At 46.4% G+C, this 57,671-nt stretch carries 55 protein-coding genes and 1 pseudogene (2 of these 56 cut by a window edge); 16 read left to right on the forward strand and 40 right to left on the reverse strand.

Annotated features, from left to right (window positions below; genetic code table 11):
- On the forward strand, window positions 1-388 hold the end of the coding sequence (cpdA, locus tag B8880_RS06350) for a 3',5'-cyclic-AMP phosphodiesterase (protein WP_084256784.1). It extends 443 nt beyond the left edge of the window; 388 of the gene's 831 nt are visible here — the last part of the coding sequence; its start codon lies beyond the left edge, outside the window; it ends in the stop codon at window positions 386-388.
- Between the two features lie 103 nt (window positions 389-491).
- Here cpdA and dsbB read toward each other — a convergent pair whose 3' ends face one another.
- From dsbB to msrB, 3 genes are all read right to left on the reverse strand, one after another.
- Window positions 492-1,028: a disulfide bond formation protein DsbB gene (gene dsbB, locus B8880_RS06355; RefSeq protein WP_084256785.1), complete on the reverse strand. Its 537-nt coding sequence runs from the start codon at window positions 1,026-1,028 to the stop codon at window positions 492-494.
- 12 nt (window positions 1,029-1,040) lie between these two features.
- Complete coding sequence (gene nhaB, locus B8880_RS06360; RefSeq protein ID WP_084256786.1) at window positions 1,041-2,585, reverse strand: sodium/proton antiporter NhaB; 1,545 nt, start codon at window positions 2,583-2,585, stop codon at window positions 1,041-1,043.
- Window positions 2,586-2,721: 136 nt separating this feature from the next.
- Window positions 2,722-3,114 carry a peptide-methionine (R)-S-oxide reductase MsrB gene (gene msrB, locus B8880_RS06365; protein ID WP_218563592.1) on the reverse strand — a complete coding sequence of 131 codons (393 nt, stop codon included), beginning with the start codon at window positions 3,112-3,114 and terminating at the stop codon, window positions 2,722-2,724.
- Window positions 3,115-3,409: 295 nt separating this feature from the next.
- Between msrB and gapA the strand changes: the two genes are divergently transcribed.
- Window positions 3,410-4,420 (forward strand): glyceraldehyde-3-phosphate dehydrogenase, encoded by a 1,011-nt coding sequence (gapA, locus tag B8880_RS06370; protein ID WP_084256788.1) that lies wholly within the window; start codon window positions 3,410-3,412, stop codon window positions 4,418-4,420.
- A 176-nt stretch (window positions 4,421-4,596) separates the two neighbouring features.
- Here gapA and srlR read toward each other — a convergent pair whose 3' ends face one another.
- From srlR to serB, 11 genes and pseudogenes are all read right to left on the reverse strand, one after another.
- A complete protein-coding gene (srlR, locus tag B8880_RS06375) occupies window positions 4,597-5,361 on the reverse strand; it encodes a glucitol operon DNA-binding transcriptional repressor SrlR (protein ID WP_084256789.1) in 765 nt (254 codons plus the stop codon).
- A 33-nt stretch (window positions 5,362-5,394) separates the two neighbouring features.
- Window positions 5,395-5,754, reverse strand: coding sequence for a transcriptional regulator GutM (gene gutM, locus B8880_RS06380; protein ID WP_084256790.1), 360 nt, complete (start codon window positions 5,752-5,754; stop codon window positions 5,395-5,397).
- A gap of 77 nt (window positions 5,755-5,831) precedes the next feature.
- A complete protein-coding gene (gene srlD / locus B8880_RS06385) occupies window positions 5,832-6,614 on the reverse strand; it encodes a sorbitol-6-phosphate dehydrogenase (RefSeq protein WP_084256791.1) in 783 nt (260 codons plus the stop codon).
- Between the two features lie 13 nt (window positions 6,615-6,627).
- Entirely contained in the window at window positions 6,628-6,993 is a 366-nt protein-coding gene (srlB, locus tag B8880_RS06390; RefSeq protein ID WP_084256792.1) for a PTS glucitol/sorbitol transporter subunit IIA, read from the reverse strand.
- Between the two features lie 50 nt (window positions 6,994-7,043).
- Window positions 7,044-8,081 (reverse strand): PTS glucitol/sorbitol transporter subunit IIB, encoded by a 1,038-nt coding sequence (gene srlE, locus B8880_RS06395; RefSeq protein WP_084256793.1) that lies wholly within the window; start codon window positions 8,079-8,081, stop codon window positions 7,044-7,046.
- Between the two features lie 24 nt (window positions 8,082-8,105).
- The gene (srlA, locus tag B8880_RS06400; RefSeq protein WP_084256936.1) at window positions 8,106-8,654 is read right to left on the reverse strand and encodes a PTS glucitol/sorbitol transporter subunit IIC; all 549 of its coding nucleotides are present in this window, start codon (window positions 8,652-8,654) and stop codon (window positions 8,106-8,108) included.
- A 321-nt stretch (window positions 8,655-8,975) separates the two neighbouring features.
- A complete protein-coding gene (locus tag B8880_RS06405; RefSeq protein ID WP_084256794.1) occupies window positions 8,976-10,484 on the reverse strand; it encodes a carbon starvation CstA family protein in 1,509 nt (502 codons plus the stop codon).
- Window positions 10,485-10,673: 189 nt separating this feature from the next.
- A pseudogene (locus B8880_RS06410) lies at window positions 10,674-11,446 on the reverse strand (glycosyltransferase family 2 protein).
- Between the two features lie 3 nt (window positions 11,447-11,449).
- Window positions 11,450-11,617, reverse strand: a complete 168-nt coding sequence (locus tag B8880_RS14390) for a DUF5363 family protein (protein ID WP_425272995.1) — start codon at window positions 11,615-11,617, stop codon at window positions 11,450-11,452.
- 29 nt (window positions 11,618-11,646) lie between these two features.
- Window positions 11,647-12,138 (reverse strand): YajQ family cyclic di-GMP-binding protein, encoded by a 492-nt coding sequence (locus tag B8880_RS06415; protein ID WP_084256795.1) that lies wholly within the window; start codon window positions 12,136-12,138, stop codon window positions 11,647-11,649.
- Between the two features lie 53 nt (window positions 12,139-12,191).
- Window positions 12,192-13,145, reverse strand: coding sequence for a phosphoserine phosphatase (gene serB / locus B8880_RS06420; protein WP_084256796.1), 954 nt, complete (start codon window positions 13,143-13,145; stop codon window positions 12,192-12,194).
- Window positions 13,146-13,246: 101 nt separating this feature from the next.
- Between serB and B8880_RS06425 the strand changes: the two genes are divergently transcribed.
- Entirely contained in the window at window positions 13,247-13,936 is a 690-nt protein-coding gene (locus B8880_RS06425; RefSeq protein ID WP_244165613.1) for a YtjB family periplasmic protein, read from the forward strand.
- Between the two features lie 77 nt (window positions 13,937-14,013).
- Here the strand turns inward: B8880_RS06425 and rpsT are convergent, their stop codons facing one another.
- Window positions 14,014-14,280, reverse strand: coding sequence for a 30S ribosomal protein S20 (gene rpsT, locus B8880_RS06430; protein WP_084256797.1), 267 nt, complete (start codon window positions 14,278-14,280; stop codon window positions 14,014-14,016).
- Window positions 14,281-14,652: 372 nt separating this feature from the next.
- On the opposite strand from rpsT, the gene murJ reads away from it, so the two are divergent.
- The 9 genes from murJ to B8880_RS06475 all read left to right on the forward strand — a co-directional run bounded on the left by murJ (window position 14,653) and on the right by B8880_RS06475 (window position 25,057).
- Window positions 14,653-16,227 carry a murein biosynthesis integral membrane protein MurJ gene (gene murJ, locus B8880_RS06435; RefSeq protein WP_084256798.1) on the forward strand — a complete coding sequence of 525 codons (1,575 nt, stop codon included), beginning with the start codon at window positions 14,653-14,655 and terminating at the stop codon, window positions 16,225-16,227.
- Window positions 16,228-16,274: 47 nt separating this feature from the next.
- Window positions 16,275-17,210, forward strand: a complete 936-nt coding sequence (gene ribF / locus B8880_RS06440; protein WP_084256799.1) for a bifunctional riboflavin kinase/FAD synthetase — start codon at window positions 16,275-16,277, stop codon at window positions 17,208-17,210.
- A gap of 2 nt (window positions 17,211-17,212) precedes the next feature.
- Window positions 17,213-17,923 carry a tetratricopeptide repeat protein gene (locus B8880_RS06445; protein WP_244165614.1) on the forward strand — a complete coding sequence of 237 codons (711 nt, stop codon included), beginning with the start codon at window positions 17,213-17,215 and terminating at the stop codon, window positions 17,921-17,923.
- Between the two features lie 103 nt (window positions 17,924-18,026).
- Entirely contained in the window at window positions 18,027-18,716 is a 690-nt protein-coding gene (locus tag B8880_RS06450; RefSeq protein WP_084256801.1) for a tetratricopeptide repeat protein, read from the forward strand.
- A 102-nt stretch (window positions 18,717-18,818) separates the two neighbouring features.
- Window positions 18,819-19,940: an SEL1-like repeat protein gene (locus B8880_RS06455; protein ID WP_084256802.1), complete on the forward strand. Its 1,122-nt coding sequence runs from the start codon at window positions 18,819-18,821 to the stop codon at window positions 19,938-19,940.
- Window positions 19,941-20,080: 140 nt separating this feature from the next.
- Entirely contained in the window at window positions 20,081-22,903 is a 2,823-nt protein-coding gene (gene ileS, locus B8880_RS06460; RefSeq protein WP_084256803.1) for an isoleucine--tRNA ligase, read from the forward strand.
- A gap of 176 nt (window positions 22,904-23,079) precedes the next feature.
- Window positions 23,080-23,583 carry a signal peptidase II gene (lspA, locus tag B8880_RS06465; RefSeq protein WP_084256804.1) on the forward strand — a complete coding sequence of 168 codons (504 nt, stop codon included), beginning with the start codon at window positions 23,080-23,082 and terminating at the stop codon, window positions 23,581-23,583.
- Window positions 23,584-23,600: 17 nt separating this feature from the next.
- Window positions 23,601-24,545 carry a 4-hydroxy-3-methylbut-2-enyl diphosphate reductase gene (ispH, locus tag B8880_RS06470; RefSeq protein ID WP_084256805.1) on the forward strand — a complete coding sequence of 315 codons (945 nt, stop codon included), beginning with the start codon at window positions 23,601-23,603 and terminating at the stop codon, window positions 24,543-24,545.
- Between the two features lie 167 nt (window positions 24,546-24,712).
- Entirely contained in the window at window positions 24,713-25,057 is a 345-nt protein-coding gene (locus B8880_RS06475) for a ComEA family DNA-binding protein (protein ID WP_084256806.1), read from the forward strand.
- Window positions 25,058-25,120: 63 nt separating this feature from the next.
- On the opposite strand, the gene B8880_RS14395 is transcribed toward B8880_RS06475, so the two are convergent.
- On the reverse strand, window positions 25,121-25,270 hold the full coding sequence (locus tag B8880_RS14395; RefSeq protein ID WP_159460730.1) for a hypothetical protein: 150 nt from the start codon (window positions 25,268-25,270) through the stop codon (window positions 25,121-25,123).
- A 29-nt stretch (window positions 25,271-25,299) separates the two neighbouring features.
- Window positions 25,300-26,757: a membrane-bound lytic murein transglycosylase MltF gene (gene mltF / locus B8880_RS06480; RefSeq protein WP_084256807.1), complete on the reverse strand. Its 1,458-nt coding sequence runs from the start codon at window positions 26,755-26,757 to the stop codon at window positions 25,300-25,302.
- 179 nt (window positions 26,758-26,936) lie between these two features.
- Here mltF and purL point away from each other — a divergent pair, with 179 nt between their 5' ends.
- Entirely contained in the window at window positions 26,937-30,845 is a 3,909-nt protein-coding gene (gene purL / locus B8880_RS06485) for a phosphoribosylformylglycinamidine synthase (RefSeq protein ID WP_084256938.1), read from the forward strand.
- Between the two features lie 132 nt (window positions 30,846-30,977).
- Here purL and B8880_RS06490 read toward each other — a convergent pair whose 3' ends face one another.
- From B8880_RS06490 to rffG, 8 genes are all read right to left on the reverse strand, one after another.
- Window positions 30,978-32,249 carry a sugar transferase gene (locus B8880_RS06490; RefSeq protein WP_084256808.1) on the reverse strand — a complete coding sequence of 424 codons (1,272 nt, stop codon included), beginning with the start codon at window positions 32,247-32,249 and terminating at the stop codon, window positions 30,978-30,980.
- A gap of 7 nt (window positions 32,250-32,256) precedes the next feature.
- Window positions 32,257-33,363 carry a glycosyltransferase family 4 protein gene (locus B8880_RS06495; protein WP_084256809.1) on the reverse strand — a complete coding sequence of 369 codons (1,107 nt, stop codon included), beginning with the start codon at window positions 33,361-33,363 and terminating at the stop codon, window positions 32,257-32,259.
- The gene (locus tag B8880_RS06500) at window positions 33,363-34,424 is read right to left on the reverse strand and encodes a glycosyltransferase (RefSeq protein ID WP_208610890.1); all 1,062 of its coding nucleotides are present in this window, start codon (window positions 34,422-34,424) and stop codon (window positions 33,363-33,365) included. The genes B8880_RS06495 and B8880_RS06500 overlap by 1 nt, the downstream gene beginning before the upstream one ends.
- Before the next feature lie 91 nt (window positions 34,425-34,515).
- Window positions 34,516-35,427: a glycosyltransferase family 2 protein gene (locus B8880_RS06505; RefSeq protein ID WP_159460731.1), complete on the reverse strand. Its 912-nt coding sequence runs from the start codon at window positions 35,425-35,427 to the stop codon at window positions 34,516-34,518.
- Window positions 35,428-35,453: 26 nt separating this feature from the next.
- Window positions 35,454-36,668, reverse strand: a complete 1,215-nt coding sequence (locus B8880_RS06510; RefSeq protein ID WP_084256811.1) for an oligosaccharide flippase family protein — start codon at window positions 36,666-36,668, stop codon at window positions 35,454-35,456.
- Window positions 36,649-37,971 (reverse strand): hypothetical protein, encoded by a 1,323-nt coding sequence (locus B8880_RS06515; protein WP_208610891.1) that lies wholly within the window; start codon window positions 37,969-37,971, stop codon window positions 36,649-36,651. Before B8880_RS06515 ends, B8880_RS06510 begins: the two co-directional genes overlap by 20 nt.
- Window positions 37,972-38,063: 92 nt before the next feature.
- Entirely contained in the window at window positions 38,064-38,930 is an 867-nt protein-coding gene (rfbA, locus tag B8880_RS06520; RefSeq protein ID WP_084256812.1) for a glucose-1-phosphate thymidylyltransferase RfbA, read from the reverse strand.
- A 12-nt stretch (window positions 38,931-38,942) separates the two neighbouring features.
- A complete protein-coding gene (gene rffG, locus B8880_RS06525) occupies window positions 38,943-40,007 on the reverse strand; it encodes a dTDP-glucose 4,6-dehydratase (protein ID WP_084256813.1) in 1,065 nt (354 codons plus the stop codon).
- Window positions 40,008-40,346: 339 nt separating this feature from the next.
- Here rffG and infA point away from each other — a divergent pair, with 339 nt between their 5' ends.
- The gene (gene infA, locus B8880_RS06530) at window positions 40,347-40,565 is read left to right on the forward strand and encodes a translation initiation factor IF-1 (protein WP_034612205.1); all 219 of its coding nucleotides are present in this window, start codon (window positions 40,347-40,349) and stop codon (window positions 40,563-40,565) included.
- Window positions 40,566-40,625: 60 nt separating this feature from the next.
- On the opposite strand, the gene lnt is transcribed toward infA, so the two are convergent.
- The 15 genes from lnt to purM form a co-directional block, all read right to left on the reverse strand.
- A complete protein-coding gene (gene lnt, locus B8880_RS06535) occupies window positions 40,626-42,215 on the reverse strand; it encodes an apolipoprotein N-acyltransferase (RefSeq protein WP_084256814.1) in 1,590 nt (529 codons plus the stop codon).
- A 6-nt stretch (window positions 42,216-42,221) separates the two neighbouring features.
- A complete protein-coding gene (gene corC / locus B8880_RS06540; RefSeq protein ID WP_084256815.1) occupies window positions 42,222-43,112 on the reverse strand; it encodes a CNNM family magnesium/cobalt transport protein CorC in 891 nt (296 codons plus the stop codon).
- A gap of 150 nt (window positions 43,113-43,262) precedes the next feature.
- Complete coding sequence (locus B8880_RS06545) at window positions 43,263-44,693, reverse strand: sucrose-specific PTS transporter subunit IIBC (RefSeq protein ID WP_084256816.1); 1,431 nt, start codon at window positions 44,691-44,693, stop codon at window positions 43,263-43,265.
- Window positions 44,694-44,872: 179 nt separating this feature from the next.
- Window positions 44,873-45,466 carry a porin family protein gene (locus B8880_RS06550; protein WP_084256817.1) on the reverse strand — a complete coding sequence of 198 codons (594 nt, stop codon included), beginning with the start codon at window positions 45,464-45,466 and terminating at the stop codon, window positions 44,873-44,875.
- Window positions 45,467-45,586: 120 nt separating this feature from the next.
- On the reverse strand, window positions 45,587-46,648 hold the full coding sequence (gene holA / locus B8880_RS06555; protein ID WP_084256818.1) for a DNA polymerase III subunit delta: 1,062 nt from the start codon (window positions 46,646-46,648) through the stop codon (window positions 45,587-45,589).
- Window positions 46,649-46,659: 11 nt separating this feature from the next.
- Complete coding sequence (gene lptE / locus B8880_RS06560; protein ID WP_084256819.1) at window positions 46,660-47,160, reverse strand: LPS assembly lipoprotein LptE; 501 nt, start codon at window positions 47,158-47,160, stop codon at window positions 46,660-46,662.
- Between the two features lie 66 nt (window positions 47,161-47,226).
- A complete protein-coding gene (gene leuS, locus B8880_RS06565; protein ID WP_084256820.1) occupies window positions 47,227-49,809 on the reverse strand; it encodes a leucine--tRNA ligase in 2,583 nt (860 codons plus the stop codon).
- A 193-nt stretch (window positions 49,810-50,002) separates the two neighbouring features.
- Window positions 50,003-50,299, reverse strand: coding sequence for a heavy-metal-associated domain-containing protein (locus tag B8880_RS06570; RefSeq protein ID WP_084256821.1), 297 nt, complete (start codon window positions 50,297-50,299; stop codon window positions 50,003-50,005).
- 17 nt (window positions 50,300-50,316) lie between these two features.
- Window positions 50,317-50,679: a hypothetical protein gene (locus tag B8880_RS06575; RefSeq protein WP_084256822.1), complete on the reverse strand. Its 363-nt coding sequence runs from the start codon at window positions 50,677-50,679 to the stop codon at window positions 50,317-50,319.
- Window positions 50,654-51,760, reverse strand: a complete 1,107-nt coding sequence (locus B8880_RS06580) for a transglutaminase-like domain-containing protein (RefSeq protein ID WP_084256823.1) — start codon at window positions 51,758-51,760, stop codon at window positions 50,654-50,656. Before B8880_RS06580 ends, B8880_RS06575 begins: the two co-directional genes overlap by 26 nt.
- A gap of 134 nt (window positions 51,761-51,894) precedes the next feature.
- Window positions 51,895-52,716, reverse strand: coding sequence for a bis(5'-nucleosyl)-tetraphosphatase (symmetrical) ApaH (apaH, locus tag B8880_RS06585; RefSeq protein WP_084256824.1), 822 nt, complete (start codon window positions 52,714-52,716; stop codon window positions 51,895-51,897).
- Window positions 52,717-52,725: 9 nt separating this feature from the next.
- Window positions 52,726-53,571, reverse strand: a complete 846-nt coding sequence (gene rsmA, locus B8880_RS06590; protein ID WP_084256825.1) for a 16S rRNA (adenine(1518)-N(6)/adenine(1519)-N(6))-dimethyltransferase RsmA — start codon at window positions 53,569-53,571, stop codon at window positions 52,726-52,728.
- 99 nt (window positions 53,572-53,670) lie between these two features.
- Window positions 53,671-54,615, reverse strand: a complete 945-nt coding sequence (locus B8880_RS06595; protein WP_115306453.1) for a peptidylprolyl isomerase — start codon at window positions 54,613-54,615, stop codon at window positions 53,671-53,673.
- 173 nt (window positions 54,616-54,788) lie between these two features.
- The gene (gene purN, locus B8880_RS06600; RefSeq protein WP_084256941.1) at window positions 54,789-55,430 is read right to left on the reverse strand and encodes a phosphoribosylglycinamide formyltransferase; all 642 of its coding nucleotides are present in this window, start codon (window positions 55,428-55,430) and stop codon (window positions 54,789-54,791) included.
- A 23-nt stretch (window positions 55,431-55,453) separates the two neighbouring features.
- Complete coding sequence (gene purM / locus B8880_RS06605) at window positions 55,454-56,497, reverse strand: phosphoribosylformylglycinamidine cyclo-ligase (RefSeq protein ID WP_084256827.1); 1,044 nt, start codon at window positions 56,495-56,497, stop codon at window positions 55,454-55,456.
- Window positions 56,498-56,723: 226 nt separating this feature from the next.
- On the opposite strand from purM, the gene upp reads away from it, so the two are divergent.
- Together upp and B8880_RS06615 are read left to right on the forward strand one after the other, a co-directional pair.
- Window positions 56,724-57,350: a uracil phosphoribosyltransferase gene (upp, locus tag B8880_RS06610; protein ID WP_084256828.1), complete on the forward strand. Its 627-nt coding sequence runs from the start codon at window positions 56,724-56,726 to the stop codon at window positions 57,348-57,350.
- A gap of 66 nt (window positions 57,351-57,416) precedes the next feature.
- Window positions 57,417-57,671, forward strand: partial view of a uracil-xanthine permease family protein gene (locus B8880_RS06615; RefSeq protein ID WP_084256829.1) — the start only. 1,005 nt of this gene lie beyond the right edge of the window; 255 of the gene's 1,260 nt are visible here — the first part of the coding sequence; its start codon is at window positions 57,417-57,419; the stop codon falls past the right edge of the window.

Consider the following 57,671-nt stretch of genomic DNA (forward strand, 5'->3'; position numbering starts at 1 on the left):
GCTCGCCAAGCTGGAGCAATATCCTGAGTTACATACGCTGGTGGTGTTGCATCACCATATTGCGCCAACGCGTTCTGCCTGGTTGGATCAACACAACCTGCGCAATACTTCAGAGTTTTTAAGCTGCCTGAGCCAACACCGGCATATTAAAGCGATCATCAGCGGTCACATTCATCAGGCGATGGATATCCAATGGAATAACTACCGTATTCTGACCACACCGTCGACCTGTATTCAGTTTAAATCCGACAGTTACCATTTTAGTTTAGGCGTGATGCCGCCGGGCTGGCGCGAATTTGAGCTGTATCCTGACGGCACGTTAAAAACCCAAGTGAAACGCATTAAAGAAAATTTATTCACGCCGGATTTTAATATCTCGGGTTATTAAAACGAACGGGTTATTAAAACGAACGGCAAAACGCAAAAGAGCGGTTATCAGCCCGAATGGCTAGATAACCGCTCTTTTGCGTATGCGGGCTATTTGAAACCGCTTATTTGAACAGTGTCCGTTGGCGTGAACGTGTTGGCTTGACCTGGCTGATCAACACCAATCCCAACACTAAAATATAAGCGGCAAAAATCACAATTAACCACTGCGGCATGGCAAAGCCTAAAAACGACCATTGCAATTCGCTGCAAGAACCGTAAGCCTCAAACATTTGCGGCAACCATTTATTTAGCGGTAATGTCGTCGGAAACTCCACCATCAACGGGCATTGGTTCCACGGCGCCGGATTTAATTGATAATCGGTATGTTGCAGCGCTAACAGTAATCCTTTGACCGCACTAAACAAACCGATTGCCAGCGCCAGCAGACGAACCAGCAATAAACGCGGCGCAAGCATGGCAAATACCGCCGCCAATGCGATCCCCAAAATCGCCACGCGTTCATAAATACACATCACGCACGGCTCCAGCTTCATCACATGCTGAAAATACAGCCCTGCCCCTTCGAACACCACGCAAGAAAGCAATAACAAAAACCAACTGCCGCGACTGAGAGATGCCTGTTTTAAAAAATGAAACATTTGCTTTCCTTCTTATGGTGTAACAAACCAGCCCATGCTTTCGAACCAAAGCATAAATTCCGGTAAAAGTAATTCTACAGATACTAACCCAACTAGTGACAAAACGATAGTATAAGGTAAAGCCATGTAAACCATTCGCCCATAAGATAAACGAATGAGCGGTGCAAATGAAGAGGTTAATAAAAACAGGAAAGCCGCCTGTCCGTTCGGCGTAGCGACCGACGGCAGATTGGTACCGGTGTTGATCGCCACCGCAATCAGTTCAAATTGCTGTTGAGTGATGGTGCCGGCGCTCAGTGCGGTTTTGGCTTCGTTAATATACACCGTGCCGACAAACACATTATCGGAAATTGCCGACAGTAAACCGTTAAAGATATAAAAGAGTGCCAACTGGGTCTCTTCCGAGGCGTGCAACACAAACTGGATAATCGGCTGAAACAAGCCCTGATCGATAATCACCGACACCACGGCAAAGAAAACGACCAATAACGAAGCAAACGGCAACGCATCTTGGAACGCTTTACCCAACGCATGTTCTTCGGTGATACCGCAGAACGCGGTAGCCAAAATAATCACGCTCAAACCAATCAAACCGACCGCAGCCAAATGGAATGCCAAACCGCAAATCAACCAGATCCCGACCAATGCCTGAATATACAATTTGGCACGATCCTGTTCGGTCAATTTCCGGCTCTGTTCCCGTTCATAACGCGCCAGTACCACCCAGACTTTTTGGGGTAAACGCTGGCCATAACCAAACACTTTAAAACGCTCCAGCGCCAAGCACGTCAATGTTCCGCAAATCAGCACCGGCAACGTGACCGGCAGCATACGCAGGAAAAATTCACCAAAGCCCCAATTGGCTTGCGCGGCAATAATCAGGTTTTGCGGCTCGCCCACCATGGTCATCACGCCACCAAGTGCGGTTCCCACTCCGGCGTGCATCATTAAGCTGCGCAAGAAACTGCGGAATTGTTCCAAGGTATTACGCGACATATCAATTTTTTGATCGTTGAAAATATCATCGGAATTGTCGTCAAAGGTGTACCCGGAAGCGACTTTGTGATAGACCGCATAAAAGCCGGTACCGACACTGATAATCACCGCCACCACGGTCAAGGCGTCGAGAAATGCCGATAAAAAAGCCGCACACAAGCAGAATGCCAGCGAAAGGCGCAATTTGGAATGAATGCCCAACAGCAACTTAGTAAAAATGAACAACAGCAGTTGCTTCATAAAGAAGATCCCTGCCACCATAAACATCAACAGCAGCAATACTTCAATGTTTGCCATCACTTCGTGCATAATTTGGTGCGGTGTAGTCATACCGATAGCAATGGCTTCGATAACCAATAAGCCACCCGCCTGTAACGGATAGCATTTCAGCGCCATTGCCAAGGTGAAAATAAATTCGGCGACCAGCAACCACCCAGCCCAAAAGGGGCTAATCATATAATAAATAATCGGATTGACGATTAAAAACCCCAAAATACACGCTTTATACCAATCCGGTGTTTTCCCCAAAAAATTACGCAAAATCGCACGACTGTAATTCATTTTCCTACCCTGAATTTATTTCTTTTTTTAAAATATGATCTACCAATAATGAAGTATTGTAATCAAGTTGCGAAAAAAGAATAACCATTTATGATCTTATATGAAAAAATGCTAACCAAATCACATTTTTAGACTGTTACCCTTCTATTATTTCACCACTTTCCCCATTCTCAAAAAGCAACGAAACCGAATTGACGCAAAAACGCAATCCGGTTGGCGGCGGCCCGTCATCAAACACATGCCCTAAATGCGAATCACAGTTGCCGCAGCGGATTTCGGTGCGATGGCGCGACAGACTGTAATCGTCCAAATAACGAATCGCCTGTTCCGAGACAGGCTGATAAAAACTCGGCCAGCCACAACCGGCATCAAATTTGGTATCCGACACAAACAGCGGCGACTCACACAACAAACAACGGTATAACCCCACTCCCTGCTGCTGTAACAGTTTGCCGCTAAACGGCAATTCCGTGCCTTGTTCCAAACAGATCCGCCGCTGCTCGGCACTCAATTGCTCCTTTGTTTTCATGCTTTTCTCCGCTGGTTTTAACGTTAAATCCTTTCCCATTCTAAAACAAAATACACCAAAATAGCGCGAATTTTCTCACCGCTATACCCAGCTTTCATTATCTGTTATATTTTTTCCGCTATCTTGACTTGCCTCAAGAATTTGTTGTTTCAGAGCAAGGGAAACCTGTGATATACTTCACAGAGTTACATGAAACTGCAATGATGTGCAAAAATGGTGCTAAATGTAATGTTTTTAAGCAAAATGGCAGGGAAATGTAGTAATTTTGTTAAACTTAATGAAGGGTAAAAATCTCATGGCAATTAAAATTGGTATTAATGGTTTTGGCCGTATCGGTCGTATCGTTTTCCGTGCAGCGCAACAACGTGATGACATCGAAGTAGTCGGTATCAACGACTTGATCGATGTTGATTACATGGCTTACATGCTGAAATACGATTCAACTCACGGTCGTTTTGATGGTACCGTTGAAGTGAAAGATGGCAACTTAGTCGTAAACGGAAAAAGCATCCGTGTTACCGCTGAACGTGATCCTGCGAACCTGAAATGGAATGAAATCGGCGTTGATATCGCAGTTGAAGCCACCGGCTTGTTCCTGACTGATGAAACTGCACGCAAACACATCACTGCAGGTGCGAAAAAAGTCGTTTTAACCGGTCCGTCAAAAGATAATACCCCAATGTTCGTTAGCGGTGTAAACTTCAGCGAATATGCCGGTCAAGATATCGTGTCCAACGCTTCATGCACCACTAACTGTTTAGCCCCTCTGGCGCGTGTTATTCATGAAACTTTCGGTATCAAAGACGGTTTGATGACCACTGTTCACGCAACCACAGCAACTCAAAAAACCGTTGACGGTCCGTCAGCCAAAGACTGGCGCGGCGGCCGTGGTGCGGCACAAAACATCATTCCTTCTTCAACCGGTGCTGCTAAAGCGGTCGGTAAAGTATTACCGGCATTGAACGGTAAACTGACCGGTATGGCGTTCCGTGTTCCAACACCAAACGTGTCTGTTGTCGACTTGACCGTTAACTTGGAAAAAGCCGCTACATACGAACAAATCAAAGCCGCGATCAAAGACGCAGCCGAAGGTAAAACTTTCAACGGCGAATTGAAAGGCGTATTGGGTTACACTGAAGATGCCGTAGTCTCTACCGACTTTAACGGCTGTGCCTTGACTTCCGTATTCGATGCGGATGCAGGTATCGCATTAACCGACACTTTCGTTAAATTGGTATCTTGGTACGATAACGAAACCGGTTACTCAAACAAAGTATTAGACTTGGTTGCTCACATTGCTAAATAATTGAGCTGTTAAGCTAACCCGTTCAATACCGCACTTTCGGTTCAACACCAAAGTGCGGTATTTTTTTGCCTGAATTCTGCCACTATAGCGAAAAGAATAACCGCACTTTTTGTTATTGACCTATTGTTATTGCCCTAACAAAATTGCCTGACAAAGCAAAGTGCGGTCTGCCCTGATCAATCGGCTAAAATCACCCGAATATTTTTCGCAGTGAGCGTTTGGTAAATCTGCCGATCCAGCCCTTTGTCGGTGATGATGGTATCAATTTTCTCCAACGGACACACGACATTCGGGCTGCGTCTGCCGAATTTGGAGGAGTCCGCCAGCAGGATAATTTGTTGCGCGGCGTTACACATCGCGGTGCTGACACCGTGCACTTCGTTAAATGTGGTCGAGCCGACATTCAGATCAAAACCGTCGGTGCCGATAAACAGTTTGTCAAAAGCGAATTTCTCAAAGGTCGATTCGGCCAAAATGCCATGAAATGACGCCGATTTCGGGCGATAAGTGCCGCCGCACATCAGCAGTTCGTAATTCTTATCCAGATTTGCCAAGCTATTGATGATATGCAGGCTATTGGTCATGATCGTTAAATTATCCACTTTGGATAAAAACGGAATCATCTGCAACACCGTGCTGCCTGCATCAATAATCATCGAATCGCCCTCTTTGATCAACTCGACGGCGGCTTTGGCAATTTTCTTCTTGTTTTCCAAATTGATATTGGCTTTGTTGATAATCGGCAAATCGCCTTCATCGTTGTTGGTCAGCACCACACTGCCGTAGGTGCGCAGCACTTTGCCGCTCTCTTCAAGTGCGGTCAGGTCTTTGCGAATAGTGGCGCCGGTCGTTTTAAAGTGGTTGGCAAGATTATCCACCGGCGTTTTGCCGTGCACTTCCAGATAATCAATAATCGCGGCTTGCCTTTCTTTGGGTTTCATACAATTCCATCTCATCGTTGTTCAGTGACGGATCTATTGCAAACGAATCGCCTCCGCCAACGCTTCCTGACAGGCTTGGTTATCAGGAAAAATAAGCCGCGGCACAATTTCTCCGAGCTTCAATCCTTTTAATCCGCCAATAGATTGAGGACGGGAGAAAACGGTATAGCCTTTCATTAACAATGAGTCCGTAACATATTTGTTTGAATCAAAAGCAACGGCAATGACAACCTTTGGTTTGAAACGTCCCTGTGTCCGTCCGACGCCGACATTCCCCTGCTGGCATAATAATTCAAATGCGGTGTTAAAGCGTGATACTTGCCGCCAGCCGAGCGCTATTTGCAATAACCAAGCGAGGACGGCAACTAAAATTAGTATATTTATAGTATCCATAAACCAAATTATCTCACATTTTGAAAGAAAATTGGCGGATTATGCAAATAAATGTGAGCAAACCCGCCATTTTTTTATTAAAGCATCACCTGTCCGCCGGTAATGTTGATTGATTGTCCGGTGCAGTAAGAAGCCTGTTCACTGGCGTAAAACAGCAAAACATTCAGCACGTCCTGATAGTCGCAGCCCCGTTTCAGCGGCACTTTGTCAATATAGCTCTGCTCCACCTCTTGTACCGCAATGCCCAATTTTTCGGCATATTGCGGAATCAACGACTGGAACATCGGCGATTTAAGTAAATTGCCCAACATCAAAGAGTGCACGGTAATGCCTTTGTCCGCCAAATCCAGCGCCAGCGATTGGGTCAGCCCGACACCGCCGAATTTGGCGGCGCTGTAACCGGAGTTATGTTTACTGCCGACCTTGCCGGATTTAGAGTTGATTTGGATAATCCGCCCTTGAATGCCGTCACGGATCATCAGCTTGGCAAACTCTCTGGCACACAAAAAATAACCGGTTAAATTCACTTTGACCGAAAATTCAAAGTCATTCAGCGCAAAATCGGTGATCGGCGCCGCTTTGGCAACACCGGCGCTGTACACCAGCAAATCGACCTGTCCGAACGCCTGATCCACCTGCTGCGCCAGCGCTACCACGCTCTGCTCGTCGGTGGCGTCGACTTGAAAGCCCTGCGCCGATTGCCGACCGCACTTTTGCTGAATTTCAGCGGCGGTTTTGACGGCATTTGCCTGATTTAAATCGGCAACGGCGACCCGATAGCCCTGTTCCGCCAAACCGACGGCTAAAAATGCGCCTAAGGTTTGTCCGCCGCCGACGACGACAGCCACTTTTGTATTCATAATAGACTCCTGATTATTTACGTTTGATTTTTAAAACTGAATTCACATCAAGTGCGGTCGGCACTGCACCGCTTACATGGATTGTGCCCGGATACTCGGCTTCGGCGGCGGCATCGAAGCGAAACGTCACATGCCCCAACGCTTTTAAATTAAATGCGGCGACCGAGCCGACCGCAGTAATGGCATACTCCTGTTGATCGATCTGTAACACATCGCCGCAGCGCACTTCCGTGTGCAATTCACCATGTCGGTGAATAAAGCAGAAATCCTCCAGATCTTGCGGCGCGCCTTGCTTAAAGGTGATCAACATATTTTCCGCCAGCGCATCACGGGCAAATTGACCGATTTTGGTAATTGTCGTTTGGTAAATAATTTGCATTAGCCAATCCTCACACAGTTGTTTAATAGCAGTTGTTTAATAGCAATGGTTTAATAAATAAAGGCGGAAACAAACCACGCCAGCAAAACGGTCGGCGCACCGGTTAAGAAACGGCTGACCAAAACCGAGGGTACGCCCACGCGCACGGTATCTTGTTTGGCTTCCGCCAAAGACAGCCCGACTGGAATAAAATCGCACGCCGCCTGTGCATTAATCGCAAACAGCGCCGGCAACGCCAAACTCGGCGGAATATTGCCCATGCCGATCTGCACCCCGACCAGCACGCCGATCACTTGCGCAATCACCGCACCCGGCCCCAAGAACGGCGATAAAAACGGAAAAGAGCAGATCAGCGCCAACGTCACCAAGCCAATCGGGCTGTTTGCCAACGGGGTCAAGCCGTGTGCGATCCAATCGCCTAAGCCCGATGCCATAATGATGCCGATTAAAGCGGAAACGAACGCCATAAACGGTAAAATGGTTTTCAGTACGGTATCGATCGTATCCCGTCCGGCTTGGAAAAACACCGCCACCACCGAGCCCATTCCCATACCGATTTTGGCTAGCAAGCCATCACTCTGTTCGGTGATTTTTTTACTGCTGTCATAGGTTTTAACCGCACTTTGGCTTTCTCCAACCGCACTTTCGCTGTTCCCAAGCCTACTTTTGCTGTCCCCGGCTGCGCTTTGCATTGCCGAATCGGCAGGCACGCCCGCATCACTGTCAATTAAGCGGATATTGCTTTCTTTCACCGCAGAGACATAAATATCCTCGACGATAAATTCTGCCAGCGGTCCTGATTTGCCGGTGGCGTGGATATTAATGGTCGGAATACGGCGCTTCGGATAAAGTCCGCAGCGCAACACACCGCCGCAATCAATAATCGCAATGCCGATTTCGTCAGCGCTCGGCTCACCGTCTTTAAATCCGTCCACCGCTTCCCAACCGGTCAATTCGATTAATTTGTCCACAATCGCCGGACGGGTTCCCGCCGTCATATACAGCACTTTTTTGCCTGCCGTCACCGGCACGGTCAGCGGGCCGCCCCAGCCGCCGTTACCTTTTTCAATATAAATCGCTTTTGTCATGATCCTATGCTCCTCTCCAATCGCTTATAAATGTACTTCGCGTGCCAATCTGATATTCATGCGTTTTTCAAAAACCGCCGTCGTAAAATCCGTCACCCAGCCGCGGAAGAAATTGGTTACCATGCCAACCAGTAAATAGCTGACCGCCAGCGGCGCAAGCGGCACGCCCAGCGTGGTCAAACCGTTGGCAATGCCCAAATACACGAACAGCTCGCCGGGATTGATATGCGGAAACAAACCGTTCATCGAGTGGCAGCTATAAGAGGCTGCGGCGTAATAACTGGGTTTATAACGTTCCGGTAGGAAACGTCCTAAACTCAGGGTCATCGGATTACAAAATACGAAAGTGCCGAATACCGGCAGAATCAAATAGCGGGAAATCGGATTGCCGGCGCTGCGCTGCGCCAAACGTTCAATACGCGCTTGCCCGATAAAGGTGATTAACGCATTCATAATAACCAGTAACGAAATCAGCAACGGCAGAATCCCCGTCACCATTCCGCTAAAAACTTCGCCCCCTTTTTGGAATAGCCCGATAAACCATTCCGCGCCCTGTGTAATCGCTTCAATCATCATAAATAACCTCATCAAAATAGTTTCGTATCAAAATACGGGCTGCTGATTTGCGCTGCGCCAATCAGTGAGGAAATATTACGGTATTTTAAAAGCAAAAAACTTTAACTAGATCACAAAATGAAATATTTTTATTTCATTTTGAAATATTTTTTAATCATAAAAAACTGAAAAATTCGCGATTCAAATCTTGAAACATCAATAAAATTACTATAACGCATTGAATATCATGAGAATAAGCTGAGAAAAGGTGGTTTTAATCTAATTCAAAACACAAAAAAAGCGAGCTATTAGCTCGCTTTTTATTTTCAGTTTGAAATATTAAGTGGAAGGTTCCGAATCCGGATCGCCGACCGCGATCGGTTTCAACAGCCCAAAGAACGCAACGACAGCAACAGCTGCAGTAGCAAATCCCAAGTAAACCGACAATTGATAATCTAAGCCGAAGCCGATTTGCGCATTGAACAGGAAAGTGGAACATACGGTTGTCATAAACACCGCCGGCACAGTCGCAACCCAGTGGAATTTAGCGTAACGGTATAAATAAGCCGCAGCGACCCACAGCATTACAGTTGCCGTTGTTTGGTTCGCCCAACCAAAATAGCGCCATAGCACTTGGAAATCCACTTTCGAGACAATAAAGCCGACAATAAACAGAGGAATCGCAATCAACAAGCGTTTGACCAAGCTACGCTGTTCCATTTTAAAGAAGTCGGCAATCAGCAAACGCGCAGCGCGGAATGCGGTGTCGCCGGAAGTAATAGGTAAAATCACCACGCCTAACACCGCCAAGACACCGCCAAATACTCCCAGCATACCGATAGCAGAGTCGTATACCACTTTAGACGGTGTTCCGGCAGCAATCGCGGCATTCATTGCTTCCGAGGACTCATAGAAGCTCAGACCGACCATACACCAAATTAATGCAATCACCCCTTCGCCGATCATCGCGCCGTAAAAAATAAAGCGACCTTCGTTCTCATTTTCAGTACAACGTGCCATTAACGGTGTTTGCGTCGCATGGAAACCGGAAATCGCACCGCAGGCGATGGTGATAAACAGCAACGGCCAAATCGGCAGATCTTTCGGGTGTAAGTTCTGTAAGAAAGTCCCGAAATCAACGTCCATACCGATGCTTCTGAACATCGGAATTCCCTCGAAAATTAAGCCGAACAGCATACCCACCGTCATAAACAGCAACAATGCGCCGAACAGCGGATAGATACGACCGATAATTTTGTCGATCGGCACCAATGTCGCCAACAGATAGTAAATGAAAATGATACTGGTCCAGATCACCAAAATGCTGGCGCGGCTTGTCGCTTCCTCATTCACCGCCCCGACAGAACCGGAACTCATGATATCGGTGGTGATATTGGTTAATAATGATGCCGGACTGGCAACGAAGACCACACCAACCAACAGCAATAGCAAGATTGCCAGCACATTCATAAAATGTTTGGCAGGTTGGCCTAAATATTTACCGGCCAAGAACGGAATATTTGCCCCTTTGTTACGAATACTTAACATTCCGCAGAAATAATCATGCACCGCACCGGCAAAAATGCAGCCGAAAACGATCCACAACATTGCCACCGGTCCATAAAGCGCCCCTAGAATCGGGCCGAAAATCGGACCGGTTCCGGCAATATTCAGCAACTGGATCAACCAAATTTTTTTCTTGGACATCGGCACATAATCGCAGCCGTCAGCCATATGGTGCGCCGGTGTAACCCGTGACGGGTTGATTTTGAAAATTTTCTCAATAATCGAGCCGTACACAAAATAGCCTGCCAACAGCAAGCCGACACAAATTAAAAACCATAACATAATAACACCCCAAAAAACCAAGACGATAAAGGTGCGGGCATTCTAACAGAATTTATAATTAGTGAAAGAATTGTAAAAAAATATCGCGCGGTTTTATATCAAAAATGTGATAAAAAACACAATTCTGGCCTTTATCTGCCGCTTGAGGGGAAGCTTGAGGGGAAGAAATCTCGCTGAAAGTAAGGCTTGTTACACTTGCCAATACAACGGCATGACACCGCACTTTTCCACTTGTAACGCCGGCGACAGTTGTTGTAATTGCCGGATAATCCGTTGTGTCACCTGCTCCGCTTGGGGTAAATAGTGCAGCACTTGCGGATCATGCCGCTGAAAAAGCACAGCGTCCAACAAACGCTCGGCGTGCATGCCGTCACGACAAAAGTGCAACACGCCGGCCGCCTGAACGCTGTCATTACCGCACTTTTGTCCGTTCAAACCGCTCTCACCCCATTGATCAAACAATGTGCCGACCACGGTAGCCGCCACAAACGCCCGTCCTAACGCGCCGTCTTCTCCGCCCAAACGACGGAACAGTGGATCTTGCGGAAAACCGCCGGCGGCCAAAAACAGCGCACGGCGAAAAACCGTATTGCCACCCACCGTCATTTGCAAAATCTGCCAAGCGTGCGCCAAATCCGCATGTTGCGCATAACGCAGCGGCAAATCAACCGCAATCAACGGCAGACGAACCATGCTGAGATAATTGAAGTTGGACAAGGCGAGTTGTGCGGCGGTCAGGGCTTCGTTTTGGTAAGCGTCATTTGCAGTGCCGATATCCGCCCCGATCGCGCCGCCAATTGTTGGATCAACTGCCAAGTGCGGTCTTGCGAACCATCGTCGATCAGATACAGACGGTGAACCGCACTTTGGTTCAGTACGCTGTCAACCGCTCTTTGCAGCGTCTTTTCGGCGTTATAGCAGGGAATCACCACGTCCAGCGGCAGCAAAGCGTTATCCGCCATCGATTATTCGCTATCTTTTTTATTTTGCTTTTCCGGCTCTGGATCTTGTTTGATGATCGGCACGCAACGGCGACAGCCGCCGCCTTTATCCACCCCAAGATCTTTGCAGAGTTGATCATATTGCTTTAATAGCTTTTTAAACCAGCCGGTTTTAGCTTGAGTCTGCATCATCACCACCTCTTACTTGAGATCAACGGCTACTAATCTCTAAAATTATTAAACTGGAACGGCTGCCCCAATTCGGCGTTTTTAACCAATTGGATAACCGCCTGCAAATCGTCGCGCGACTTGCCGGTTACTCGCACTTGGTCGCCCTGAATTTGGGTTTGCACCTTGATTTTGGCGTCTTTCACCAATTTGGTGATTTTCTTCGCCATCTCGCTTTCAATCCCTTGCTTGATCTTCACTTCCTTGCTGTAAATCTTGCCGCTGTGCTCGAACTGCTCGTCAATATCCAACGAATTATGTTCGATACCGCGTTTAATCATCGCATTGCGTAAAATATCCAACAATTGTTCAACCTGAAAATCCGATTCGCTACTGACTTTGATTTTGACCTCTTTTTCATTCAGATCAATCGTCGCCTGCACATTTTTAAAATCCCAGCGATTGCTCAAATCACGGTTGGCATTTTCCACCGCATTGCGCACTTCATGCACGGTCACTTCGGATACAATATCAAAAGAAGGCATAATGTCTTTCTCCTTAATCTCAAATTTATGTTCAATTTTATGGTTTTTAATCTTTACAGCGCTTGCAAACGTTGATTGGCTGCCAATAATAGCAAAAGTGCGGTTAAATCGGCATGATTCACCACCACCTGCGCCTGTTGCTGCACTTTCGGCTTGGCATGAAACGCTATCCCCAAACCCGCCTCCGCCAACATCGGCAGATCATTCGCACCGTCGCCAATCGCAATGGTCTGTTGTTTGCTTAAACCAAATTGCTCACGCAAATGCTTGAGGGTTTGCGCTTTAAACTTGGCGTCAACCACCTGCCCGCTCACCTGTCCGCTCAAGACGCCGTCGATAATCTCCAGTTGGTTCGACACCGCGGCGTCCAGTTTTAAGGTTTGTTTTAAATGATCGGCAAAATAGGTAAAGCCGCCGGAAGCAATCGCCGTGCGCCAACCGTGCTGCTGCAATACTTGCAACAACCGCACTAAACCGGGCATTAGCGGCAGTTCAGACCGCACTTGCTGCAAAATGCTTTCCGGTGCACCTTGCAATGTGCCGACCCGACGGCGCAGACTTTGTTCAAAATCCAGCTCGCCACGCATCGCCTGCTCGGTGATTGCCGACACCAGCTCACCGCTACCTGCCAGCTTGGCGATTTCGTCGATACATTCGATTTGAATCGCGGTCGAATCCATATCCATCACCAACAAACCGGCTTGCTGCAAGTGCGGTACGGCGCACAACGGTGCAATATCCAATGCCAGAGCGTGCGCCGATTTCAGCAAATCGTCACCATATCGTCCCTGCAAAATCACCGCGACATACGACTCCGACAACCAAGCATCGCAAAGGCGCAAGGCTTGCCCCGTTTGTGCGGCAAATGCCGATAAAACCGTTTTATCCAGTCCTTTGCCATATAACACAAACGGCTGCCTCTCAGTCGCAATCGCATGATTCGGATTCAGTTCGGTCGGCAGCTGCGGCCAAAAATCGATAATAGTGTTGAGAGCCTGTTGTGACATAATCGTTCCAACTTGTTTAAATATGCTATAATTCGCCGTTATGAATAAGTCTGCAGACCTTAGCATAATTTCGTGCATTTGAACATTTATAAGAGGCGACGTTGGTCTATTTAAACAAAGAAAAAATCATCAAATCCGTGCTGTTACTGACGATTATTTTGTGCTGCGCGGCGATTATGAGCGTGATTCTGTACGGCGTAAACCAGTTTAAAGTCGGTTCGCAGCTTGCCAGTGTCAATCAGGTTTCTTATCTGTCGCATACGCTGGTGCGGCAACAGGCGAATTTGATGTCAGTGTTGTTGGTCAATAATGCCAAGCAGGAAAGTTTAAGCGAAAGTCTGGATCAATTCCGCCTGCAAGAATTTGTACTCGATGCAACGGTGTATTCGGCGCAAGGCACCATTTTGGCGCAAAGCAGCAACCAATTCAATTTCCGCAACCGCATTGGCTTGGACAACCCAGACCGTGAACAAACCGCCGCCACCCAGCAAATCGTCGAACCCATCTATTCATCGGCACGCGGTCTGCTCGGCTACCTGCGCGTCACCTTCGACACCCAATACGGCCAAACGACGCAAGCCAAAATCAACGCCCTGTTCCACCATTTATACGGCGAACTGATCATTGTTTTCCTGTGCGGCGTGGTGTTTGCCAGTAGTATCCACTATTTCTTGCGCAGACGGCGTAAAATTGTTTTGCTGCATAAAGAGGAGAAAAGTGCGGTCAACAACAATCGGCACGCCAATGCGGCACGGCGTTTTCATTCCCAAAGACGGCGCTTTAGCCGTTAACCCGAATTAAAGGCCATAAAAAACCGCACTTTTAAAGTGCGGTTTTCAGTTTAAAACGTTTTCAACGACAAACGGAATTATGCTGCCAACTTTTTGATTTGTGCAGATAATTTAGATTTGTGGTTAGCCGCTTTGTTTGCGTGGATTAAGCCTTTAGAAGCCATTCTGTCCACCACTTTTTGCATTTCGACGAATGCGGTTTCGGCTGTGGATTTGTCACCGCTCGCTACGGCTGCGTATACTTTTTTGATGTAAGTACGCATCATAGAACGTTGACTTGCATTGTGCTGACGGCGTTTTTCAGATTGAATCGCACGTTTTTTCGCTGACTTGATATTAGCCAAGGTCAAACTCCCAAAAATTTCTGTAAAAAATGGACATAAAAATAAAGGCGTAGAATATGCCTGTTTTCTATGCGTTTGTCAATATGCGTTTGCCAAATAGTAATATGCACTTTGTTCGTTATCGCCGTGTATTGCCGCAACAAGACACGATTTAGGGTTGTAGCCACAGCGAAAACAGGGTTCGGACAAAAGAGCCACTTTCGTCATCATTCCCGACTTCGCACGCTCTACCTAACACGTTATTTCACACATAGGGGCGCAATTTTAGCAGTTTTTTTATGTGGAATATAGCTAAAAAACAAATTTTCTATACAATTAGCCCAATCATTCGACGTAAGTCATTCAACTTATTCTGCCATCAGAGAGCCTGTTTTGAGTAAACCGTTATTAAAATCCGGCATTATCGTCAGCGGTATGACCCTGCTTTCGCGCATTTTGGGCTTGATCCGTGACGTGGTGATCGCCAATTTGCTCGGTGCCGGCGCGGCCGCCGATATTTTCCTGTTCGCCAACCGTATCCCCAATTTCTTACGCCGACTGTTTGCCGAGGGGGCGTTTTCGCAGGCGTTTATTCCGGTGCTGGCGGAATACCGCAAAGAAGGCGATTTAAGCCGAACGCAGGAATTTGTCGCCAAAGTGAATGGCACACTCGGCGGCTTGGTGGCGATTGTCACCGTTGTTGCGATGGTCGGTTCGCCGGTAATTGCGGCGATTTTCGGTACCGGCTGGTTTATGGATTGGCTCAACGACGGTCCTGACGCTTACAAATATGAACAAGCCTCGCTGCTGTTGAAAATCACCTTTCCTTATTTGTGGTTTATCACCTTGGTGGCGCTGTCGGGGGCGATTTTAAACACGCTTGGTAAATTCGGCGTGATGGCGTTTTCACCGGTGCTGCTGAATATCGCGATGATTGCGACCGCACTTTTCTTGGCGCCGCGCATGGAAAGCCCGGATATGGCGCTGGCGATCGGGATTTTCCTCGGTGGTTTGTTGCAATTTTTATTCCAGATTCCGTTTTTAAAACAAGCCAAAATGCTGGTCAAACCGAAATGGGCGTGGAACGATCCGGGCGTGAAAAAAATCCGCACCTTGATGATTCCGGCGCTGTTCGGGGTGTCGGTCAGCCAAATCAATCTGTTGTTGGACACCTTTATCGCCAGTTTCCTGATGACCGGTTCGATCAGCTGGCTGTATTATTCCGACCGCCTGCTGGAATTTCCGCTCGGGCTGTTCGGCATTGCGATTTCCACCGTGATCCTGCCGACTCTCGCCCGCCACCATGTCAACCGTGATCAAGCCAATCCGGACCATGTGGTCAGCCAAGCGTTCCGCAACACCATGGATTGGGGCGTGCGCATGATTTTGCTGTTGGGTATGCCGGCGGCTGTCGGCATTGCAGTGTTGGCACAGCCGATGCTGATGGTGCTGTTTATGCGCGGCAGTTTTCTGCTGTCCGATGTAGTCGCCGCCTCTTATTCGCTATGGGCGTTCACCAGTGCACTGCTGAGTTATATGCTGATCAAAATCCTCGCCAACGGCTACTACGCACGGCAAGACACCAAAACGCCGGTGCGCTACGGCATTATCGCCATGGTGAGCAACATGGGCTTTAACCTGCTGGCGATTCCGTTTGGTTATGTCGGCTTGGCGATTGCCTCGGCGATGTCCTCCACCCTCAATGCCTATCTGCTCTACCACGGACTTGCCAAAGCCGGCGTGTATCAATTTAGCCAAACCACCCTGCTGTTCGCCTTGCGCTTATTGGCGGCGGCTATCGGCATGGGCGCTTTTATTTTTTACTATTCGCCGACGTTGACGCAGTGGGCGGCGATGGCTTTTTTCGAGCGGGTGCATTGGTTAAGCTGGTTGATTGTCGGTGCTGTGTTGTCTTATTTTATCTTGCTGGCATTATTCGGTGTGCGTAAACAACATTTCCGTCACTAATATGTTATTATCTTGCTCAATTTTTCAGAAGAACTGACGATAACGCTATGCAATTGATTCGAGGCATTTACAACCTTCCTGCGTTTAACAACGGCTGCGCCCTGACAATCGGCAACTTTGACGGTTGCCATTTAGGTCATCAACACATTCTCGCCCACCTGAAACAAAAGGCGCAACAACTGGGCTTGCCGACGGTGGTGATGCTGTTTGAACCGCAACCGAATGAGTTTTTTGCTTCGCACAATGCTCCGGCACGTTTAATGCGCCTGCGTGATAAGCTGGTATTTTTACGCCAAGCCGCCATCGATTATGTGCTGTGTATCCGTTTTAACCGCACTTTTGCCAACCTGTCCGCCGAGCGTTTTATTCAGGATTATTTAGTCGATAAATTACAAGTCAAATTTCTCAGTATCGGCGATGATTTTCAGTTTGGCGCACAGCGGCAAGGCAATTTTCAAACGCTGTTACACGCAGGCGAACAGTTCGGTTTCACGGTCGAAAACAACGACAGCTTTTCTCTGCAACAGCAACGGATCAGCAGCACCCTGATTCGCCAAGCGCTGGCACAAGACAATCTCAAACTCGCCGAAAACATGCTCGGCAAACCTTACAGCATTCGCGGTCGGGTGGCACACGGCAACAAACTGGGACGCACCATCGGTTTCCCCACCGCCAATATTCACCTGCACCGCCAAGTCAACCCGATTCAAGGGGTCTATGCGGTGGAGATTGCCGACAAGTGCGGTCGGCGTTATCAAGGGGTTGCCAACATCGGCAACCGCCCGACCGTAGACGGCGGCACGCGCCCGTTATTGGAAGTGCATCTTTTTGATTTTCAACAAGATTTATACGGGAAAGCCCTTGAGGTGATCCTACGCCATAAAATCCGTAACGAAATCAAATTTGCCGATTTTGCACAGTTAAAACAACAAATTGCCAACGATGTGCAAACTGCGAAAGATTTTTTCAAATTGAACGTTTAATCTTGAATGAGGAATTTATGCTGAAATACTTTTATACCGCACTTTTGACTTTATGCTTAAGTTTACCGTTAAGCGCACAAGCGGAATCATTTGAACAATTGCAAGCCCAAGCAGAACAAGGCGATGCCGATGCACAATATAATTTAGGTGTACTGTATGCTAATGGACAAGGGGTTAAGCAGGATTCTCACCAAGCCGCACAATGGTATCAAAAAGCTGCAAATCAGGAAAATAGCGATGCACAATATAATTTAGCTTTACTGTATGCTAATGGACGAGGAGTTAAACAAGATTACCAACAAGCCATGCAGTGGTATCAAAAAGCCGCTGAACAAGGCAATTTCAGGGCACAATATAATTTAGGGTGGATATATGAGAACGGAAAAGGCGTTCAACAAGATTATCGCCAAGCCTCGCAATGGTATCAAAAAGCCGCAAATAACGGTCATACCGATGCACAATTTAATTTAGCTTTACTGTATGCTAATGGACAAGGAGTTAAGCAGGATTATCACCAAGCCGCACAATGGTATCAAAAAGCCGCAAATAACGGTGATGCCGGTGCACAAAATAATTTAGGTGTCATGTATACGGAAGGAACAGGCGTAAAACAAAACGTTCAGCTCGCAAAATCTTGGTTTGGCAAAGCCTGTGATAACGGCGATCAACTTGGTTGTGATAATTATCGTAAACTCAATAAGCAAGGTGATTAAAGATCAAAGTGCGGTCGATGCCATCAAGTTGCCAGCATCAGCAACCGTCCCACGATAGACCGCGCATCTTCAAATTAAACGTTTAATCTTGAATGAGGAGTTTATGTATAAACGGATCACCGCACTTTTGGCTTTATGCTTAAGTTTGCCATTAGTTGCGCAAGCGGAATCATTGGCACAGCTGCAAACCCGCGCAGAGCAAGGCGATATCGATGCGCAATATAATTTAGGCGTTATCTACAGCACCGGTGAAGGCGTTACACAAAATTACCAGCAAGCCGCAATATGGTATCAAAAAGCAGCCGAGCAAGGTCATGCTTATGCACAAAATAATTTAGGTTTTATGTATAACCATGGACAAGGGGTAAAACGAGATGATCACCAAGCCGTTAAGTGGTATCTAAAAGCAGTGGCACAAGGCGACGTTATCGCACAATATAATTTAGGCGTTATCTATGAGCAATCTGAAGTGATACAAGATTATCAGGAAGCCGTTAAGTGGTATCAGGAAGCGGCAGCACAGGGGCATTCTTCAGCCCAATATAATTTGGGCATCATGTATGATGATGGGCGGGGAGTGAAACAGGATTACCAACAAGCCCTACAGTGGTATCAAAAAGCAGCGGCGCAAGGCAATCCAAAGGCACAAAATAATTTGGGTGTTCTCTATAGTAACGGGCAAGGGGTGAAACAAGATTTTATTAAAGCAAAACAGTGGTATGCCAAAGCCTGCGGCAACGGTGATCAAAGCGGCTGTGATAACTATCGCACACTGCGCAAACAAGGTTATTGAGATCAAAGTGCGGTCGACGCCATCAAGTTGCTAACATCAGCAACCGCCCCACACTAAACGGCGAATCTTCACATCAAACGCTTAATCTTAAATGAGGAATTTATGTATAAACTGATCACCGCACTTTTGGCTTTATGCTTAAGTTTGCCGTTAGTTGCGCAAGCGGAATCATTGGCACAGCTGCAAGCCCGCGCAGAGCAAGGCGATGCGCAAGCCCAATTTGAGCTGGGCGATCACTATTTTCTGTCTGACGGCGGCACAGAGAGTGATCGGCAAGCGGTCATATGGTTTAAAAAAGCTGCCGAGCAAAACTTCGCCGAGGCGCAATATGCGCTTGGGCAGCTGTTGCGTGACGGTATCGGTGTTACACAGGATTATTCACAGGCGCAGTATTGGTTGCAACAAGCGGCTGAGCAAAACCATGCCAAAGCGCAATTTGACCTCGCCTACCTGTACCTGAAAGTTAAACAAGATTATGCACTCGCCGCACAGTGGCTGCAAAAAGCCGCCGAACAAAATCTGGCTGAAGCGCAATATGCGCTCGCCGTGTTATACCGAGAAGGCGAAGGCGTTAAACAGGACTACTCGCTTGCGCTGCAATGGATGCAAAAAGCGGCGGAACAAGGCGACGCCAAATCACAGTATAACCTCGCCTCACTGTACAGCGATGCACAAGCAATGACCCCGAATTATCCGCAAGCGCTGTACTGGTATCACAAAGCTGCTGCGCAAGATTTCACCCTGGCACAATATAACCTCGGCGTGCTGTACCGTGACGGGAAGGCAGGAAATCCGGATTATCAGCAAGCGCGGCAATGGTTTCAAAAAGCCGCGGATAAGGAATTTACCTTGGCGCAATTTAATCTTGGTTTGCTGTACTATGACGGGCAAGGGGTCGCACAAGATTATGCGCAAGCACTACGTTGGTTTCAAAAAGCGGCGGATCAAGGCTACCCGGCGGCGCAATATAATCTCGGACTGATGTACCGCGCCGGACAAGGCGTGAAAGCCGATTATGCACAAGCCGTGCACTGGCTGCAAAAAGCCGCCGAGCAAAATAGTCCGCCGGCACAAAACAGTCTGGGCGTGATGTATAGCGAGGGGCTCGGCGTGACCCAGGATTTCAAACAAGCCGAAATCTGGTACCGCAAAGCCTGCGATAACCAAAACCAACCCGGCTGTAATAATTATCGTAAACTCATGCAGATGATGAAGAAAGAGTGAGTTGAAGTGCGGTTGCAAAACCGCACTTTGGGTTTTGATCCCTACTTTTTTTCTCGAATGACTTATCCAAAAACTGTCGAAACTTAACCGCACTTTGCGTATAATGTGGCGATTATTTGCTTAAAAACATGGAATACACAATGTCTGAAACTACAGTTGATTACAAAAACACCCTCAACCTGCCGGAAACCGGATTTCCGATGCGTGGGGATTTGGCAAAGCGTGAGCCGAAAATGCTAGAAAATTGGTATCAGCAAGCGCTGTATCAAAAAATCCGCCAAGCAGCGAAAGGCAAAAAAAGTTTTATCCTGCACGACGGCCCTCCCTATGCCAACGGCACGCTGCACATCGGGCATGCAGTCAATAAAATTCTGAAAGACATCATTATCAAATCCAAAACCGCACTGGGCTACGATTCGCCGTATATCCCGGGTTGGGATTGTCACGGACTGCCGATTGAACTGAAAGTGGAAGGCTTGGTCGGGAAACCGAATCAAAAAATCAGCGCCGCCGAATTCCGTGAAGAGTGCCGTAAATATGCCGCATCGCAAGTAGACGGGCAGAAAAAAGATTTTATCCGTTTCGGTGTGTTGGGCGATTGGGAAAATCCGTATCTGACCATGAATTTCGACACCGAAGCCAATATTATCCGCACGTTGGGCAATGTAATCAAAAACGGCCATCTGTACAAAGGCTACAAGCCGGTGCACTGGTGTTTAGACTGCGGTTCGTCACTGGCGGAAGCGGAAGTGGAGTATGAAGAACACAAATCGCCGTCAATCTATGTACGCTTTACTGCAGAAGATGAAAGTGCGGTTGCAGCCAAATTCAATGCTGATGGTGAGGGAGAAATCGCAGCGGTAATTTGGACCACCACCCCGTGGACATTGCCGTCAAACAAAGCGATTTCCATCAATCCTGAATTAACTTATCAATTAGTACAAATCAACGGCGAACAGCCTAAACGCTTGATTTTGGTTAAAGAGCTGGTTGAAAGCGTAATGAAAGAATTAGAGGTGGGCGATTATACCGTTGTGGGCGAAGCCACTGGCGCAGATTTAGAACTGTTACGCTTTAACCACCCGTTTTATGCTTACAGCGTGCCATTGATTTTGGGCGATCACGTCACCACCGAAGCGGGTACGGGGCTGGTTCACACCGCGCCGGATCACGGTTTGGACGACTACAATGTTACGCAAAAATACGGCATTCAAATGGTGAATTTGGTCAATGACGACGGTTCATTTAATGATAAAACCGAATTTTTCGCCGGTTTAAATGTGTTTAAAGCCAACCCGGTGGTGATTGAAAAATTGCAAGAAACCGGCGCGTTGCTGAAAATGCAAAAAATTGCCCATAGCTATCCGCACTGCTGGCGACACAAAACCCCGATTATTTTCCGTGCCACGCCGCAATGGTTTATCGGCATGGAAACCCAAGGTTTGCGCCAAGCGGCATTAAGCGAAATCAAAGGCGTGCAATGGATCCCTGACTGGGGGCAAGCACGGATCGAAACCATGGTAGCAAACCGCCCTGACTGGTGTATTTCCCGTCAGCGCACTTGGGGCGTGCCGATGGCGCTGTTCATCAACAAACAGACCGAAGAACTACACCCTCGCTCGCTGGAATTGTTGGAAGAAGTGGCGAAACGGGTGGAAAAGAGCGGTATCCAAGCGTGGTGGGATCTTGATCCGAAAGAGTTGTTGGGCGACGAAGCCGAACAATACAGCAAAGTGGCGGATACATTGGACGTTTGGTTCGATTCCGGCGCGACCTATTCGACCGTGGTTGCCGCACGTCCTGAATTCAACGGACAACCTGCGGATATGTATCTGGAAGGTTCGGATCAGCATCGCGGCTGGTTTATGTCCTCGTTGATGCTCTCCACCGCCACCGATAATAAAGCGCCGTATCGTCAAGTGCTGACCCACGGTTTCACCGTTGATGCGCAAGGGCGTAAAATGTCGAAATCGATCGGTAACATCGTCGAGCCGCAAAAAGTGATGAACACCTACGGCGCGGATATTCTGCGTTTATGGGTTGCCTCGACCGATTACACCGGCGAAATCGCGGTGTCGGACGATCACTTTAAGCGCACCGCCGATATGTATCGCCGTATCCGCAACACCATGCGTTTCTTGTTGGCAAACCTAAACGGCTTCGATCCGAAAACCGATATGCTGCAAGCCGATGAAATGATCTCATTGGATCGCTGGGCGGTCGATTGTGCGCTGCAAGCCCAACAAGAGATTGCCGAAAGCTACGACAGTTATCAATTCCATTTAGTGGTACAACGCTTAATGCGCTTCTTCTCGATCGAAATGGGCTCATTCTATTTGGATATTATCAAAGATCGCCAATACACCACCAAAGCCGACAGCCTCGCCCGCCGCAGCTGCCAAACCGCACTTTACCATATCGCCGAAGCGGCAGTACGTTGGATCGCACCGATTCTGTCGTTTACCGCCGACGAAGTGTGGGGATACCTGCCGGGTGAGCGCGGTGAATTTGTGTTTACCGAAGAGTTCTACGACGGTTTGTTTGCCTTAGATTCACAAGCGCAAATGAACGACGCTTACTGGCAGCAAATTTTGAAAGTGCGGTCGGAAGTCAACCGCGTATTGGAACAAGCGCGCGCTGATAAAACGATTGGCTCGGCGTTGGAAGCGGAAGTGACGGTTTACGCCGATGAACAATTACAGCCATTGTTGCAACAGTTGGGTGACGAATTGCGCTTTGTGTTGATTACGTCCAAAGCCGAAGTGAAACCGTTAGCCGCAGCCGATGTCGAAGTGGGTGAATTGAACGGCTTGGCGGTGAAAGTGATCCGCTCGCCATACGAGAAATGCCCGCGCTGCTGGCACTATTCCGACACCATCGGTTTGAACCCGGCGCACCCGCATTTATGCGGTCGTTGTGTGGAAAATGTCGAAGGTGAAGGCGAAGTGCGCAAGTTTGCATAACGCAAAGTATATTCGATTGATTTATAAGACAAAGTAGGGGCGGATTAACTATCCGCCCGTTTACAAAGTGTTATGTGCTTTATTAATCAATAAGAGAAAAATATAAAGTGCGGTTCGGGCGGATAGTTAATCCGCCCTACGATATTCTGCCTTTATACAAACTAGAGATGTTATCAATGAAAAAGAAAAACGGATTGCCGTTTTTGTGGCTAAGTGCAGTCGCCTTTATTCTCGACCTATTGAGCAAATGGATTGTGGTAAAAAACTTTCAACTGTATGAAAGTATTAATATTCTTCCGGTGTTTAACCTGACCTATGTGCGCAACTACGGCGCGGCATTCAGCTTTTTGGCCGATCACGGCGGCTGGCAAAAATACTTTTTTATTGCATTGGCGCTGGGGATTTCCGCGTTGCTGGTTTTCTGGCTGGCACGCAACGATTTCAACAAAAAATTGGCGAACGGCGGCTATGCCCTGATTATCGGCGGCGCGTTGGCAAATATGGTTGACCGCACTTATCATGGATTTGTGGTGGATTTTTTGCACGTTTACTGGGATATTTACCATTTTCCGGTCTTCAATCTGGCCGACATCAGCATTTCGCTCGGTGCCGGATTGTTGATTTTGGATTATTTTGTCAATCCTGAACAGAAAGAAACCGCCGGCAACGGTGAAAAGTGAACAGTGGGTAATTTGGAATGAAGATTATTTTAGCCAATCCGCGCGGTTTTTGTGCCGGCGTGGATCGTGCCATCAGCATTGTCGAACTGGCGTTGGAAATTCATGGTGCGCCGATTTATGTGCGGCATGAGGTGGTGCATAACCGTTTTGTGGTCAATGGCTTGCGTGAGCGCGGTGCGGTGTTTGTCGAAGAACTGGACGAAGTGCCGAACGGCGCTATCGTGATTTTCTCGGCGCACGGTGTGTCGCAGCAGGTGCGCCAAGAGGCAAAAGAGCGTGGTTTGAAAGTGTTCGACGCCACTTGTCCGTTGGTGACCAAAGTGCATATGCAGGTGGCGCGCGCCAGTCGCAAAGGCACCAAAGCGATTTTAATCGGTCATCAGGGACACCCCGAAGTCGAAGGCACGATGGGGCAATATGACAATCAGGACGGCGGCATCTATTTGGTGGAATCGGTGGAGGATATTGCCGATCTACCGCTCCGACAAGATGACGATCTCACCTTTATGACTCAAACCACATTGTCGATCAACGATACCAGCTCGATTATCGACAGCTTGAAAGAAAAGTATCCGGCGATTCAAGGGCCGCGTAAAAACGATATTTGCTATGCCACCACCAATCGGCAAAATGCGGTGGCGGAACTGGCAAAACAATCTGATTTGGTGATTGTGGTCGGTTCGAAAAACTCGTCCAATTCCAACCGCTTGGCAGAACTGGCTTCGCGTATGGGCGTAACCGCCAAACTGATTGACGATGCCGACGACATCAATCCGGATTGGTTAAACCAAGTCAAGGTAATCGGCATTACCGCCGGCGCTTCTGCACCGGAAGTGTTGGTGCAGTCGGTGGTCAGCCGTTTGCGTGAACTGGGCGCAGACAGCGTAGAAGATTTGCAGGGCTGCGAAGAAAATACCGTATTTGAAGTACCGCGTGAATTGCGCATTAAAGAGGTCGGTTAACCGCACTTTTACGCTCCTTTTTTGTTGATTTTGCGATCCGGATCGCTATCTTTTTTAGTGCNGTTAGAACCCCTTAAAAAAGCGATTCAAAATAACGCTGTCTAACCCTTGATAAAACAAGGTGTTACGACAGCGTTTTTTTATATTCTATTTTTAAGGAAAACACTATGTCTAATCTAAAAACAACATTGCGCAAACTGGCAACTTGCGTTTTTTTAACTGCGCTGGCGGCGCTTCCCGTTGCCGCCAATCAGGCGCAACAAACCGTGCAAGAAAGTGCGGTCAGCCAAAGCGCGGAGCAAGCTCAAACGCAACAACGCGCTATTAATTTAAACACTGCCAGCGCCGAGGAGTTAGAAAAAGGCTTGTTGGGCATCGGTGCGAAAAAAGCACAGGCGATTGTGGAATACCGTGAGAAAAACGGCAATTTTATCAGTATCGATCAACTCGGTGATGTGTCCGGTATCGGCAAAGCGACGCTGGAGAAAAATCGTCATTTGTTAAGTTTATAGTTAGCCAAAAACCAACCCGATATTCCATCGGGTTGTATGCTGAATAAAGTGCGGTTTGCGTCGCTACTCCTGCTCAACCAAAAACTGAAACCAGTGCCGCTCTTCAATTCGCGCCTTGATTCTTTTGCGACGGCGCAGGCGCAACAAGCGACGGTGGTTGTTTTGCAATGACAGTGATTTTTTCGATTTGAAAAACACCCGTGATTTTCTCATGTTTGCTCCCTTTTACACCGCTTAGCCAATCAACTTAGCGGAACTCCGTAGTCATTTTCTTGTTGGTTATTACTGATATCTGCCGGCGTCAGCTTGCGATCGATCGCTTTCTCAATCTCTTTCAGCCGGTAATGTTTGCTGATGCTGTTCATATAACGGCGGATATTTTCCACATAGGCATGTGCTTCATAACCGCGCGCATAGCCGTATTTCAGCTTGGAATAATACCGCTTCTCCGCCAGCAACGGTAAATTATTCTTCACGTCCAACCAGTTATCCGGATCACCGCCGAGTTCTTTGGTTAAGCGGCGTGCGTCCAGCAAATGCCCCAAGCCCATGTTATACGCCGCCAGCGCATACCAGATTTTATCCTCTTTCCGCACCGTATCGGGAATTTGGCGCATCAACATATGCAGATATTCCGAACCGCCGCGAATGCTCTGTTCCGGATCGGTGCGGTCTTGCACTTTCATGCGCTCGGCGGTGTCTTTGGTCAACATCATAATGCCGCGCACGCCGGTCGGCGAAGTTGCGGTTTCGTTCCAGTGGGATTCCTGATAAGCGATTGCCGCCAAGGTATGCCACTCCAACTCGCCACGGTAACGTTGAAAATAATCAATATATTTCGGCAGCACAGTTTCAATCGCATTCAAATAGGTGCGCGCATCGACATAGTCGAAATTCTGCATATGGTTAAAATATTTCTCTTCCAGACGGGCGACCAATCCGCTCTCAAGTGCGGTATGCATAAACTCCAGCGAAGCGGCTTGCAATTCGTTATAGGTATTTTTCGAGAAATACCAATGCACACTGGACTCTTCGCTGACATCAAACGCCACATTCAAGTGCGGTTTAATCTGTTGCGCCGAGGCTATGTCAATCGAGCCGGCGATGGCATATTGCTGCTTGCCCTCCGCCACCATCAATAGAATCTCTTCTTGTGTCAGAGTATCGTTGACTTGCCAATGTAAATTCGGAAAAGATTGTTTTTGCTGTTTTAACAATGAAATCAACTCTTCATTGGCCGGAATCAACATCGAGGAATTGACATCGGCAAACGTTTTGGGACGGGGCTCGCCCATACGGTAAACCAGTTGCCAAGATGCCGAGGTGTAGCCCGGTCCGGTTTGAAAGTCACCGCTCTTTTCGTTTTGGTAACGCAGGCCTGCCGCCGCCATATCAATCCTGCCGTTTTTTAAGGCGTCGAACAATTGGCTGCTGTTGTCCAACGTGACAATTTGCAGCTTCACGCCTAAATACTCGGCAAATGCCCGACTCAGTTCATACTCCAAGCCTTGCGCTTCTTCATTGCCGATAAAATAGTAAACCGGATTATTCAGCGTGCCGACCACCAACTCGCCTTTTTGCAATACGGTAACGTAATGATTTTTCTCCGTTGACATCATTTTTTGCCACGGAAAAATCATATCTATTGCCCATAACAAGAGACCGATTGCAAAAACGGCACGCAGTAATAATCCTTTCAAATAAAAAATCTCACGCTTGAATTTATGTCAGATAGCGCATTCTAACCGTTCTTCTGCGGAAAACCAACTTACCCGCCCCGTAAAACAACGCAAAAATTTCCGTTGCACCGCACTTTACTCTATAATGAAAACGTTTTGACTTCCCAACTACATTTCTTAACAATTTACGGTAAAAGATGATGATGCAAATTTTCCGCGGCTCCCCCGCCCTCTCTGATTTTCGTTTAAACCAATTAATGACTCAATTCCGCCAAGCCGATTTACCGATCAGCGAATGCTATGCCGAATATCTGCACTTTGCCGATTTAACGCAGCCCTTAACGGAAACCGAAAGCGGGCAATTGCAGCAATTGCTGCACTACGGTCCGACCTTGGCGGAGCACGAACCGAGTGGCAGTTGTTTCATTGTAATCCCGCGAATCGGCACCATCTCCTCTTGGTCTTCCAAAGCCAGCGACATTGCGCATAATTCCGGATTAGCGAAAGTCAAACGCATCGAACGCGGTCTCGCTTATTATCTTCAAACCACTTCCCCACTCACCGAACAACAAACCCAAACCCTGACCGCACTTTTACATGACCGTATGCTCGAAACGGTAATCGAAACCCCGCAAGACGCCCAAGCTCTGTTCAGCCACGCCGAGCCGAAACCGTTCACCACCGTCGATATTCTGCAACACGGCAGAACCGCACTTGAGCAAGCCAATCTCAATTTGGGGCTGGCTCTGGCGGAAGACGAAATCGACTATTTATTAACACAGTTTACCCAACTCAAACGCAATCCGGTCGATATCGAACTGTATATGTTTGCCCAAGCGAACTCGGAACATTGCCGGCACAAAATTTTTAATGCTGATTGGGTGATCGACGGTGAAAAGCAGCCAAAATCGCTGTTTAAAATGATCAAAAACACCTTTGAACAAACGCCGGATTTTGTGTTGTCTGCCTATAAAGACAATGCGGCGGTGATGGAAGGCTCGACAGTCGGACGTTTCTTTGCCGATAGCGACGGCAAATATCGTTACCACCAAGAAGACGCGCACATTTTAATGAAAGTGGAAACCCATAACCACCCGACGGCGATTTCCCCGTTCCCGGGTGCGGCGACCGGCTCCGGCGGTGAAATTCGTGACGAAGGCGCAACCGGACGCGGCGCCAAGCCGAAAGCCGGTTTGGTCGGTTTCTCGGTGTCCAACTTGCTCGTACCAAACTTTGAACAACCGTGGGAGAATCCGTTAAGCAAACCGAACCGTATCGCCTCGGCGTTGGATATTATGCTGGAAGCTCCACTCGGCGGCGCGGCGTTTAACAATGAATTCGGTCGTCCTGCGTTGCTGGGCTATTTCCGCACTTACGAAGAAAAAGTGAATAGTTTTAACGGCGTGGAAGTGCGCGGCTATCACAAACCGATTATGCTGGCAGGCGGGATCGGCAATATCCGTGCCGAACATGTACAAAAAGGTGAGATTCTGGTCGGCGCGAAATTAATCGTGCTCGGCGGTCCGGCGATGAATATCGGCTTGGGCGGCGGCGCGGCGTCCTCGATGACCTCCGGCAAATCCAAAGAAGATTTGGATTTCGCTTCGGTGCAACGCGACAACCCTGAAATGGAACGCCGTTGTCAGGAAGTGATCGACCGTTGCTGGCAGTTGGGCGACGACAACCCGATTCTGTTTATCCACGATGTCGGCGCAGGCGGTCTCTCCAATGCGATGCCGGAATTGGTCAATGACGGCGGGCGCGGCGGCAACTTTGAGTTGCGCAAAATCCTGAGCGACGAACCGGGCATGAGTCCGTTGGAAATTTGGTGTAACGAATCGCAAGAACGCTATGTGTTGGCGGTGGCAGCAGATCAACTGCCGTTATTCGAACAACTGTGCCAACGCGAACGCGCACCTTATGCGGTGATCGGCGAAGCGGTGGCTGAACCGCACTTGACCCTGAACGACAGCCATTTCAATAATAAACCGATTGATATGCCGTTAAACGTACTGCTCGGCAAACCACCGAAAATGACTCGTGATGTGCAAAGTGCGGTAGTAAATAATCCGCCGTTAAACACCGAAACAATTGATGTAAAAGAAGCCTTGCACCGCGTGCTACGCCTGCCGGTGGTGGCGGAAAAAACCTTCTTAGTCACCATCGGCGACCGCTCTGTCACCGGTATGGTGGCGCGCGATCAGATGGTCGGACCGTGGCAAATTCCGGTTGCCGACTGTGCCGTCACCACCGCCAGCCTCGACAGTTACTACGGTGAGGCGATGTCCATCGGCGAACGTGCGCCGATCGCGTTATTAGACTTCGCTGCGTCAGCACGCATGGCGGTTGCCGAATCAATTACCAATATCGCCGCCACTCAGATTGGCGATATTAAACGGATTAAACTCTCCGCCAACTGGATGTCTGCCGCCGGACACAGAGGCGAAGACGCCGGTTTATATGCGGCAGTGAAAGCGGTTGGCGAAGAACTTTGTCCGGCATTGGGCTTAACCATTCCGGTCGGCAAAGATTCAATGTCGATGAAAACCACTTGGCAGGAAAACGGCGAAAACAAACAAGTGACTGCACCATTATCCTTGGTGATCAGCGCCTTTGCTCGGGTGGAAGACGTGCGCAAAACCGTCACGCCGCAACTTAAAGTCGATAAGAATAGCACCGACAAAGGCGATAGTCGCCTGTTGCTGATCGACTTGGGCGAAGGCAACAACCGCTTGGGCGCAACCGCACTGGCGCAAGTATATAAACAACTAGGTGACAAGCCGGCAGATGTGGTCGATAGTCAAAAACTGAAAGGCTTTTATGACGCTATCCAACAACTGGTTGCCGATGATAAATTACTAGCTTACCACGACCGTTCCGACGGTGGTTTAATTACCACTCTTGCTGAAATGGCGTTTGCCGGTCATTGCGGGCTTGATGTCAATATCGCCGCCCTCGGCAACGATAACCTAAACGTGCTGTTTAACGAAGAGTTAGGCGCAGTGATTCAAGTTCGCACCGCCGATTTAGACAGCGTAAACCGCACTTTGGCGCAACACGGATTAAGTGCGGTCAGCCATGACCTCGGCACTGTCACTGTCGGTGATAATTTTATTATTCGCCGCGATGCTGACGTCGTACTACAACAATCGCGCAATGAACTGCGTGGTATCTGGGCGGAACTGACCCACCAAATGCAACGCCTGCGTGATAACCCGACTTGCGCCGATCAAGAGTTTGCCACCAAGAAAGATCCGAACAATAAAGGTTTGTCAGCACAATTAAGTTACGACCCAAGTGACGACATCGCCGCACCGTATATCGCCACCGGCGTAAAGCCACGCATTGCGGTGCTGCGTGAACAAGGGGTCAACAGCCATGTTGAAATGGCGGCGGCGTTTGACCGTGCCGGATTTGATGCGATTGACGTACATATGAGCGACTTGATGAACGGGCGTATCAGCCTCGATTCATTCAACGCCTTAGTCGCTTGCGGCGGCTTCTCCTACGGCGACGTGTTAGGCGCCGGCGGCGGTTGGGCAAAATCCATTCTGTTCAACACCGCACTTCGCGATCAATTCGCCGCCTTCTTCCAACGTGAAGATACTTTGAGCTTGGGCGTGTGCAACGGTTGCCAGATGCTCTCCAACCTTGCCGAAATCATTCCCGGCACGGAAGCATGGCCGCGCTTTGTGCGCAACACCTCCGAACGTTTTGAAGCCCGTGCGACGTTGGTGCGTATCAACGACAGTAACTCGTTGTGGTTCAACGGCATGGCAGGCTCACATATGCCAATCGCAGTTTCGCACGGCGAAGGTCGGGTTGAATTCAAAAACGATCAGCAATTGGCACAGTTGCGTGAGCAAAACCTGATTATCGCACAATATATCGACAACAACCTGCAACCGACCGAAACCTACCCAGCCAACCCGAACGGCTCGGTGGACGGCATCACCGCCCTTAGCAACCGCAACGGACGAGTCGCCATCATGATGCCACACCCTGAACGTGTATTCAGAGCGGTGAGTAACTCTTGGTATCCAGAGGATTGGTCTGAAGACGGCGCTTGGATGCGGTTGTTTAGGAATGCGAGGGTTGTGTTGGGGTAGTATTTGACAAAAGGCGAGCAAAGGCTCGTCTTTTGTATCCTTTTGAGTAACAGTCATGACATTCTATCTCTAACATAAGTTACAAACTTACATAATCATAGGAGCTATTTAAAATAGCGCTTTATTTCTTGACTACCGCGCTCCAAACCCTGTCAACATTGTTTTTAATGTTTTGAATACGATTAAAACATCTAACCACAGTGAGAAATGCTTAATATAGTAAAAATCATGTTCAATTTTTACTCTAGTGTCGTCAACATCAGCCGCATAGCCGTGTACCACTTGCGCCCAGCCGGAAATACCTGGCTTGACAATATGGCGGTAGCTATAAAATGGAATCTCTTTTTCAAACTGTTCAACAAAGATTTTCTGTTCAGGCCGCGGACCAATCAGGCTCATATCGCCTTTCAATACATTAAAAAATTGTGGTAATTCATCGATACGGGTTTTACGAATAAATTTACCAACCCGTGTCACTCGCATATCGCCGTCGCAAGCAAATTGTGCACCGTCTTTTTCAGAATCCTTACACATACTTCTAAATTTATAAATACTGAATTCTTTACCGCCTTGCCCTACTCGTTTTTGGATAAACAATGCTCCGCCTTCACTTTCCAGGCGGATGGCAAGTGCGGTAATCAACATAATCGGCAGGGTAATCGGAAATGTAATCAACACCAAAATAATATCAATACAGCGTTTTATTAGCGAATAAACCGGTGAGGGCAGTAATGAACCCAAATCATTCTCGTACATATGCCGGATTTTCACGCGTCCCGTCAACGACTCTTCCAATTGACGGGCGTTATAAACCGGAATACCATGCAAAGTGCAGTCTGCCAGGAACTTTTGCCATTCTGCTGTTAATTCAGTAGAATGAAGATCTACTGCTATTGCATTAAATCGACGCTCTAAATCAGGCTGTTCTAATTTATGCCAATTTACATTATCGATTTGTTCCAATGTCTTTGCCCGCCCAAAAGGAATATAGGCAATTTTGGTCACAATCCAACGTCTTGCTATAAAATAACCTGAAAAACAGAATAATAAAGAAAGTATAAAACTATTTATCAACAGATAAATTGAATATTCCAAGCGAAAAAATAATAAAATAACAATTGCTATTGAATAACAAGAAATGATAGTTGAAAAAATAAAACTACTTGATTTATCTCCGGGGTAACGCATTAAAATACGTAGAAATAGTGCAACCAGAATAAATGCAAAACTTGTCACAACAATGGTATACCTTCGTACTTCAGAGCTCAGCATATCGTTACCCCATAATGCAAAAGCAGGTAAAAACACCGAGAATAAAATCCCTAAAGTAGACTGTACAGTTGTACTAAAAAATAATCGTTCATACCAACGAGAGTGGCGTTTCCTAAATTGTCTATTTTTCATATTGAGCCTAGCCATTTAAATTTATAACGGAGTTATAAATTTCAAGTGTTTTAGTCAGCATTAATTCATAAGTGAAATGTGATTCAAAAATATCTTTACCTGCACATCCCATTTTATCTCTTAACGTTTTATTACCAATAAGTATATTTAATTTATCTACTAAATAATTTATGTCTCCACGAGGGATTAAGTAACCATTTTTCCCATCCCAAACCGCTTCTTTTATACCACCAACATCGGAAGCAATTATCGGTAATCCTTTTGCCATAGCTTCAAGAATAGTAAGCGGCAATCCTTCCCAGTTTGAAATCAATAAAAAAATATCGGCATTTACTAACCGCTTTTCAACATCATGGCATTGACCTGAAAAGATAATTTTATCATCTAAAAAAAGAGACTCCGCTTGTTGTTTAACCATATTTAGTAAAACTCCATCACCAACAAATTCGACTTGCCAGTCTAAATTTTTAACCTTTGCTAATGCAGCGACTAAATCAGTATAATTTTTAGGAATGTCAAAACGTGCAACCATAATGAGCCTAATCACTTTATCATTATGTGGTATTTTTATTATTCGTCGATCGGTTGATATTCCATTATGTATAGTAATTAATTGCTCAGGCTTACCGACACCATACTTCAAAGCTAAGTTTCGGTCATACTCAGATACGGTAATAATCTTTCCACCCAGTTTAGCCATACCTTTTTCAATAAGTCGATAGAACATTGCTGTTCTTTGTGCTACTCCATCAGTAAATGCCCAACCATGCGCGGTAAATATATATGCTAACCCTAATCTCCAAGAGGCAAGCCGCCCTAAAATCCCAGCTTTTGATGAATGTAAATGTACAATATCAGGTCTTAAAATTAATAGTTGCTTTTTGATTTCAAAATAACATTTAAAATCCTTAATAAGATTAATTTCTCTTACTAAATTTTTAATAATAACACACTCTAAATTTCTTTCTTTAGCTTTCTCAATAACAATTCCTGTCCCCCCAATGAGAATCGTAACCTGATGCCCTTTATTCTGCATTCCTTCTGCTAAATCTAATAAGTGAACATTTGCGCCGCCAATCACATCTGAACGAGTTATCACATAGACAATTCTCATTATTTATTACCTTGATATAAATTAATCCATCGTGTGGCTATAACATTTAATGAATAATGCTCTATAATATATTTTCTAGCTTCATTTCCCATGCTATATCTAATATTATCAGATAAATTAATTACTTTGAGCATAGCATTAGTCAGCTCATTAGAGTTTTGCCTAGTAACCAAATACCCATAATTACCCACAACCTCTTTAGTTCCACCGCAATCAGTTGCTACCACGAGCCGCTCACATAGCATAGCTTCTGCTAGTACCAATCCAAATCCTTCATATTTAGAAGACAAAACAAAGCAATCACAAGCGCTCATTAGGGCTGGAATGTCCCTTCTTAACCCCAAGAAATAAACTGAATGGTTGATATTAAAATTTTCTGCTAAAGAGATAAGCTCCTCTTTTTGTTCACCTTGTCCAACAATTGCCAATACGGACTTAGGATTCTTATTTAATACTGATTTGAAAGAGTTTAATAAATTAGGATAATCTTTGGCATCGGTCAGTCTACCTACAGCAAGAAATAAAAAATTATCATCAGTAATATTTAATTCATCCCTTATTAATTCTCGCTGCATCTTATTAAATACAAATTTATCTGGGCTCACACCATTCAACATTGGAATCATTTTATTACTTGAGCTTGCGCCTTTTTGAATAAAACACTCCACCGCCTCTTGACTGACATTAGTGTTTAAGTCTGATAAAAAATCAGTTATTTTATAAGCTAACATTCTTATATACCCTCCTTCATTCGTACTATGGGAAGTACAAATTAGTTTTTTCATAGGGGTAATAATTCTTAGCAATCGAGCAAATAAATTAGCATGAAACATATGACTATGCACTATATCCGGATTGAATTTATTAATAACCTTTTTTGCCTGCACTAAAGAATGAATCAGCCCAAAGATATTTTTCTTCATATTTAATGAATATATTTTTATATCTTTAGACATTGGCAATACTATCTCTTTACCTGTTAAAGAAATAATTGTAACATTATTACCCATTTTATGGAATTCATCCGCAAGATCACAAACTTGACGCTCTGCTCCACCCATGCCAAGACCTGTTATGATTAACAATATTCTCATAGCTCTTTTATCTTCCCTAGACATTCAAAATGAATAACATATATTACGCACCAACATACTAGACATTATAATTACGATAAAACAAGAATAGCTTTTTAATAAAATAATCCGGTAGCCAACTAATAATCCACAATATAACTTTTAATATTTTATTAATCCCAGCTGTTTTAAGAATATGCCTTGCTTTTTTTGATTGTTTATTCAACAAACTATAAGTGATATAGGCTAATTGTATACGACGATATTCATTCGGATAGTCTCTACATAAACGCTCACCAAAATCCTTTAACGCCATTTCAGCTAATTCTTGATGATGAGCAGCATTTTTTATCTGAGAAGAAAAATGTGTTAACCGAAGATGAGCATCCTCTGACACAGAAACTATTTTATGTGCATATGATGGGATTCCATATCTCTCAGCAATTTTCCACCAAAGCAAATGCTCACCACCAGCTCGATTATCTGGGTATTGTAAACCTGTGCTTAAAAACTTCTTACGATTAAATACTGCTGTTAAGTCATCAACAATCACTTTATTCATATAATCATCAAATGTAGCAAGCAAAAAGTTATTTTTAATCTGTTCTACTTGATATACTTTCTTAGTTGAGAATTGATACACCGGATAATCATCTTCTTCTAATTTAGATAATAGATTTGCTAAATATTTTACACTTCCTTTCATTAAAATATCATCATCATCAAGCATAAGCACCCAAGAGCAGGTCGCTAGATTAATTCCCTTCATGCGAGCAGGACCCGGTCCACCATTAACTGGCATTTTGTAAAAAATTAAATCTTGATACACACTTAAGTCCGGTGATTCAATACTTGAGTTATCATCAACAACAATAATCTCAACCTTATTATAAGTATCATCGCGTTCAGCAATTACAGATTCAACTGCACGAATAACTAAATCAGGTCGGTTATAAGTTGGAATAACTACACTAAGAGTAAATTTATTCAAAGCAATATCCTTGATATATTAATAAGCTACCTATAGAATAGAAACAGCAAAATAGAAAACATCACTATTTCTGCGACTAGAAAAGCAATACACATACCCAGAGTGCCCAATATAGGAACTAAAAAACTGGCAAGTAAACAAATAATAACTACATTGAGTATCATAACCTTGCTTGCAACATTTTCCTTGCCAATCACGATAAACCATAGTATCGCTAATGCCATGCTACAAATACGTAGAGGTAAAATCCATATTAGAATTTTTAATAGCTCCGCAGCTTCATGATAACCCTGTCCAAAAACTAAAGCCACTAACCAATCTGCAAGATAAGTCACAGTACCAGAAAAGATAAACGTAAGAATGAAAATTGTAATTACTGTCAGATTAACTATTTTTTTTGCTGATCGAAAAGACTCTAAATGTAATCTAACTAAATATGGGAAAAAAGCATTCAGTAATGGAGCCGATAAGCCACTACTTGCTCTAACCAGCTTCTCTGCCGGGACAAAAGCCCCAACCATACCTGATCCACCAAATACCCCTAGCAATGTAGATGCAATTGATCCCATAATACTCTGAGAACTTTTATAAAGAAACAGTTCCAAACTTTCTCTTAATACTGTTATAGCACCCTTTATATTAATATGCCCACATCCGGTTTTACGTATCATTAATAAGGTTGGCAATATAGTATTTAGCCCACCAACAATGGCTTGGATAACTAATACAAGAAAGGCATCCTCAGGAGAAGATATCATTATAATAATAAAGATTACACCTAGACTACGCAGTGCTAAATCTAACAATGCAGGAATAATTAATTTTTCAATCCCAATGTAATACCATATTGGAGTAAAACCAAATGAAAACATTGATAATAAAATCCAGAAAAACCATTCATTAGGAATTACTGTTTCTCCAATTTTAAAAAGTATCAGGGCAGCAACAATAATTGAAATAAAAATCCCTAATAAAAACTTAGCTAATAAAACATCACTCACTAATTGCGAAAGCTTTTGCGTATTATCTCTATATTTAACCACATTTCTCGCTGCACTAAAATTAAACCCAAACTCTATAAACACCGAAGCAATTAAAGCAATACTTAAAGCATAAAGCACTTGACCATAACTTTGCTGCCCTAGAGCACGTGCTAATATAGGTAATTCTATAAGAGGAATTACCAAACCTCCTATTTGAGCTAACATTAGCCAAAAAGTGTTATTTATGACGCGGGACATAATTAAGTATAATCGATATAGCCACTAGTACAATACCCCATTCAGAAAGCTCATTACTCAATGGATGGAATAATCCCATAAATAAAAATAGAATTAAAACTGAAAGTGGAGTAAGCATTATCTCAAACCTTTCAAGAAACAACGCTTTCTTTTCAGTTACAAATCTTATCCCATGATACAGAGGATATATAAAAAATAATAAATAACCTAAAAGCGAAACAACTCCTTCATCAGCTAAGATTTGCAAATAAGTCATATGAATAACAACCTTTTCACCATATTCATTAGCCTTTGTGCTACCAAAGCCACCGCCAAAGGGAAAATTATCGACTGCTTGCTGCCAACCTATTGATAGCATTTCTAGGCGTGTTGTAGTATCTCCCTGAACTAAGCGAGCCGCTGTTGTATTCTCCGGTGTTGATTTATTATCAATATTATTCATTTTTTCATTTTCAATAGCTAACTTGCTCTGAATATTAGTTGAGGGGGTTACCAGTTGAGTAATAGCATCATCATACTGCCCTCTAACCCAACCTAATAATGTAGGTTGTATAGCAGCAAAAGATATACTGACAACTAACAATAAACAACAATGCACTAATATTTGGTTATTTTTTGTTTTCTGTGTGTTAGTGTAAGTTACAATTATCGATAAAGTTAGCCATACAAGAATCATCCAAACGATTGCTGTACGGCTACCATCTAAGGCAATAATAAGTGCAGAACTAAATACCAACAAAACATTTGAAACTGATACTTTCTGCATATAACGCCAAGCTGCCACAGGCCAGATAAATGCACCAATTTTCCATATAACACCAGGCCAGCTAGCGAGCCACCCCATACGACCATCTCCTAATATAACCATCGCATCTAGATAACGGAATAAAATAAAAGAAATTAAAGGTAACAAAGATAAAAAAAGTGCTATATAAAGTGCTTTATCTAATAAACCCGAAGAGACATAAGGAATTATTAGCAATATCAGAAGTATTGGTATAAAAAAAGAATATTTAATTAAGGCATATGCTCCCTCGCCATCATTTTCAAGCGCAGCAATTGCAATTCCCAACATAAATAACAACCAAAACAAAAATATAAAATAATGGTTAAAAAAACCATACAAACGTTTATAAATTATTTTTAGTTTACCTTTTACGCCATACAGAAAACTAATCAGTGCAATAAACAATAATAAAATTTGAGCAAACCAAACAGCGCCACTCCCTATATAAAGTTTTATAGTACCGAGCATAGAGAGGGTAATAAAAGTAACAATTGAATAAATAGATAAAATGCGCATTCACATACCATAGAAAAAAATTGATTTCATAAATAATTCCTTACCTTTCGGCATGATATAAGTACAACTATATTAACTGACTTCTAATCTTTTTATTCTTTAACCAACCGCAACAAATACTGTCCATATTCATTCTTACTCATCGGTTTGGCAAGTGCGGTTAGCTGTTGATCGGTTAACCAACCTTGTCGCCAGGCAATTTCCTCTAAACAAGCTACCTGCATCCCCTGCACATTTTCAATGGTACGCACAAAAGAAGCCGCTTCGTGCAAACTTTCATGAGTGCCGGTGTCTAACCAGGCAAAACCACGTCCAAGTAGCTGAACATTCAGCGTTCCATCATTGAGGTACATTTCATTCAATGTGGTGATTTCCAGCTCGCCGCGTGCGGACGGTTTGACTTGTTTGGCAAATTCCACCACGCGGTTATCGTAAAAGTACAAGCCTGTTACCGCCCAATCGGATTTCGGTTGGCTTGGTTTTTCCTCGATTGATAAGGCTTTATAGTTGTCGTCAAACTCCACCACGCCGAAACGTTCGGGATCTTTCACTTGATAAGCAAAAACCGTTGCGCCACGCTCTTTTGCTACCGCTCTTTGCAATAACGGGGTGAATGATTGGCCGAAGAAGATATTATCGCCCAAGACTAAACAGCAGCTGTCTTCGCCGATAAACTCTTCACCGATGATAAAGGCTTGCGCCAAGCCGTCGGGACTGGCTTGAATTGCGTAGCTGAGATGGATACCGAAATCGCTGCCGTCGCCCAACAAGCGTTTAAAGCTGTCGTTATCTTCCGGCGTGGTAATAATCAAAATATCGCGAATTCCGGCTAACATTAAGACCGAAAGCGGATAATAGATCATCGGTTTGTCGTAAACCGGCAGCAGTTGTTTGGACACGCCGCGCGTGATCGGATATAGACGAGTGCCGGAACCGCCGGCAAGAATAATCCCTTTCATGATATGTCCTTACTATTTTTTGCTACCCAAACGTTCCAGACTGTAAGAACCGTCCAACACTCGGCTCCACCATTGCTTATTATTCAAATACCACTCTACGGTTTTGCGAATACCGGATTCAAAGGTTTCTTGCGGCTTCCAGCCCAGCTCCCGACCAATTTTAGCGGCGTCAATGGCATAACGCACATCATGCCCCGGACGGTCAGTCACATAAGTGATTAAATCTTGATAATGCGCCACGCCTTGCGGTTTATGCGGTACCAACTCTTCCAATAACGCGCAGATAGTTTTTACTACGTCAATATTGGCTTTTTCATTATGTCCGCCGATATTATAGGTTTCGCCGATTTCGCCTTCGGTAACCACTTTATATAACGCCCGCGCATGATCTTCCACAAATAACCAATCGCGAATTTGCATACCGTCGCCGTAAACCGGCAGCGGCTTGCCGTCCAGCGCATTTAAAATCATGAGCGGAATTAATTTTTCCGGAAAATGGAACGGACCGTAATTATTGGAGCAATTCGTCACAATCGTCGGCAAACCATAGGTGCGCAACCAAGCTCTGACCAGATGATCGCTTGATGCTTTTGAAGCGGAATAAGGGCTACTAGGCGCATAAGAGGTGGTTTCGGTAAACAGATCGTCCGTACCTTCCAGATCGCCGTACACTTCGTCGGTTGAGATATGGTGGAAACGGAACGCCTGTTTTTTGTCGCCGCTCAAGCCGTTCCAATAGGCTCTTGCCGCTTCCAGCAGGGTGTAAGTGCCGACAATATTGGTTTCGATAAACGCTGCCGGACCGTCGATTGAGCGGTCAACGTGACTTTCAGCCGCCAAGTGCATGACTGCGTCCGGTTGATGTTGCTGAAAAATACGTTCAAGTGCGGTTTTATCGCAAATATCCACCTGTTCAAAGGTGTAACGCGGGCTATCGGCAATGGCGGTCAAAGACTCCAAATTTCCGGCGTACGTCAGCTTGTCTAAATTAACGACGCTATCCGGAGTGTCATTGATGATATGGCGTACCACAGCCGAACCGATAAAACCGGCGCCGCCGGTGACTAAAATTCTCATAAAATACCCCGAACATGAAACATAAATAAATATGTAGGATCCTTTGATACTACATTATTCACAAATATATTCGAATCATTCTAGAAGAATTTTAAAATAATCACAATTTCTTTATAGTTATAGTATTAATTCAATATATTAAATAATAATAACTCTCATTTCATTCCTATTTAAAACATAACGCCGCGCAAATAAAAAACTTTCCGAATGCCGTGGATACAGGTATAATCTGCGCTTTGTAATCGAAATGGATTTGCCGTCGGCACTAAGTAGTGCGGTAGTGCGGTTCACATTTCTGCAAACCAAATCTAGTTAAAATTAAATATTTCAGAGGAATGAATGGCTAAAGAAGATAGCATTGAAATGCAAGGGACAATTTTGGAAACCTTGCCAAATACCATGTTTCGGGTTGAATTGGAAAATGGTCATGTAGTAACGGCTCACATTTCAGGCAAAATGCGTAAAAACTATATCCGTATCTTGACCGGCGATAAAGTAACGGTTGAACTGACACCTTACGATTTAAGCAAAGGGCGCATTATCTTCCGCAGTCGTTAATGACTTCTTTATAAAAAAGCGCTGCTCTATCAGCCAGCGCCTTTCTTTTCCAGATAACGCTTACTCCTTTTTGACCGTAGCCAATTGATGTAGCTTGCGGCGGAAAAGTGCGGTCAGTGCATGCAATGCCAATAGCAGTACCGACAAGATATACAGCGGTTTATCACCGAAAACGGTATAAGGTGTCATGCTGTTTTCAACCGTTAAAGTTGTTGTCAAGGTCGTGGCTTCAAATTGCGGCGCTTGCCGCAACACTTGCCCTTTACTGCCGATAAAGGCAGTAATACCGGTATTGGTGGCACGGATCACTGCTTTGCCGTTTTCCAACGCGCGCATTCTCGCCATTTGGAAATGCTGCCAAGGGCCTATCGAATCGCCAAACCAAGCATCGTTTGAAATCGTCAGGATGAAATCATTCTCGCTGGCGGCAATATTGTGCTGCAACTGGGCGCCTAAAATAATTTCATAACAAATCGCCGTTGCCATGCTCACGCCTTTTGCCTTAAGCGGCGTTTGGCGGTAATCGCCCTGTTTAAAATTCGACATCGGCAAATCAAACATCGCACCGAGCGGCCGCAACAGACTTTCCAGCGGCACATATTCACCGAACGGGACTAAATGGTGTTTGTTGTAACGGTTAGCCGTTGCTAACTGGTAAGGATTTTGCGGATCACCCAGCACAATTGCAGAATTATAAAAACGATCCTGCTGCTCATCATGATAGACCGTGCCGACGATGATTTCGCTACCGCTCTTTTCTGCGGCGATCTGCCAACTGTGCAGCAGCGGCTGCACTTGATTTTCCAGTGTCGGGATTGCCGCTTCCGGTAAAATAATCAAATCGCTTTTGCCCAAATGCGGTGCAATCAGATTTTGGTAAATAGCAATTGTATTGCTGAAATACTGCGGATCCCATTTCAGGTTTTGCTCAATATTGCCCTGCACCAGCGTTACCGTCAATTTCCTGTCCGGATTGCTCTGGCTGGCTGCGGTGCGGTAATTGATCTTGTCTGCGCTCAGATAAAAAGCTGCGCCGCTCAAAAACAGGAGCGTCAACACCGAACCGCTCATCACCAATAACGCCCGCTCATCACGCTGAAGCCATACTTTGCCAATATTGATCAGCAAGCCGCTGATCCAAACCACGAAAAACGTCAGCCCCTGCACGCCCAAGATCGGCGCGATCCCGAAAAACGGGCTGTCGATTTGCGAATAACCGAATTGCAACCACGGAAAGCCGGTCATCACCCAGCCGCGTAAAAATTCGGTAAACGTCCACACAATCGCCAATACTACCGCACTTTTAATCTGAAAACGTTGAATCAGGTAAGCAAATAATAGAGGATAGAGCGACAGATAAGCCGCCAGCAGCAATACGGCTATGTAGCTCAACAGCAACGGCACGCCGCCGAAAAGATGGATACTGACATGAATCCAGTTAATCCCGAACGTAAAAAAGCCGAGCGCCCAAAAGTAGCTGGTATAAAGTGCGGTTTTGTGCGAACGTTGCGTCGCAAGAACAATCAGTCCGCCAACGCTGACATAGGCCAGCGGCCAAATATCGAAGGGAGAAAAGGCGCACACACCGCTTGCCCCCAAAATTATGCTGACTAATATTTTAATAATGGGATAAGAATAAAATGTCTGCATAACAACCTAGCTATTTTCAGTAAGCGGTGATTCGCTTTCATCTTGATCAGGCACCCGCACCCGCAATTGAATAATTTTGCGCCCGTCCGCCGATACCACTTTAAACTGCAACCCTTCCAGTGCGATCTCCTCATCTCGGTTCGGTAAATAACCGAACGCTTGCATAATCACGCCGCCAATCGTATCCACTTCTTCAGAATCAAAATGGGTGCCGAATTTTTCATTAAAATCTTCAATATCCGTCAATGCCGACACCGAATAGGTATGACGCGAAAGCTGGCGGATATCTGCCGCCTCTTCTTCGTCAAACTCATCTTCAATATCGCCGACGATCTGCTCAAGAATATCTTCAATCGTCACCAAGCCGGAAATCGCACCGAATTCATCGACCACAATCGCCATGTGAAACCGTTCGGAACGGAACTCTTTCAACATGCGATCAACACGCTTGCTTTCCGGCACAATCACCGCCGGACGCAGGATCGACGACATATCGAATTCTTCGGCGTTACTGCGTGAAAACGGCAATAAATCTTTTGCCAGGAGCAGCCCTTCGACATTATCCCGTTCATCACTGACCACCGGAAAACGTGAGTGCGCCGATTCGATAATCACATCAAGGCAGGAATCCAATGATTGTTCTTTATTGATAAATACGATTTGCGCCCGCGGGATCATAATATCACGCACCCGCAGTTCGGAAATTTCCATCACGCCTTCGATCATCTCGCGCGTGTCTTGATCAATCAGATCGTTCTGTTCCGAATCGCGAATGACTTCGACCAGTTCTTCACGGTTTTTTAATTCCCCTTGAAACAAACCGCTGAATAAGGATTGGAAAAACCCTTTTTTCGAGCCTTGCTCTTGATTATCGTTCGTTATCTGTTCGTCACTCATAATTTATGTGTTATCACGTTGGTTTATCAAAATAAGCGTTCTCAAACTAGCATATTTTCACCCGCTCCGCCAGCCGTTTGCCGCGCAGTAAACAAAAAACCAACCGCACTTTCATTTGGTTGGTTTTCGCTTCGGCAAGATTACCGCAACTTAATTTGCTTGCTGTTTCTTTTGCGCTCTTTTACCCAAAATCACTGTTACGGAGAAAGCCACCACAAAAGAGATTAACATACCAATCACATACATGCTGATGTCATTCGGTTTAATCGAGATAATGCCCGGTAAACCTGCCGCGCCGAGCGCTTGGGCTTTAACATTGAATAAGGCGACGAATGCACTGGCGCAACCGGCACCGGCCATCGCACCGATAAACGGGTAACGATAGCGCAAATTCACCCCGAACATCGCCGGCTCGGTGATCCCCAACAACGCACTGATACCAGACGGCAATGCAATCCCGCGGGTTTTTACATCTTTCATAATCACAAACACCGCCAAACACGCCGCACCTTGTGCGATATTCGACATTGCTGCGATTGGGAAAATGAAAGTGCCGCCGGTCGTGGCAAAATCTGCCAACAGTTGCGTTTCAATCGCAATAAAGGTCTGGTGCATACCGGTGATGACAATCGGTGCATACAAAGCGCCAAACAATGCCCCGCCGACAAATCCGGCGGTATCATACAACCAAGTTAAACCGGCGCCCAGCAAGAAACCTGCTTCACGCGTAATCGGCCCAACGAAGCTGAAAGTCAACAAACCGGCGATAAACAGCGCCAACAACGGTGTCAATAGGTTATCCAGCACCGACGGCACTACTTTACGCAGTGCTTTTTCCAAGGTTGCCAGAATCCAAGAGGCAACCAATACCGGCAACACCGAACCTTGATAGCCGACGCGTTCAATATCAAAACCAAAAATATTCCAATAAGCCAGCTTGCCTTCCGCCACGACGCTGGTATAGTTCCAGCCGTTAACCAAATCGGGGTGAACCAACAACATTCCCAATGCCGCCCCCAAAAACGGATTGCCGCCGAATTTACGCGTTGCCGAAAAGGCAATCAGAATCGGCAAGAACACAAACGGCGCATTGGCAAAGGTGTTGATCATCGCTGCCAAATCAGCCAGTTCGGGGTGGGTGTCAATTAACGACATGCCGTCGACAAACAGGTCTTTCGCCATAAATACATTGGCAAGCCCCATCAACAAACCGCCGGCAACGATAGCCGGAATGATCGGCACGAAAATATCCGCTAAGCCTTTTACCAAACGCTGCAACAAATTTTGGTTTTGCGCTCCGGCTGCCGCAACGTCACTTTTGGTCATATCGCCCATGCCTAACAAACCGCTCATTTCCGCATGCACTTTGTTTACCGTACCCGAACCGAAGATAATCTGGTATTGTCCGGCAACGGAAAATTGCCCTTTCACGCCGTCGATATTTTCAATCGCTTCTTTATCGACCGCACTTTCGTCTTTTAACACGATCCGTAAGCGCGTCGCGCAATGCGCCAACGCACTGATGTTGTCTTTGCCGCCCAGTTTTTCAATAACCTGTCGGGCAATCTTTGGAAAATCCATAATTTTCTCCTATTTTGGAAATACTGATTACAATGTGTGCAATTTTAACTAAAACGATTTAGTTGCGCTATCCTTTTAACTAAAACGTTTTAGTTAGATCGTATTTTTGTGATCCAGTTAACAAAAAACCCCGTATAAACGGGGTTGCTGTATTATCTTAAGTGTCGACGCCTAATTGATTAAAAACGGTAAGAAGCGGAGAAATCAAAAGTATTCAGCTTCAATTTATCATCGCCGTGCTTCAGGTTGGAACGGATATATTCCACGCCTAATTCAATATCGGAATCCAAGGCATAACGTACACCTGCACCGTAACCAAAGCCTTTGAAATTGCGCTTATCATTATTCAAATTCTCAAATTTGATCTCGGAATAGTTATAGTTCACTTTGCCGAATCCCAGTAAATTCGGTGTGATACGATAGCCTTGCGCATAGCCTAAGGCGTAGTGATCACGCTGCTTGATCTTGGAACGGGAAGAGTTGCTGAGATTCAAGGTGTCCGACTCACCCAATTTATCGCCGAACAATTTGATTGAAGCATAAGGCAGACCGACAAAATCGTGCCCGTAATCAAAACCGTAATCGCCGATTAAATTCAATGAAGTGAAACGTTTGAAAGAAACCTCCGTGCCGCCGCTGGATGTGCCTTTATTGGTCGCCAGATTTAGCCCGACAGAAGGGCCGACAAAGGTTTGTCCGGCAGGCGCCGCTTGTGCCGTGGCCGCCGTTGCCAAAGCCGTACCCAGCAATGCCGGAAGTAAATATTTTTTCATGTTGTTCTCCTGTCTTTTCTCTATTTTAGGGCTAGTATTTTAGGGCTAGTGCCTGTCGAAATGGAATCACATTCAAATTGAGTGTATTTTAATCAATTTGACTCGATATGACTACTTTTTTTAATGTTTACAGAATATTAAGCTGAAACCTTCGAACATCGGCCACACATCGGCATCAAAATCTCGCTTAAGCAAGCGTTCAATCTCCGCTAATTTTTGCAGCAGGCGGTACAAATCCGCATAACTCATGCGCTGTATCGCATGGGTAAACAGCATACGGCGGTTTTGCCATATCCGCAAACGATCAAATTGTTGGCGCAGCTGTTGAGTGGGCAGCGGTTGGTGACTATTATTAAAAGTGCGGTTGCCGCTGACCGCACTTTCATTGCCGCACAATTGTAAAATCGTCATCAGCTCTTTTTGTGCGCTACGCAACAGAATCAAGGGTTGAACCTCTTCATTTTGCAAGGCGGATAAAATCCGTACCGCTCTTTTGGTCTTGCCCTCCAGCAGCGCATCGAGCCATTGATAAGGCGTAAAAAGCGACGACTGTTCCACGCAGGACTTCACCCGTAGATAGGTTAATTTACCGTCGGGATAAAGCAGTTTTAACAAATTCAAAATCTGTTTCAGCGCCAATAAATTGCTTTCATAACTGTAACAAAGCAGCTGTGCCGCTTCCTGATCGAGAGTTAAACCGTCCGCTTTTGCCCGTTGTTGCAGCCACTGCGGCAGCTGTTCAAGCGTCGGCGTCTGGCAATTGACCGCCACCACATTTTCCGCCGCATAGTGCTTTAATGCCACAAACCAGTCTTGCTTTTCATGTTGCGGTGTGAAACGGGAAAATTGCAGAACCAATAGCATATCATGGTGTAACAAGCGGACTAATTGCAACAATTTCTTTTGAATCGTCTGGGTCACATTGTCAGGCAAGATCAACATCAGCAGCAATTTTTCAGAAAACAAGCCTCTGGATTGTGTTGCCTGATAAATCTCGTCCCAATCGGTATTGGCGGCCACCAAGCACTGCAAACTGTCATCAAATTGCGCGGCTTTGGCGTGCTGTTTTAACGCTTGCCGCGATTCGTCCAGCAACAGCGGATCTTGCCCCTGTAAAATATAACAGGCGGCAAGTTGTTGTTTAAGTGCGGTTTGCAATTGTGCCGCAGGGATTCTTTTCACGGCGTATCGGCTTATTTGGCAGCCAGTTGGTTTTGCAGACTGATGATTTTAATCATTAGCTGACGCGCCGCTTGGGTACGCATATCATTATAAATCACGTCCTGCTCCGCCGATTTCGCCAATGCGGCACGCGAATCGTCAAAGAAAGTGCGGGTATTTCTGACACTGAGCGGAAATTCGCCGCGCCCCGGAACGTACATTGCCGCGGTTAGGTTCAAGGTCAGCAGTTTTTCGGCTTCCCGTCCCTGCTTGAACACCGAGACCACGCTGGATCCGATAGTGCTGTTTTTAATCCGCAGTTCCGGTACATCGCCCTGTTCCACAATCGTCACCTGATGGGCACGCAACTGATCGCGCACTTCGCGACTTAAATAGTCATAAGGATTGGTACTTTGCAGTTTCATGGTTTGAAACGCCGGATCAATTCCGCCCTGATTGGCAAAATGGAAACCGCAACCGCTCAACAGTAGCGCGGTTACACACAATAACAGGGTATAGGCTTTTTTCAACATCGTTCGAATTCCTTATCCTCAATGAAAACCGCACTTCGTCTGCAAAAGTGCGGTCGGAATAACCGGTTATTTCGCCACAAAGCTCAATAGTTTGCCCGGCACATAAATCACTTTGACGATATTCAAACCGTCCAAGTGGCGTGCAACATTATCATCGGCAAGTGCGGTCTGCTTAATCGCCTCTTCCGCCGCATCGGCAGCGACGGTGAGTTTACCGCGTACTTTACCGTTGACTTGCACCACGATCAGTTTTTCATCGTCGATCATCGCCTCTTTATCGGCTTGCACCCACGGTGCGAAATCAATGGTATCGCTGTTGCCCAACGCTTGCCACAAAGTAAAGCAGATATGCGGCGTGATCGGATACAGCATTCTCACCACCGCACTTAACGCTTCCGCCATCACTGCACGATCTTGTTCGCTGGCTAACGGCGCACGGGTTAGTTTGTTCATCAACTCCATAATCGCCGCAATCGCGGTGTTAAAGGTTTGGCGGCGACCGATATCATCGCTCACTTTGGCGATGGTTTTATGCAAATCGCGACGCAGCGATTTTTGCTCCGCACTTAACGCCGACAGATACAACGCTGCCGTTGCCGGATTTTTCTGGTATTCAAACACCAAGTTCCACAAGCGGCGCAAGAAACGGTTTGCCCCTTCCACACTCGCCTCTTGCCATTCTAAGGTCATTTCCGCCGGCGAGGCAAACATCATAAACAGGCGCACGGTGTCCGCCCCGTATTTTTCCACCATTTCTTGCGGATCGATACCGTTGTTTTTCGATTTCGACATTTTGGTCATACCGGCATGCACCAGCTCATGCCCGTCTTTATCCATCGCTTTGGTAATGCGGCCTTTGTCATCACGCTCCACGCTGACTTCGGTCGGTGATACCCAAATACGTTCGTTGCTGTCGGAAATATAATAATACGCGTCCGCCAACACCATGCCCTGACACAACAATTTCTCCACCGGCTCGTCCGCTTGCAGTAAACCGGCGTCACGCAACAATTTATGGTAAAAACGGAAATACAACAAGTGCATAGTGGCGTGTTCGATCCCGCCGATATATTGATCGACCGGCAGCCAATAGTTCGCCTCTGCGCTGTCTAACATGCCGCCTTGATATTGCGGACAAGTGTAACGTGCATAGTACCACGACGATTCCATAAAGGTGTCGAACGTATCGGTTTCACGCAACGCCGGTTGTCCGTTAAAAGTGGTTTTCGCCCAATTCGGATCGGCTTTAATCGGACTTTGCACACCGTCCATCACCACATCCTCCGGCAGAATCACCGGTAAATCTTGCATTGGCACAGGCACAACGTCGCCGTTTTCTAATGTCAGCATTGGAATCGGTGCGCCCCAGTAACGCTGACGGGAAACGCCCCAATCGCGCAAGCGGTAATTCACTTGGCGTTTGCCCACGTTCAAACTTTCCAGTTCATCGGCAATCGCATTAAATGCCTGCTCAAAATCCAAGCCGTCAAATTTGCCGGAATTGATCAACACGCCGTAGTCTGTGTACGCTGCTTGGCTGATATCTGGTTGTTCGGTATCGCTCGGACGAATCACGGCATTAATCGCTAAACCGTATTTTTTTGCAAATTCATAATCGCGCTGATCGTGCGCGGGCACCGCCATCACTGCGCCTGTGCCGTAGTGCATTAACACGAAATTCGCCACCCACACCGGCACTTTTTTACCGGTTAGCGGGTGAATCACTTCCAAGCCGGTCGCCATCCCTTTCTTTTCCATCGTGGCAAGATCGGCTTCGGCAACTTTGGCATTTTTGCTCTCAGTGATAAACTGCGCCAATTCAGGATTGTTCAACGCCGCTTTTTCCGCCAACGGGTGCGCTGCCGCCACCGCCAAATAGGACACACCGAACAAGGTATCAGGGCGCGTGGTGTAAACCGCCACGCTGTCATCGCTGTCGGCAACTTGGAAGGTGATTTCCACGCCCTCGGAACGCCCAATCCAGTTGCGCTGCATGCTTTTCACTTGATCCGGCCATTGCGGCAAACCGTCTAAGCCTTGCAATAATTGTTCGGCATAGTCGGTGATTTTCACAAACCACTGCGGAATCTCTTTTTGCACCACAGGGGTGTCGCAACGCCAGCAGCGCCCTTCATCAACCTGTTCGTTCGCCAACACGGTTTCATCGTTCGGACACCAGTTCACCACCGAGGTTTTCTTATACACCAAGCCTTTTTTATATAATTCGGTGAAGAACCACTGTTCCCATTTGTAGTATTCCGGTTTACAGGTTGTCAGCTCGCGATCCCAGTCATAACCGAAGCCCAGCATTTTCAGTTGCTGTTTCATGTAAGCAATATTTTCATAGGTCCACGGCGCAGGTGCGGTTTTGTTTTTAATCGCGGCATTTTCCGCCGGCATACCGAATGCGTCCCAACCTATCGGCTGCAACACATTTTTGCCGTTCATACGCTGATAACGCGCCACCACATCACCAATAGTATAGTTGCGCACATGCCCCATGTGCAGACGGCCGGACGGGTACGGGAACATCGAAAGGCAGTAGTATTTTTGTTTGCTTAAATCAATTTTGGCGGCGAACACTTTGTTATCCAACCAATAATTCTGCACTTTCGGTTCAATCTGATCCGGACGATATTGCTCTTGCATAGCGAAATTACCTTTTATCAACACAAAAAACCGCACTTTTGCGGTTAAATAGAAAATGGGATATAGGATAGCCTAGAATGGCGCAGAATAACAGAATTTATTACGTCGGAACAGTACGAAAAAAGCCCAAAACCAACGGTAAGTCACCGGCTGTCTCGGGCTCGATTTTTGACTAAATTGCGGTGTTTAAGATTTACTCGGACACCACCGCAGCAGTATAGTGCAAACCGTCTATGGCTTGGATTAAACGCTGGTTTTCCAGCTCTTTTTTGGCAACCACCTTAACTTGCTGAGTTTTAATATTGGCTTTGGTCGACACCACGCCGTCCAGATTGCGCAGCTCTTTATTGACTAAATAGGCGCACAACTGGCAGTTCATCTCATTCACCTGCAAGGTGAGCTGTTTTTCGTCCGCACCCAACTCCGCCGCCAGCGCAACGCTGCTGAATAAGCCGGATAAAACAAGTGATAGCGCTATTTTGTTTAACATAAAAAATCTCGTGGTAGTTAGAAAACATATTCTAAAAAATAAGGTAACAGAATCGGATATGACAGAAAAAAGAGAATCAGCAGCGACACCACGCCATACAGCACAAGCAAGCTGCGGCGCGAGAGATATTTGGTGCAAATCACTCTTTTTGAAAACACCAATAACCAAAACCCGTAGCCGAACAACGCCAACGACACAATCAGCATTGGAATCTGTAAAAATGCCAACTGATTCAGCTCGATTAAAAACGGCGATGAGATACCAAACAGCAGATAAACCAGCGGCGCAATACAACACAAGGTTGAGGTAACCGCCGTGGTTAATGCCGCCAACGCGGCGGCAAAAAATCGCTGATTATAATTTTTTGGCGATAAATTCATATTTAAACTCTTTCGGATCAAAGAAGTTTAACGGATCACCGCCAATTTCAGCATACGGATAACCGAAGTTATTCAACGGAGTCAATTCCGGCACCGGATACAGATCAAAATCGCGAGCGTGATTATAACCGACCCAGTTCATCTCCCAATTGCCGAACAGGTAATCGGCTACTGCTTGCGTATCGGCATCATCAACCGCTTTTTTCTCGGCTAAACGCATTTTCGCCACATCGGCAGAATCGACCGGTACCCAGCCGAAACCGGCGAGATAAAATTCGGCACGGCAATGTTGTCCGCCGCTGACATTCGCCACCCCGTGCTCATCTGCGCTGCCAAAGGCGGTTTTGGAATATTTTTCCAATTTCGGCGCCGCACCCAAACGCACCCCGAACACTTCCCGTGCGGGAAGATCCGCCGCGCGTGCCAATGCGACAAACACCGAATTAATGTCGGTACATTTCCCGCTTAACACGCCGGTGGTCAAAATTTTCTCCACATCACCTTCGCCGCAGCCTAATACCGAGTTATCACGCTCCATATTGGCGACAACCCAGTTATGGATCAATTCGGCTTTTTTCAGCGGATTGGTTTCTGTGCCGACAATTTTATCGGCGTATTCTTTAACAATACCATCGGTTTTGATGTGTCGGCTCGGTTTCAAATATTCCAACACATCAACCGAATAATGGATTTTTTCCGGCGCTTGATAATCGGCTAACGCCCCGCTTTTCTTCTGCTCACGATCTTTGGTTTCAATCACCATCGTGACTTTCAAATCGCGTTTTTCGCTATCGTCCGCCCAAGTCGCATATAAGGTTTTTGCGCCGTAGCTGTTATTTTCGGTAATGTAGGCTTGTTGGTAATTGCCGTCGTATTGGATTGATTTCACGTTTTGGTAATCATTGCTGAACGGCAGCGGAATCCACAGTCGGGTCTCGCCGCTTGAGCCCTTCGGCACATCAATATCAAAGGTTTTGGTCAGTTCAAAAAGGTGGGTGTCAGTATTGACGCTGTTTTGCTGAACGGCATTCGCTGTGCCGAAAGCACACGCCAGTGCCGTGGCGATCATTAATTTTTTCATTGGAGGAATCCTGTATTGATATAAACAAAACTTGTTATATAACCTGTGCTTCCTGTATTCACTGATACATAAGCACGATTAAGGATAAGGGAAAATAACAAAAAAGCAACCTGCTTTGGCTTCAGATTGATAAATTAGGTGTAAGATTTAACCGCTCTTTGATAGAAAAACTGTTGATCTTCCCAGCGTAACATCGTCATATAGTTGCCCCACACGCAGCCGGAATCCAACGCATAAATCCCTTTCGGCATCGGCTCGCCGACTAAACTTGCCCAATGACCGAACAAAATCGGCTGCTGCTGATAAGTGGCGTTATCCAGTTCATACCACGGAAACAAATCTGCCGGTGCTTCGGCTAACGTGGTTTTGCAGGCGAAATCCAAGCGGTGATCGGCGTAGCAGAAACGCATGCGGGTAAACACGTTGATAATATAACGCAGCCGTTCAATGCCTTTGAGCTGTTTGCTCCAGCGATCCGGTTGTTCTCCGTACATCTCTTTGATCAAAGTGCGGTAGTCGCCGTGTTGTAGCACGGCTTCCACTTCCGCCGCCGATTTTTTGGCGCGGCGCAAGGTCCAATCGGGGCTGATTCCGGCGTGGCACATAATAAAACCGTGCTTCGGGTGCTGGCGCAATAACGGCTGATGGCGCAGCCAATCGATCAACTCGGCAAAATCATCGGCGGCAAAAATCGCATCGACCCGATCTTTTTTCTTGACCGATTTCAGCCCAAGTGCGGTAGCGATCAGGTGTAGATCGTGGTTGCCCAGTACGGTTTTTGCACTCTCACCCAATCCTTTGATAAAACGCAGGCATTCCAACGACTTATCGCCGCGCGCTACCAAATCACCGACCAGCCACAACTCATCTTGCTGTGGTTCAAACCGCACTTTGTCCAACAGCAGTTGCAGTTCGTCAAAACAGCCCTGCAAATCACCGACAATATAGGTTGCCATTTACCGTTCCTATTCTTCGTCCGCTGAAATTTGCGCACGCTCGACTTGTGGCGGATTGTCATGCAACCAGTTTGCCAAACGGGCATAATCGGCGATTGACAAGTTTTCCGCACGCGCATTTTGATCAACCCCAAGTGCGCTCAACTGCTCTGCGCTAAACAAGGTCGAAAGCGCATTGCGCAAAGTTTTGCGCCGTTGGTTAAAGGCTTGGCTGCACACCCGATTGAGCCAATACAGATCTTTTACCGGATGCGGCAAAGTGCGGTGCGGAATCAAACGCACCACCGCCGAGTCGACTTTCGGCGCCGGTTTAAACGCGCTCGGCGGCACTTCCAACACCGGCATGACTTGACAGAAATATTGCGCCATGATGGTCAAACGTCCGTAGGCCTTGCTGTTCGGACCGGCACAAAGGCGTTTCACCACCTCTTTTTGCAGCATAAAATGCATATCTTGAATGCTGTCGTAGTAGTTGAACAGATGAAACATCAACGGCGTGGAAATATTGTACGGCAAATTACCGAACACCCGCACTTTCTGTCCGGCTTGTTCAAACAGTTGGCGGAAATCCACCTGCATCGCATCTTGTTCGATCACAGTCAGTTTTTGGTGTAAAAACGGGTGATGGCGCAAGCGTTCGGCAAGATCACGGTCTAATTCAATCACGGTTAAGCGATCCAACTGCTCCGCCACCGGCTCGGTCAATGCGCCCAAGCCCGGCCCGATCTCGACCAGATACTGATCTTTTTGCGGGTGAATCGCCGCCACGATCCCTTGAATAACGTGCTGATCGTGTAAAAAATTCTGCCCGAAACGCTTACGGGCGGTGTGTCCTAAATGTTTTTTCGAGTTCATTCGTTTGTCTATATCTTGATTAATGGCTGATTTTCCCACTCAGTATAAAACAAAATCCCGACTAATGCGGGATTTTGTTTGTATTCACGTTGGCAAATATCAATCTAAAATTTTAATCGTGGCGCGTTTGCGTAAACCGCTGACCCAGTTTTTAGCTTCTTCTTGCGCCTGCTTGTTGACAATTTGTTCGTAGGCTTTTTGGCGGTAGAAGTCCTCGGTTCTATCCCCTTTACGGCTCTCGGTCACTTCCAAAATATGCCAGCCGTATTCGGTTTTAAACGGTTGTGAAATCACCCCCGGTTTGCTGCTGCGCACCACTTTGGCGAATTCCGGCACATAACTGTCAGGGAAAGCAAAGCCTAAATCGCCGCCTTTATCGCCGGAAAGATAGTCTTTCGAATTGGCTTTGGCTGCGGCTTCAAACGTGGTTTTCTTCGCGAGAATCTCAGCGCGGATTCGGCTTAATTCGGCTTTGGCTTTAGCATCGGTCAAAATCGGATTGGTTTTCAACAGAATGTGGCGCACGCGATACTCCGGTGCGGTGTGTTTTTGCACTTTACCGCTCTTTTCGGCTTTTTTCTGTAAATCGTTGCCCAGCGCTTCCACTTGTTCACGGGTCACTTCGATACTTTTGCCGATATTTTGTTGGCGCACTTCGTTCATCAACAATTGGTGGGCAATCTGATTGCGGTATTGGTGATAATTCACCCCTTGATAGTCCAGCACGTCAAGCAATTGCCCCCAAGTCAAGCCGTTGCTGTCAGCGATGCTTTGAAACACTTGATCCACCTGTGCGCTGCTGATCCGCACGCCGGACTCCTGAATTGCCTGCTGTACCAGAATATCGTCAATGATTCCGTCTAAGGCTTTTTGGCGGTTGGCGGCATTGTCGGCTTTTTTGCCCAACTCTTTTTTGACCTGACTGGCCAAAATCGGGTAGCCGTTGACCGTGGCGACCACTTTTTCCGCCGCAACGCCCTGCAACGGCATAAACAGCGCCAACAGCATGGCTGACAACAAAGGCAGGCTATATATAAATTTCATATTGATACTGGTCAGTTTCATTGATACTTCCGTTTCTGCTAATTAAAACCAAGGATATATTGCTTAGAGCCTGTTTTTGCAAAAAAATTCAAACTGATGTGAATAATCCCTTGCAATCGCTCAATTCTTCGACAAGATTTTGCTGATTTTCAAACAGCAATTGTCATACAACACTATTCATCGGCGGCATAACCGTTGGGTGGAAGCGCTTCTCCATCGAGCCACGCTTTGCCGTCAAGCAACTGCAAGCGCCCTTGTGCAAACCAAGAAACCACCAACGGGTAAATTTGCAGTTCCTGTGCCTTGACCCGTTCGACCACGTCTTCAACCTGATCATCACTAAAAATCGGCACTTTGGCTTGCAGCACAATCGCGCCTGCATCAACTTCTTCGTTGACAAAATGCACCGTAGTGCCGTGTTGTTGATCACCGGCTTCCATTGCCCGTCGGTAGGTGTCCAAGCCCGGATATTTCGGCAACAATGACGGGTGGATATTCAAGATTCGATCACTGAAACGTTGGATAAAGGCGGCGGTCAAAATTTTCATATAGCCTGCCAACACGATCAAATCCACTTTGCACTGCTGTAAATAGTCGGCAATCGCCAAATCCATCGTTTGGTTATCCGCATAGGCGTTGCGCAGAAAAGTGCGGTTTTCAATGCCTGCCTGCTGCGCCCGCTGCAAGCCGTAAGCATCGGCTTTGTTGCTGACCACGGTAACAATTTCTCCGTTGATTTTGCCGCTGTCACAGGCATCAATCAACGCCTGCAAATTGCCGCCTTCGCCGGAAATCAAGACCGCCATTCTGATCATGCCGCTTTTCATACCGTTTTGCCTCACGCCGGCATCACCACTTGCGCCGCTTCATCACTGCCCAACGCTTCAATGCGGCCGATTAACCACGCCTTTTCACCGGCTTGCTGCAACAGAGCAAGTGCGGTTTCCACATCTTTTTGCGGCAACGCAATCACCATGCCGACACCGCAGTTAAAAGTGCGGTACATTTCGTGGCGCTCGATATTGCCTTGTTGTTGCAGCCAGCCGAACACGCTCGGCCACTGCCAGCTGTTCTCATCGATCACTGCCTTGACATGGGCTGGCAGAACGCGCGGAATATTTTCCCAGAAACCGCCGCCGGTCAAATGCGAAATCGCATGCACATCAACGTGTTTAATCAGTTGCAGCACCGATTTGACATAAATTTTAGTCGGTGCTAGCAGATGTTCCGCCAATGGTTTGCCGTCGAGCAAATCGTTGGCGGTGTCAGCCCCGCTGACTTCCAGCACTTTACGAATCAAAGAATAGCCGTTGGAGTGCGGTCCGCTCGAACCCAACGCAATCAAGGCATCACCGACTTTGACCTTGCTGGCATCAATGATTTCGCTCTTTTCCACCACGCCGACGCAGAAGCCGGCCAAGTCGTAGTCGCCCTGATGATACATACCCGGCATTTCCGCCGTTTCGCCGCCGACCAAAGCGCAGCCTGACTGTTCGCAACCGTCGGCAATGCCTTTAATCACATCGGCAGCGACATCGACTTCCAATTTGCCGGTGGCATAGTAATCAAGGAAAAACAGCGGTTCCGCCCCCTGCACCACCAAATCATTGACGCACATCGCGACCAAATCCACACCGATGGTATCGTGCTTATTCAAATCAATCGCCAGTCGCAATTTTGTGCCGACCCCGTCCGTCCCCGAAACCAGCACCGGTTCTTTATATTTGCTCGGAATAGAACAGAGCGCACCAAAACCACCAAGTCCGCCCATCACTTCCGGACGGCGGGTCCGTTTGACATCTTCTTTAATTCTGTCAACCAAGTCATTGCCCGCATTAATATCAACACCGGCATCTTTATAACTTAATGATTTCTTTTCCACGATACATTCCTATTCATTCATGTTCAATTTGTTGGCAAAAGGCATTTGCTGCGGTTTGTAAACGGCGATAATTGTAACATGCTTGCGCAATTATTGGCGACAGCTAATTTTGAGTTCGCTCTGCTTTCAATTTTTTACAACGCCGATCCACTTATGCGCATAAAAAACTGTTAATTCGATGATCTATCCATTAAAATTTACGGGATCTAAACTCAAGGAGCCCAAAATGAAACTTGTCCAAGTCAAACACCCGCTTATCAAACACAAACTCGGCCTGATGCGCGCCGCCGAAATCAATACCAAAAACTTTCGCGAACTGGCAACCGAAGTCGGCAGCCTGCTGACTTATGAAGCCACCGCTGATTTGGAGACCGAAAAAGTGATTATCGACGGTTGGAATGGACCGGTGGAAGTGGAGCGGATTAAAGGCAAAAAAGTGACGGTCGTGCCGATTCTGCGTGCCGGTTTAGGCATGATGGACGGCGTACTGGAACACATTCCGAGCGCCAGAATCAGCGTGGTCGGTATGTACCGCAATGAAGAAACGTTGGAGCCCGTACCTTATTTTCAAAAACTGGCGGGAGATTTGGAAGAGCGTCTGGCGATTGTGGTTGACCCGATGTTGGCAACCGGCGGATCGATGGTGGCAACGATCGATCTGTTAAAACAAAAAGGCTGCCGCCAAATTAAAGTCTTGGTGCTGGTCGCCGCACCGGAAGGGATTGCGGTGTTGGAAAAAGCACACCCTGACGTGGAACTTTATACCGCCTCGATTGACGATCACTTAAATGAACAAGGCTATATCATTCCGGGCTTGGGCGATGCCGGCGATAAAATTTTCGGTACCAAATAACCGTTCGGCATAATGCGATAAGCCGATACCGCACTTTTAACCATGGGTTTAAACGAGTAATTTATTATGCAAAATTCCACTCTTCACAGTGATGATCTGCCGATACAAAGCCTGCCGAAACAGGCGTTTGTCGGGCTGCAAATGTTGTTTGTCGCCTTCGGCGCATTGGTTTTGGTGCCGTTAATCGTCGGCTTGGACAGCAACACCGCACTTTTAACCGCCGGCGTCGGCACCCTGCTTTTCCAACTCTGCACCAAACGTCAAGTCCCGATTTTCCTCGCCTCTTCCTTCGCTTTCATCGCCCCGATGCAATACGGTATC

The organism is Pasteurella testudinis DSM 23072 (assembly GCF_900176075.1).
GTDB classification, from domain to species: Bacteria; Pseudomonadota; Gammaproteobacteria; order Enterobacterales; family Pasteurellaceae; genus Chelonobacter; species Chelonobacter testudinis.

Bases quoted from the DNA above. Each gene is read 5' to 3' on its own strand.
- B8880_RS06595 (WP_115306453.1), bottom strand. From the start codon at position 54,615: ATGAAATTTATATATAGCCTGCCTTTGTTGTCAGCCATGCTGTTGGCG.
- corC (WP_084256815.1), bottom strand. From the start codon at position 43,112: ATGAGTGACGAACAGATAACGAACGATAATCAAGAGCAAGGCTCGAAA.
- purN (WP_084256941.1), bottom strand. From the start codon at position 55,430: ATGATCAGAATGGCGGTCTTGATTTCCGGCGAAGGCGGCAATTTGCAG.
- B8880_RS06490 (WP_084256808.1), bottom strand. From the start codon at position 32,249: ATGAAAAATAGACAATTTAGGAAACGCCACTCTCGTTGGTATGAACGA.
- lspA (WP_084256804.1), top strand. From the start codon at position 23,080: ATGAAAAAGAAAAACGGATTGCCGTTTTTGTGGCTAAGTGCAGTCGCC.
- B8880_RS06415 (WP_084256795.1), bottom strand. From the start codon at position 12,138: ATGCCTTCTTTTGATATTGTATCCGAAGTGACCGTGCATGAAGTGCGC.
- lptE (WP_084256819.1), bottom strand. From the start codon at position 47,160: ATGTTGAAAAAAGCCTATACCCTGTTATTGTGTGTAACCGCGCTACTG.
- ileS (WP_084256803.1), top strand. From the start codon at position 20,081: ATGTCTGAAACTACAGTTGATTACAAAAACACCCTCAACCTGCCGGAA.
- B8880_RS06500 (WP_208610890.1), bottom strand. From the start codon at position 34,424: ATGGGTGGAGCAGAGCGTCAAGTTTGTGATCTTGCGGATGAATTCCAT.
- dsbB (WP_084256785.1), bottom strand. From the start codon at position 1,028: ATGTTTCATTTTTTAAAACAGGCATCTCTCAGTCGCGGCAGTTGGTTT.
- infA (WP_034612205.1), top strand. From the start codon at position 40,347: ATGGCTAAAGAAGATAGCATTGAAATGCAAGGGACAATTTTGGAAACC.
- srlE (WP_084256793.1), bottom strand. From the start codon at position 8,081: ATGACAAAAGCGATTTATATTGAAAAAGGTAACGGCGGCTGGGGCGGC.
- B8880_RS06570 (WP_084256821.1), bottom strand. From the start codon at position 50,299: ATGTTAAACAAAATAGCGCTATCACTTGTTTTATCCGGCTTATTCAGC.
- rfbA (WP_084256812.1), bottom strand. From the start codon at position 38,930: ATGAAAGGGATTATTCTTGCCGGCGGTTCCGGCACTCGTCTATATCCG.
- rffG (WP_084256813.1), bottom strand. From the start codon at position 40,007: ATGAGAATTTTAGTCACCGGCGGCGCCGGTTTTATCGGTTCGGCTGTG.
- B8880_RS06450 (WP_084256801.1), top strand. From the start codon at position 18,027: ATGTATAAACGGATCACCGCACTTTTGGCTTTATGCTTAAGTTTGCCA.
- B8880_RS06515 (WP_208610891.1), bottom strand. From the start codon at position 37,971: ATGCGCATTTTATCTATTTATTCAATTGTTACTTTTATTACCCTCTCT.
- srlD (WP_084256791.1), bottom strand. From the start codon at position 6,614: ATGAATACAAAAGTGGCTGTCGTCGTCGGCGGCGGACAAACCTTAGGC.
- msrB (WP_218563592.1), bottom strand. From the start codon at position 3,114: ATGAAAACAAAGGAGCAATTGAGTGCCGAGCAGCGGCGGATCTGTTTG.
- B8880_RS06580 (WP_084256823.1), bottom strand. From the start codon at position 51,760: ATGAAAAAATTAATGATCGCCACGGCACTGGCGTGTGCTTTCGGCACA.
- B8880_RS06575 (WP_084256822.1), bottom strand. From the start codon at position 50,679: ATGAATTTATCGCCAAAAAATTATAATCAGCGATTTTTTGCCGCCGCG.
- lnt (WP_084256814.1), bottom strand. From the start codon at position 42,215: ATGCAGACATTTTATTCTTATCCCATTATTAAAATATTAGTCAGCATA.
- srlA (WP_084256936.1), bottom strand. From the start codon at position 8,654: ATGATTGAAGCGATTACACAGGGCGCGGAATGGTTTATCGGGCTATTC.
- B8880_RS06455 (WP_084256802.1), top strand. From the start codon at position 18,819: ATGTATAAACTGATCACCGCACTTTTGGCTTTATGCTTAAGTTTGCCG.
- ribF (WP_084256799.1), top strand. From the start codon at position 16,275: ATGCAATTGATTCGAGGCATTTACAACCTTCCTGCGTTTAACAACGGC.
- leuS (WP_084256820.1), bottom strand. From the start codon at position 49,809: ATGCAAGAGCAATATCGTCCGGATCAGATTGAACCGAAAGTGCAGAAT.
- purL (WP_084256938.1), top strand. From the start codon at position 26,937: ATGATGCAAATTTTCCGCGGCTCCCCCGCCCTCTCTGATTTTCGTTTA.
- rsmA (WP_084256825.1), bottom strand. From the start codon at position 53,571: ATGAACTCGAAAAAACATTTAGGACACACCGCCCGTAAGCGTTTCGGG.
- serB (WP_084256796.1), bottom strand. From the start codon at position 13,145: ATGTCACAACAGGCTCTCAACACTATTATCGATTTTTGGCCGCAGCTG.
- upp (WP_084256828.1), top strand. From the start codon at position 56,724: ATGAAACTTGTCCAAGTCAAACACCCGCTTATCAAACACAAACTCGGC.
- B8880_RS06510 (WP_084256811.1), bottom strand. From the start codon at position 36,668: ATGTCCCGCGTCATAAATAACACTTTTTGGCTAATGTTAGCTCAAATA.
- apaH (WP_084256824.1), bottom strand. From the start codon at position 52,716: ATGGCAACCTATATTGTCGGTGATTTGCAGGGCTGTTTTGACGAACTG.
- B8880_RS06405 (WP_084256794.1), bottom strand. From the start codon at position 10,484: ATGTTATGGTTTTTAATTTGTGTCGGCTTGCTGTTGGCAGGCTATTTT.
- B8880_RS14395 (WP_159460730.1), bottom strand. From the start codon at position 25,270: ATGAGAAAATCACGGGTGTTTTTCAAATCGAAAAAATCACTGTCATTG.
- B8880_RS06545 (WP_084256816.1), bottom strand. From the start codon at position 44,693: ATGGATTTTCCAAAGATTGCCCGACAGGTTATTGAAAAACTGGGCGGC.
- srlB (WP_084256792.1), bottom strand. From the start codon at position 6,993: ATGCAAATTATTTACCAAACGACAATTACCAAAATCGGTCAATTTGCC.
- B8880_RS06475 (WP_084256806.1), top strand. From the start codon at position 24,713: ATGTCTAATCTAAAAACAACATTGCGCAAACTGGCAACTTGCGTTTTT.
- srlR (WP_084256789.1), bottom strand. From the start codon at position 5,361: ATGAAACCCAAAGAAAGGCAAGCCGCGATTATTGATTATCTGGAAGTG.
- gapA (WP_084256788.1), top strand. From the start codon at position 3,410: ATGGCAATTAAAATTGGTATTAATGGTTTTGGCCGTATCGGTCGTATC.
- B8880_RS06495 (WP_084256809.1), bottom strand. From the start codon at position 33,363: ATGAGAATTGTCTATGTGATAACTCGTTCAGATGTGATTGGCGGCGCA.
- B8880_RS06550 (WP_084256817.1), bottom strand. From the start codon at position 45,466: ATGAAAAAATATTTACTTCCGGCATTGCTGGGTACGGCTTTGGCAACG.
- nhaB (WP_084256786.1), bottom strand. From the start codon at position 2,585: ATGAATTACAGTCGTGCGATTTTGCGTAATTTTTTGGGGAAAACACCG.
- gutM (WP_084256790.1), bottom strand. From the start codon at position 5,754: ATGGATACTATAAATATACTAATTTTAGTTGCCGTCCTCGCTTGGTTA.
- B8880_RS14390 (WP_425272995.1), bottom strand. From the start codon at position 11,617: ATGATGCAGACTCAAGCTAAAACCGGCTGGTTTAAAAAGCTATTAAAG.
- ispH (WP_084256805.1), top strand. From the start codon at position 23,601: ATGAAGATTATTTTAGCCAATCCGCGCGGTTTTTGTGCCGGCGTGGAT.